General features: G+C 62.8%; 46 protein-coding genes (1 of these 46 running past the window's edge). 20 read left to right on the top strand and 26 right to left on the bottom strand.

Annotated elements, in window-relative coordinates; all coding sequences use genetic code 11:
* Window positions 1-163 precede the first annotated feature (163 nt).
* The 3 genes from HS968_RS15425 to HS968_RS15415 all read right to left on the bottom strand — a co-directional run bounded on the left by HS968_RS15425 (window position 164) and on the right by HS968_RS15415 (window position 5,326).
* Window positions 164-1,522: an HlyD family type I secretion periplasmic adaptor subunit gene (locus HS968_RS15425; protein WP_182366944.1), complete on the bottom strand. Its 1,359-nt coding sequence runs from the start codon at window positions 1,520-1,522 to the stop codon at window positions 164-166.
* A 12-nt stretch (window positions 1,523-1,534) separates the two neighbouring features.
* Entirely contained in the window at window positions 1,535-3,685 is a 2,151-nt protein-coding gene (locus HS968_RS15420; protein ID WP_182371633.1) for a type I secretion system permease/ATPase, read from the bottom strand.
* A 285-nt stretch (window positions 3,686-3,970) separates the two neighbouring features.
* Window positions 3,971-5,326 carry a TolC family outer membrane protein gene (locus tag HS968_RS15415; protein WP_119691670.1) on the bottom strand — a complete coding sequence of 452 codons (1,356 nt, stop codon included), beginning with the start codon at window positions 5,324-5,326 and terminating at the stop codon, window positions 3,971-3,973.
* A 446-nt stretch (window positions 5,327-5,772) separates the two neighbouring features.
* Here HS968_RS15415 and HS968_RS15410 point away from each other — a divergent pair, with 446 nt between their 5' ends.
* Both HS968_RS15410 and HS968_RS15405 read left to right on the top strand, forming a co-directional pair.
* Window positions 5,773-16,833: a retention module-containing protein gene (locus HS968_RS15410; RefSeq protein ID WP_182366941.1), complete on the top strand. Its 11,061-nt coding sequence runs from the start codon at window positions 5,773-5,775 to the stop codon at window positions 16,831-16,833.
* Between the two features lie 152 nt (window positions 16,834-16,985).
* Window positions 16,986-17,327 (top strand): tryptophan synthase subunit beta, encoded by a 342-nt coding sequence (locus HS968_RS15405; RefSeq protein WP_119691668.1) that lies wholly within the window; start codon window positions 16,986-16,988, stop codon window positions 17,325-17,327.
* 108 nt (window positions 17,328-17,435) lie between these two features.
* On the opposite strand, the gene lapD is transcribed toward HS968_RS15405, so the two are convergent.
* From lapD to HS968_RS15385, 4 genes are all read right to left on the bottom strand, one after another.
* On the bottom strand, window positions 17,436-19,376 hold the full coding sequence (gene lapD, locus HS968_RS15400) for a cyclic di-GMP receptor LapD (protein WP_182366938.1): 1,941 nt from the start codon (window positions 19,374-19,376) through the stop codon (window positions 17,436-17,438).
* Window positions 19,377-19,385: 9 nt separating this feature from the next.
* A complete protein-coding gene (gene lapG, locus HS968_RS15395) occupies window positions 19,386-20,066 on the bottom strand; it encodes a cysteine protease LapG (RefSeq protein WP_182366935.1) in 681 nt (226 codons plus the stop codon).
* A 157-nt stretch (window positions 20,067-20,223) separates the two neighbouring features.
* On the bottom strand, window positions 20,224-20,622 hold the full coding sequence (locus HS968_RS15390) for a YbaN family protein (RefSeq protein ID WP_179624677.1): 399 nt from the start codon (window positions 20,620-20,622) through the stop codon (window positions 20,224-20,226).
* Between the two features lie 15 nt (window positions 20,623-20,637).
* Complete coding sequence (locus HS968_RS15385) at window positions 20,638-21,222, bottom strand: UPF0149 family protein (RefSeq protein WP_119691664.1); 585 nt, start codon at window positions 21,220-21,222, stop codon at window positions 20,638-20,640.
* Between the two features lie 171 nt (window positions 21,223-21,393).
* On the opposite strand from HS968_RS15385, the gene recQ reads away from it, so the two are divergent.
* The 4 genes from recQ to HS968_RS15365 all read left to right on the top strand — a co-directional run bounded on the left by recQ (window position 21,394) and on the right by HS968_RS15365 (window position 27,726).
* Window positions 21,394-23,526, top strand: a complete 2,133-nt coding sequence (gene recQ / locus HS968_RS15380; protein ID WP_182366932.1) for a DNA helicase RecQ — start codon at window positions 21,394-21,396, stop codon at window positions 23,524-23,526.
* Window positions 23,527-23,627: 101 nt separating this feature from the next.
* Window positions 23,628-24,788 carry a GGDEF domain-containing protein gene (locus tag HS968_RS15375; RefSeq protein WP_179624679.1) on the top strand — a complete coding sequence of 387 codons (1,161 nt, stop codon included), beginning with the start codon at window positions 23,628-23,630 and terminating at the stop codon, window positions 24,786-24,788.
* A 132-nt stretch (window positions 24,789-24,920) separates the two neighbouring features.
* Window positions 24,921-25,352 carry a MarR family transcriptional regulator gene (locus tag HS968_RS15370; RefSeq protein ID WP_119691661.1) on the top strand — a complete coding sequence of 144 codons (432 nt, stop codon included), beginning with the start codon at window positions 24,921-24,923 and terminating at the stop codon, window positions 25,350-25,352.
* Window positions 25,353-25,632: 280 nt separating this feature from the next.
* Entirely contained in the window at window positions 25,633-27,726 is a 2,094-nt protein-coding gene (locus HS968_RS15365; protein ID WP_456107216.1) for a FimV/HubP family polar landmark protein, read from the top strand.
* A gap of 54 nt (window positions 27,727-27,780) precedes the next feature.
* On the opposite strand, the gene HS968_RS15360 is transcribed toward HS968_RS15365, so the two are convergent.
* On the bottom strand, window positions 27,781-29,967 hold the full coding sequence (locus tag HS968_RS15360) for a patatin-like phospholipase family protein (RefSeq protein WP_182366929.1): 2,187 nt from the start codon (window positions 29,965-29,967) through the stop codon (window positions 27,781-27,783).
* Window positions 29,968-30,038: 71 nt separating this feature from the next.
* On the opposite strand from HS968_RS15360, the gene HS968_RS15355 reads away from it, so the two are divergent.
* Window positions 30,039-30,323 (top strand): SelT/SelW/SelH family protein, encoded by a 285-nt coding sequence (locus HS968_RS15355; RefSeq protein ID WP_119691658.1) that lies wholly within the window; start codon window positions 30,039-30,041, stop codon window positions 30,321-30,323.
* 114 nt (window positions 30,324-30,437) lie between these two features.
* Window positions 30,438-30,926: a hypothetical protein gene (locus HS968_RS15350; RefSeq protein WP_179624681.1), complete on the top strand. Its 489-nt coding sequence runs from the start codon at window positions 30,438-30,440 to the stop codon at window positions 30,924-30,926.
* Window positions 30,927-31,003: 77 nt separating this feature from the next.
* Here HS968_RS15350 and HS968_RS15345 read toward each other — a convergent pair whose 3' ends face one another.
* From HS968_RS15345 to HS968_RS15335, 3 genes are all read right to left on the bottom strand, one after another.
* Window positions 31,004-31,855, bottom strand: coding sequence for a DMT family transporter (locus HS968_RS15345; RefSeq protein WP_179624682.1), 852 nt, complete (start codon window positions 31,853-31,855; stop codon window positions 31,004-31,006).
* A complete protein-coding gene (locus HS968_RS15340; RefSeq protein WP_179624683.1) occupies window positions 31,852-32,187 on the bottom strand; it encodes a tRNA-binding protein in 336 nt (111 codons plus the stop codon). The genes HS968_RS15345 and HS968_RS15340 overlap by 4 nt, the downstream gene beginning before the upstream one ends.
* Before the next feature lie 221 nt (window positions 32,188-32,408).
* The gene (locus HS968_RS15335) at window positions 32,409-33,155 is read right to left on the bottom strand and encodes a helix-turn-helix transcriptional regulator (protein WP_182366926.1); all 747 of its coding nucleotides are present in this window, start codon (window positions 33,153-33,155) and stop codon (window positions 32,409-32,411) included.
* Between the two features lie 134 nt (window positions 33,156-33,289).
* Here HS968_RS15335 and HS968_RS15330 point away from each other — a divergent pair, with 134 nt between their 5' ends.
* Both HS968_RS15330 and HS968_RS15325 read left to right on the top strand, forming a co-directional pair.
* Window positions 33,290-34,108, top strand: a complete 819-nt coding sequence (locus HS968_RS15330) for a UDP-2,3-diacylglucosamine diphosphatase (RefSeq protein WP_179624685.1) — start codon at window positions 33,290-33,292, stop codon at window positions 34,106-34,108.
* A complete protein-coding gene (locus HS968_RS15325; protein WP_182366923.1) occupies window positions 34,105-35,133 on the top strand; it encodes a glycosyltransferase family 4 protein in 1,029 nt (342 codons plus the stop codon). The genes HS968_RS15330 and HS968_RS15325 overlap by 4 nt, the downstream gene beginning before the upstream one ends.
* A 150-nt stretch (window positions 35,134-35,283) precedes the next feature.
* Here HS968_RS15325 and HS968_RS15320 read toward each other — a convergent pair whose 3' ends face one another.
* The 3 genes from HS968_RS15320 to HS968_RS15310 all read right to left on the bottom strand — a co-directional run bounded on the left by HS968_RS15320 (window position 35,284) and on the right by HS968_RS15310 (window position 37,829).
* Window positions 35,284-36,672, bottom strand: a complete 1,389-nt coding sequence (locus tag HS968_RS15320) for an adenylate/guanylate cyclase domain-containing protein (protein ID WP_119691651.1) — start codon at window positions 36,670-36,672, stop codon at window positions 35,284-35,286.
* 158 nt (window positions 36,673-36,830) lie between these two features.
* Window positions 36,831-37,418 carry an HD domain-containing protein gene (locus HS968_RS15315; protein WP_119691650.1) on the bottom strand — a complete coding sequence of 196 codons (588 nt, stop codon included), beginning with the start codon at window positions 37,416-37,418 and terminating at the stop codon, window positions 36,831-36,833.
* Window positions 37,419-37,511: 93 nt separating this feature from the next.
* Window positions 37,512-37,829 carry an Mpo1-like protein gene (locus HS968_RS15310; RefSeq protein ID WP_119691649.1) on the bottom strand — a complete coding sequence of 106 codons (318 nt, stop codon included), beginning with the start codon at window positions 37,827-37,829 and terminating at the stop codon, window positions 37,512-37,514.
* 134 nt (window positions 37,830-37,963) lie between these two features.
* On the opposite strand from HS968_RS15310, the gene HS968_RS15305 reads away from it, so the two are divergent.
* Window positions 37,964-38,977 carry an AraC family transcriptional regulator gene (locus HS968_RS15305; RefSeq protein WP_182366920.1) on the top strand — a complete coding sequence of 338 codons (1,014 nt, stop codon included), beginning with the start codon at window positions 37,964-37,966 and terminating at the stop codon, window positions 38,975-38,977.
* A gap of 4 nt (window positions 38,978-38,981) precedes the next feature.
* Here the strand turns inward: HS968_RS15305 and HS968_RS15300 are convergent, their stop codons facing one another.
* Both HS968_RS15300 and HS968_RS15295 read right to left on the bottom strand, forming a co-directional pair.
* The gene (locus HS968_RS15300) at window positions 38,982-40,436 is read right to left on the bottom strand and encodes a TrkH family potassium uptake protein (RefSeq protein ID WP_182366917.1); all 1,455 of its coding nucleotides are present in this window, start codon (window positions 40,434-40,436) and stop codon (window positions 38,982-38,984) included.
* 3 nt (window positions 40,437-40,439) lie between these two features.
* On the bottom strand, window positions 40,440-41,894 hold the full coding sequence (locus HS968_RS15295) for a TrkH family potassium uptake protein (RefSeq protein WP_119691646.1): 1,455 nt from the start codon (window positions 41,892-41,894) through the stop codon (window positions 40,440-40,442).
* A 153-nt stretch (window positions 41,895-42,047) separates the two neighbouring features.
* On the opposite strand from HS968_RS15295, the gene HS968_RS15290 reads away from it, so the two are divergent.
* The gene (locus HS968_RS15290; protein ID WP_106740227.1) at window positions 42,048-42,419 is read left to right on the top strand and encodes a YkgJ family cysteine cluster protein; all 372 of its coding nucleotides are present in this window, start codon (window positions 42,048-42,050) and stop codon (window positions 42,417-42,419) included.
* Between the two features lie 92 nt (window positions 42,420-42,511).
* Window positions 42,512-43,072, top strand: coding sequence for a nitroreductase family protein (locus HS968_RS15285; RefSeq protein WP_182366915.1), 561 nt, complete (start codon window positions 42,512-42,514; stop codon window positions 43,070-43,072).
* A gap of 79 nt (window positions 43,073-43,151) precedes the next feature.
* Here HS968_RS15285 and HS968_RS15280 read toward each other — a convergent pair whose 3' ends face one another.
* The 5 genes from HS968_RS15280 to HS968_RS15260 all read right to left on the bottom strand — a co-directional run bounded on the left by HS968_RS15280 (window position 43,152) and on the right by HS968_RS15260 (window position 46,631).
* Window positions 43,152-44,480 (bottom strand): sensor histidine kinase, encoded by a 1,329-nt coding sequence (locus tag HS968_RS15280; RefSeq protein WP_179624693.1) that lies wholly within the window; start codon window positions 44,478-44,480, stop codon window positions 43,152-43,154.
* Between the two features lie 63 nt (window positions 44,481-44,543).
* The gene (locus tag HS968_RS15275; protein WP_182366913.1) at window positions 44,544-44,957 is read right to left on the bottom strand and encodes a Spy/CpxP family protein refolding chaperone; all 414 of its coding nucleotides are present in this window, start codon (window positions 44,955-44,957) and stop codon (window positions 44,544-44,546) included.
* Window positions 44,958-45,231: 274 nt separating this feature from the next.
* Entirely contained in the window at window positions 45,232-45,909 is a 678-nt protein-coding gene (locus HS968_RS15270; protein WP_119691641.1) for a response regulator transcription factor, read from the bottom strand.
* A 4-nt stretch (window positions 45,910-45,913) separates the two neighbouring features.
* Entirely contained in the window at window positions 45,914-46,294 is a 381-nt protein-coding gene (locus HS968_RS15265; protein WP_119691640.1) for a translation initiation factor 2 (IF-2, GTPase), read from the bottom strand.
* Between the two features lie 37 nt (window positions 46,295-46,331).
* Window positions 46,332-46,631 carry a YciI family protein gene (locus tag HS968_RS15260; RefSeq protein ID WP_106740243.1) on the bottom strand — a complete coding sequence of 100 codons (300 nt, stop codon included), beginning with the start codon at window positions 46,629-46,631 and terminating at the stop codon, window positions 46,332-46,334.
* Between the two features lie 119 nt (window positions 46,632-46,750).
* Here HS968_RS15260 and HS968_RS15255 point away from each other — a divergent pair, with 119 nt between their 5' ends.
* The 6 genes from HS968_RS15255 (at window position 46,751) to rluB (ending at window position 51,558) form a co-directional block, all read left to right on the top strand.
* On the top strand, window positions 46,751-47,617 hold the full coding sequence (locus HS968_RS15255) for a PHP domain-containing protein (protein WP_119691638.1): 867 nt from the start codon (window positions 46,751-46,753) through the stop codon (window positions 47,615-47,617).
* Window positions 47,618-47,630: 13 nt separating this feature from the next.
* Window positions 47,631-48,260 (top strand): L-threonylcarbamoyladenylate synthase, encoded by a 630-nt coding sequence (locus HS968_RS15250; RefSeq protein WP_182366911.1) that lies wholly within the window; start codon window positions 47,631-47,633, stop codon window positions 48,258-48,260.
* Between the two features lie 157 nt (window positions 48,261-48,417).
* Complete coding sequence (locus HS968_RS15245; RefSeq protein WP_182371631.1) at window positions 48,418-49,116, top strand: segregation and condensation protein A; 699 nt, start codon at window positions 48,418-48,420, stop codon at window positions 49,114-49,116.
* Complete coding sequence (gene scpB, locus HS968_RS15240) at window positions 49,113-49,904, top strand: SMC-Scp complex subunit ScpB (RefSeq protein ID WP_182366909.1); 792 nt, start codon at window positions 49,113-49,115, stop codon at window positions 49,902-49,904. Before HS968_RS15245 ends, scpB begins: the two co-directional genes overlap by 4 nt.
* 96 nt (window positions 49,905-50,000) lie before the next feature.
* Window positions 50,001-50,183: a DUF1289 domain-containing protein gene (locus HS968_RS15235; RefSeq protein ID WP_119691635.1), complete on the top strand. Its 183-nt coding sequence runs from the start codon at window positions 50,001-50,003 to the stop codon at window positions 50,181-50,183.
* A 217-nt stretch (window positions 50,184-50,400) separates the two neighbouring features.
* The gene (gene rluB / locus HS968_RS15230) at window positions 50,401-51,558 is read left to right on the top strand and encodes a 23S rRNA pseudouridine(2605) synthase RluB (protein ID WP_182366907.1); all 1,158 of its coding nucleotides are present in this window, start codon (window positions 50,401-50,403) and stop codon (window positions 51,556-51,558) included.
* Window positions 51,559-51,635: 77 nt separating this feature from the next.
* Here rluB and HS968_RS15225 read toward each other — a convergent pair whose 3' ends face one another.
* The 5 genes from HS968_RS15225 to HS968_RS15205 all read right to left on the bottom strand — a co-directional run bounded on the left by HS968_RS15225 (window position 51,636) and on the right by HS968_RS15205 (window position 56,610).
* A complete protein-coding gene (locus HS968_RS15225) occupies window positions 51,636-52,562 on the bottom strand; it encodes a GGDEF domain-containing protein (RefSeq protein ID WP_119691633.1) in 927 nt (308 codons plus the stop codon).
* A 236-nt stretch (window positions 52,563-52,798) separates the two neighbouring features.
* Window positions 52,799-53,539 (bottom strand): YciK family oxidoreductase, encoded by a 741-nt coding sequence (locus HS968_RS15220; protein WP_182366905.1) that lies wholly within the window; start codon window positions 53,537-53,539, stop codon window positions 52,799-52,801.
* An 85-nt stretch (window positions 53,540-53,624) separates the two neighbouring features.
* On the bottom strand, window positions 53,625-54,296 hold the full coding sequence (gene mupP, locus HS968_RS15215; protein WP_182366903.1) for an N-acetylmuramic acid 6-phosphate phosphatase MupP: 672 nt from the start codon (window positions 54,294-54,296) through the stop codon (window positions 53,625-53,627).
* Between the two features lie 5 nt (window positions 54,297-54,301).
* Window positions 54,302-55,000, bottom strand: coding sequence for a bifunctional 2-polyprenyl-6-hydroxyphenol methylase/3-demethylubiquinol 3-O-methyltransferase UbiG (ubiG, locus tag HS968_RS15210; RefSeq protein ID WP_106740268.1), 699 nt, complete (start codon window positions 54,998-55,000; stop codon window positions 54,302-54,304).
* 290 nt (window positions 55,001-55,290) lie between these two features.
* Window positions 55,291-56,610: a TRZ/ATZ family hydrolase gene (locus HS968_RS15205; RefSeq protein WP_182366900.1), complete on the bottom strand. Its 1,320-nt coding sequence runs from the start codon at window positions 56,608-56,610 to the stop codon at window positions 55,291-55,293.
* 162 nt (window positions 56,611-56,772) lie between these two features.
* On the opposite strand from HS968_RS15205, the gene mtnA reads away from it, so the two are divergent.
* On the top strand, window positions 56,773-57,671 hold the 5' portion of the coding sequence (gene mtnA, locus HS968_RS15200) for an S-methyl-5-thioribose-1-phosphate isomerase (protein WP_182366898.1). It continues 178 nt past the right edge of the window; 899 of the gene's 1,077 nt are visible here — the first part of the coding sequence; the start codon lies at window positions 56,773-56,775; the stop codon falls past the right edge of the window.

Genomic DNA, 57,671 nt, shown 5'->3' with positions numbered 1-57,671 from the left:
ACCGAGGCCCGGATGTAATTCGGGAACATGCTAAGTGCGGGGCCGGTGCATGTAGGGTGCGCCGCGCGCACCAGGGCTGATGATTTTCATGGTGTCGTGTTTGGGCCTGGTGCGCATGGCGCACCCTACGGTTTGCGTTGGCCTGGCCAACGTCGCGACCCCTTCAGCGTTCGCGCATGGCTTCCGAACGAGCCTTGAGCACGGGTTTGAGCAGATAGGCCAGCACGCTCTTCTCGCCGGTGATGATGTCCACCGTGGCGACCATACCAGGGATGATCAGCAGAGGGTGTTCCTCGCTGCCCAGGTGGCTTTTATCGGTGCGTACCTGGATCAGGTAGAAGCTGTTGCCTTCATCATCGGTGATGGTATCGGCGCTGATCAGTTCGAGGTTGGCCTTGAGCCCGCCGTAGATGGTGTAGTCGTAGGCGGTGAACTTGACCATGGCCTTCTGGCCCGGGTGCAGGAAGGCCACGTCCTGCGGCCGAACCTTGGCTTCGATCAGCAGGCTGTCGTCCAGGGGCACGATTTCCAGCATGTCGCTGCCGGGCTGTACGACCCCGCCGATGGTGTTCACCTTGAGCTGCTTGATCACCCCGCGTACGGGGGAGGTCACGGTGGTGCGGGTCACCTTGTCCTGAATGGCGACGCTGGTCGCGGTGATCTTCTGCAGTTCGGTACGCACCTCATTGAGCTCCTTGAAAGCATCCGAGCGAAAGCCCAGTTCGGACTCCTCCATCTTGCTCTTGATCTCGCTCATCGCTGCTTCGGCGCGAGGAATGGCCAGGTTGGTGGCTTCCAGCGAACCACGCAGTTCCACCACGCTGCGGCGCAGGCGCAGTACCTCGACTTCGGAGATGGCGCCAGAGGCCACCAGCGGTTGTGACATGTTCAGCTCCTGCTGCAACAGGCCCAGGCTGGAGCGATATTGCTGGGCTTTGGAGCGGAATTCGGCGAGTTCCTGCTCCTTCTGCCTCAGTTGCTCGCCGAGGGTGCGCTGCTCGCTCTTCAGGCGCTGCTGGCGTGAGCGGTACAGGGCCAACTCGTCTTCTGCCAGGCGCGGTGCGTTCTGGGTAACCTCGTCGGGCAGCTTCGGCTCGCGTCCTTCGGCTTCTGCACCGAGCCGCTCCAGGCGAGCGACCAACGCCAGGCGGTCGGCCTCGGTTTCGCCGCGATTGGACAGAAAACGGGTGTCATCCAGCCTCAGCAGTGTGTCGCCCTTGTCCACCACCTGGCCTTCACGGACGAAGATCTCGCTGACGATGCCGCCCTCCAGGTTCTGGATCACCTGCACCTTGCTCGATGGGATGGCCTTGCCTTCGCCCGTGGTGACCTCCTCCAGCACAGCGAAGTGCGCCCAGACCAGCGCGGCGAGCAGGCAGGCGCTGACCGCCCAGACCGTAACGCGGCTGAGCCAGGGCGAATCTTCCAGAATGGCGCCTTCCACTTCCGGCATGAACTCGGTGTCCTGACGCTTCTCGCGCAGGCTGCCGAAGTAGTTGCCGAGGCTCTGGGTCAGTTGCATCACGCTTCGCTCCTACAGGCTGGCCGGGCCGACACGGCCCTTGCGCAAGGCTTCGATCACGGACTCCTTCGGCCCGTCCGCCACCACATGGCCGTTGTCCAGCACGGCCAGGCGGTCGACCAGGCTGAGCATGGAGGCGCGGTGGGTGATGAGGATCAGGGTCTTGCCCTGCACCCAGCTGTGCAGACGCTGGCGCAGCAGGTCTTCGCTGGTGTTGTCCATGGCACTGGTAGGCTCGTCGAGTACCAGGATCGGCGGGTCGAGCAGCAGCGCTCGGGCCAGCAACACGGCCTGGCGCTGGCCGCCGGAGAGCAGTTGGCCACGCTCACCCACCGGGCGGTCGAAGCCCTGCGGATGCTGCCGCGCCAGGTCGACGACACCGGTCAGTTCGGCGACTTCGAGCATGCGGGCGTCGCTGATGTAGCGTGCGCCGAGGGTGAGGTTGTCGCGCAGACTGCCGGCCAGCAGCGGCAAGTCGTGGGCGACGTAGCCGATCTGGTGGCGCAGGTCGGCGACGTCGAGCTGACGCAGGTCGAGGTTGTCCAGCAGGATCTGTCCTTCGTCGGCGCTGTAGAAAGCCATCAGCAACCGAGCCAGGGTGCTCTTGCCCGAGCCGCTGCGCCCGATGATGCCGAGCCGCTCGCCTGCGCCGAGGCGCAGGCTGACGTTGTTCAGCGCCGGGGCGTTCTGGCCGGGGTAGGTGAAGCTGATCTGGCGGATCTCCAGTGCGCCCTTGAGCTGGGTACGATCCAGCGGCCGCTGCTTGTCCTGGCGCTCCTGGGGCAATGCCATCAGCGCGTCGGTGCTGGTCATGGTCAGGCGCGCCTGTTGGTAGCGGGTGATCAGCCCGGCTATCTGCCCCAGTGGCGCAAGAATCCGGCTGCCCAGCATGTAGCAGGCCACCAGCGCGCCGACGCTGAGGTTGCCGGCGATGATCAGGTAGACCCCGGCGACGATGGTGGTCATGCCGGCGAACTGTTGCAGGAACAGGGTGCCGTTGGTGGCCAGTGAGGCGAGGAATTTTGCATGGCCGTCCAGGCGGGTGAGGGCACCGTGGGTTTGCTCCCACTGATGCTGGCGCTCGCTTTCCGCGCCGCAGGCTTTGAGGGTTTCCAGGCCTCCGAGGGTTTCGATCAACAGCGCCTGGCGCTGCGAGCCGAGCTGTAGGCTCTTCTGCACCGTGTCGCGCAGGCGCACCTGGATGATGTAGGCGAACAGTGCGGTAATGGGGAAGGCCAGCAGCGGGATGAACACCAGCGGCCCGCCGATCAGGCCGATCACCAGCAGCATCAGCAGGGAGAATGGCAGGTCGATCAGGCTGGTCAGGGTCACGGCCGTAAGGAAGTCGCGCAGCCCCTGGAAGTCGTGAATGCTCTGGGCGAAACCGCCGATGGTGGCCGGCCGCGCTTTCATCGACATGCCGGTGATGCGCTCGAACAGGGTGGCCGAGAGCACCACGTCGGTCTTCTTGCCGGCGGTGTCCAGCAGGTGCGCGCGCAGTACCTTGAGCAGCAGTTCGAAGCCCGTGCCGATCAACAGGCCGACGGCCAGCACCCACAGCGTCGAGGTGGCCTGGTTGGGCACCACACGGTCGTAGGTCTGCATCACGAACAGCGGCACCATCAGGCCCAGCAGGTTGATCAGCAGGCTGGCAAGTACGGCATCGGTATACAGCCAGCGCGACAGCTTGAGGGTATCGCGGAACCAGGCGTCGATGCGTGGCACCAGCGGTGTCCGGGCTTCCTCCAGTTCATGCCGTGGACGCGCGAAGAAGGCCTGGCCGCTGTACTCGGCGGCCAGTTGTTCGCGGCTGACCCATTGCTCGCCGCCATCCGTTTCGCAGGGCAGGATCTGCGCCTGCTGTTTCGGCCCCCACTGGCGCAGCACGGCGCTGCGACCGTCCTTGAGCAGCAGCAGTACCGGCAGGTTGAGTGGTGAGATGCTGGCCAGGTCGCGTTGCAGCAAGCGCCCTTGCAAGCCCGCCCGTGCTGCGGCACGAGCCAGTAGGTCGGGGCTCAGGCGCTGCGCCGGCAGAGGCAGCCCAGCGCTCAGGCTGCCGCGGCTGGCGGAGCAGCCGTGCAATCTGCACAGGATCAACAGGCCATCGAGTAGCGGGTCGTCATGGCTGAGACGTGGATCGCTGGCCGGCCCTGGCCGTTCCATGGTGGTCAATTTCTACTACTCCTCAGAGCCTGTGCAAGGTCTGCTGCGCGTCGGCCATGCTGCGTTGAAATCGGGCTCAGAAAGCTGTTGTAGCTAACGCGCTTCAGCGCGGCCCGAAGGGCGAGCGAAGCGAGTAATGCTCATTTACAGCACGTAAACTCGAATGCGAGCCCAGTCCGTTCTTCGCCCAATTTCGCCTTGCCTGGCTCTAGCTCGCGAGACCTGCAGTGCAAGGTCTGCTGCGTGTCAGGCCCACGTGGATTCGCGTGGGCCTTCGAGCTGCGACTACTTCATTTCCGGCAAGCGTGCTTCGCTCTTCACTTCGCTGAGGGCTACAGCTTCCGCCGGGACTACGACCTGTTGCTGACGCAGCAGATCACCCATTGCCGCAACGACGCGGTACATCGAGAACTCTTCGCCGTAGCGAACCTCGGTATAGCGGCGGTTGGCAGTGAACAGTTCGTTTTCACTGTCGAGCAGGTCGAGCAGGGTGCGCTGGCCCAGGCTGAACTGCTGCTGGTAGGCCTCGCGAACCCGTGAGGTGTAGTCGGCGTAGTCACGTGCCTTGGGAGTTTGCAGGCGCGCGTTCTCCATGGCGTTCCAGGCCAGCGAAAGGTTTTCGTTGAGCACGCGCAGGGCGTTGTTGCGGATGTCCATCGACTCGTTGATCTGATGCGCGGCCGATTGCAGGCGGGCCTTGTCGCGCATGCCGTTGAACAGGTTGTAGTTCATCACCACGGCGGCTCGCCAGGTGTTGTAGTGGCCCTCGTCACCCTGCACGTTGTCGTTGGCATTGGTGGCCAGCTCCAGGTCGAAGCGTGGATAGAAGGGCGACTTGGCGACCTCGTATTGCTTCTCGGCGGCATTGACGTCCGACTGTGCCGACTTCAGGAAGGGGTTGTTGTCCATCACGGTCTGGCGGGCGGCGAGCAAATCGGCCGGCATGTTGCCTTTGACCGAGGCGGGGGACTCCAGCTGATCCGGCAGACGGCCGACCGCGCTGAAGAAGTTGGCTTCGGCATCGGCCAGGTTGACCTCTTCTGTGTAGAGGTTGTTTTGCGCCAGAGCCAGACGGGCTTCGGATTGATCCAGATCCGCCGTGCTGCCGACGCCCTGGCGGCTGCGCATGCCGATCTGATCGTTGATGCGCTGGTGAGCCTGCAGGTTGTTGCGTGCCAGCGTGACCATTTCGCGGCGCATCAGCACATCGAGATACACCTCGACGGTGCGCAGTGCCAGGCTTTCGGAGGTGCCAAGCAGGCGATAGGCGCGGGAGTTGACCACGGCCTGAGTACGCGCCACTTCGTTGGGCGTGTTGAAACCATCGAACAGCATCTGCCGCAGCCGCAGTTCGGCATCGCGGTAATTCAACGTCTCCTTGTTGTGATCACCCAGGGCGCGGGTGCTGGGGCTGTCCGTGCGTTCGCGACCATAGCCCACCAACAGATCGACGGTAGGCAGATAACCGCCCTTGGCGAACTTCACGTCTTCGTCTGACGCAAGACGGCTGTTGGCTGCCGCATGGATCTCAGGGTGGTTATCCAGCGTGCTCTGGATAGCTTCCGTCAAGTTCATGGCCTGCACCTGACTGCAGGCAGTCGCCAAAAGCATGGCGCTCCACAGGGTATTGAGTGTGCGCATTGGCGTTTCTCCTTACTGATGCTCTTATCGTGTCGCCAATAAAATGGCTTTTTTGTCTGTCAAACCGTTTCAGGCTTGTAACATCACAGCTAAGAACAACTTTTGGAGAGGATAAGAAGATTTTTTCACAAGCTATATTCGGAAAAAATCTTATGAAGTCTGCGAAAAGCAGCACATTGTTTGAGCCTATGAGCTGCGCAAGTCCTCATTTTTTGGGCCTTGCACGGCTGAAGTGGGTTGTCAGGCATCAAAGGGCGGGGATTCAACTGATGGAATAGTTCGACGCATGCTGTGGTGACATTTTTTTGTCAGTAGCGTTTTTGGAATTTTGCGCCGTTCCATTTCAATCAGCTGTCTTGTTTCTCTCCTCTGCTTCGAAAAGGTGTTCTGACCCTTTCGGTAGGTACGTGTCGGCGGTAGTCGGCAGCTGTAGTGAGGATGGAATCATGGCTACTCTTATTGGTGTCGTCAGTCAGGTTGTCGGCGAGGTGTTCGCGGTAGCGAGCGACGGATCGCGCCGGCCAATCAGCGAAGGTGATCGGGTCTATGCGGGCGAGCAACTGGTCACTGGAGTCTCCGGTGCGGTTGCGGTGGCCATGACCAACGGGCAGCAACTGACCCTGGGTCGCGACAGCAGCATCACCCTCGATACGCAAATGATCGCGGATCGCGGCGAGTCTCAGGCTCCGGTCGTCGAAACCCCACCGACTGCCCCCAGCGATGACGACCTCACCGATGTCGAGCGCCTGCAGGCTGCCATCGAAGCGGGTGACGACCCGACCCAGCAAGGTGAGGCCACGGCGGCTGGCCCAGGGGCTGGTGCGGGTGGTGCCGGCGGCGCAGGCGGTGGCCACTCGTTCGTACTGCTCAGCGAGGTAGGCGGAGCACTTGACCCGGTAATCGGCTTCCCCACTGCAGGTTTGCCAGGAGGGCCGGAATTTCCAGAAGCTCTGCCAATCGCTACCGCCGATCCTGAAGTGGATGGCATTCCTTCGGGCGGCACTGCCTCGAACGCGGTCGACGAAGATGGCCTGCCCGACGGTATCGTCGGTGGGGTGAACGATCTGGATGGCGAGGCGACGCAGGTCACCGGTGTTCTGGGCTATAGCTTCGGGCCCGACGGTCCGGGCACCTTCACCTGGTCGGCCGCTGGTCTGGCGGAAATGGGTGTCAGTTCGGGTGGTACGCCACTGACCTATCAGGTGAGCCCGAATGGGCTGACCCTGACCGCCTATGCCGGGGAAACGGTGGTATTCGTCGCCCAGGTCACCAACCTGGCGACTGGCGCCTACCAGTTCCAGCTGTTCGCGCCGCTCGACCATGCCGCTCCAGCGCTGGGCGGCAGTGACGAGAATGACATTCTCTACCTGTTCAACTACACCATCACCGATGGCAACGGCACACCAGCCAGCGGCAGCCTGAGCATCCTGGTGGACGATGACAGCCCTGCGCTGGCAGGTGGTGAGGAACGTCCGTTCATCAGGGGCGTGGTCAACGAAGACGCCCTGGGCACTGGCAATGCCGAGCCTGGCAGCATTCCGGAGCAGAAGACCCAGATCATCGGCGAGCCTGGCACCCTGGATGCGCTGGTCAACTTCGGTGCTGACGGCCGTGGTGGCTTCCAACTGAGCACGAACCCTGACGCGTTGGCCGATCTGCAGGCACTGGGGCTTGAGTCGGGGGGCGAAAAACTCGTCTATTCCGTTTCCCCGGACGGTACCACCTTGACTGCGGTCACCGAGACGGGTGGAACTGAGATCTTCACTCTGCAGGTGAACCCCGATGGGGGTTACGTATTCACCCTGCTGGGGCCGATCGATCATCCTCGTACCGACGGCGACGATTCCGAGCGCCTGGGCGACGCTAGTCTGGCACTGGATTTCTCCAAAATGCTGATCGCCACCGACTACGATGGTGACGCGGTGCCGGGCGGTTTCAACGCCGGCAGCTTCGTGATCGACGTCGAAGATGACGTGCCGGTGCTGGTTGATGATGGCATCGACAATTGCCTGACGCTGACTTATCAGGGCGGGGATGCCGGCTACGGCAACAGTTACGGCTACTACATCAAGGGGGCGGATGGCCTTCCGGTCAGTGGCCAGATCATCTGGAGCAATACCTCCGCTCTCAGTGGCGGCGATTCGGTGACTTTGCACGGGCTCGATCCCAGCGAGGTGGGGTTCTTCATCATTCCCAATGGTGCGGCCAACGAGATCGCCAATGGCGCCGAAGTGACCTTCCAACTGGTGGATGGCCAGTGGCAAGCCTTCATCGGCGGCACGCCTTTGGTCGGCGAGGGTGGCGCCAATGTCATATTCGATAATCCAGCGCTCAATCCTGACGGTAAATCCCATGTAGAGGATAACGGCGCACCGGGCAACCAGAACTGGGAAGACGTCAGCGCCGGTGGCGACAACGATTACAACGACGTCAACATCCAGGCCACCTGGACGACCAAGGCACCGGTCGGCGGCACCGTACATGAAGACCAACTGGAAGCGCCGCATCAAGGCAATCCGGAGGCTGGTCAGCGTTTGGTGATCAGTACCGATGGTGGTGCCGGCAGCCTTATGGCGCTGGTGAAGTTCGGCGCTGATGGCCCCGGCGCATTCGGCCTGGCAAGCAGCGCAGCTGTGAGCACTGAGCTTGCCGCGCAGGGCGTCAAGTCGGGTGGCCAGGCGCTGGTCTATACGGTCAGCGAAAGTTTCGATGGCGACGGCAACCTGATAAGTACCACTCTTACTGCTACGGCTGCCGAAGGGGTGGGCGGCTACCCGGTATTCGCTCTGGTGGTGAATGCCGATGGCAGTTTCAGCTTCACGTTGCAGGGGCCGATCGATCATCCGCGCGCCGATGGCGACGACAGCGAGCTGTGGGCGTCGAAGGGCGGTATCGGCATCGATTTCACCCAGCTGTTCACCGCGACCGATGGCGACGGCGATCCGCTGCAACTGCCCGAAGGCGCGAAAGGCCTGTTCGTCATCAATATTCAGGATGACGTCCCGCTGCCGGCTCAGCCCAACCCGCAGCAGCCGGTGGTCGGTGGCCTAGTGCACGAAGATGCGTTGGGTAGCGGCAATGCCGAACCCGGCAGCGAACCGCAGCAAACCCTGACCGCCGAAGGCGGGCCGCGCACGCTGGATGCGCTGGTCAACTTCGGTGCAGATGGTCGCGGTGGTTTCCACCTGAGCCAGGAGCCCGGCGCGCTGTCCGGTCTGCAGGCGCTCGGCTTGACCTCCGGTGGCGTGGCGCTGTTCTACGCCGTGTCGGCGGACGGCACGACATTGACCGCCAGCGCGGGTGAGGGTGGCACGCCGGTCTTCACCCTGCAGGTCGGCGCCGACGGTAGCTACCTGTTCACCCTCAAGGGGGCTCTGGATCACGAGGATCCGAGCGGTATCGACTCGGAGACCCTGGGCGACAACAACCAGGCGCTGGATTTCTCTGGTGTGCTGGTGGCCACCGATGGCGATGGCGACCCGATTGCCGCTGGTTTCCTGCCTGGCAGCTTCGTCATCGACGTGGAAGATGACGTACCGATTCTCAAAACGCTCGACCCGCAGCAGCCCGCGCTGGGCGGTACCGTCCACGAGGATCTGTTGAGCAGTCCGAATGCGGGCAACCCGGATGGCGGTACGCAGACGCTGGTTGTCAGCACCGAAGGAGGGGCCGGCAATCTGAGTTCGCTGGTTTCCTTCGGGGCCGACGGCCCAGGAGCCTTTGGGCTGGTCGACAGCGGTACCGCGACCGGGCTGCTCGATGCTCAGGGGCTCACCTCGGGCGGGGAAAGTCTGGTCTATGACGTGGTTGAAACCCGCGTCGACGGCAAACTGGTCAGCACCACGCTGACCGCGGTTTCCGCTGACAGTCTGAGCAATTACCCGGTGTTCACTCTGGTAGTGAATGCCGATGGCAGTTTCAGCTTCACGTTGCAGGGGCCGATCGATCACCCGGTTGCCGACGGCAACGACGGTGAGCTGTGGGCCAACGACGGGGCGTTCGGCATCGACTTCACCCAGCTATTCACCGCCACCGATGGCGACGGTGACCACCTGCAGTTGCCGGAGGGCACCACTGGGCTGTTCGTCATCAATGTCCAGGATGACGTGCCGGAATTGGTCGTCAGCGAACCGGACTACTGCCTGACGCTGACCTACAAAGGCGGTGATGCAGCGATGTTCAATAGCTACGGCTATTACATCAAGAACGCTGATGGCACGCCGGCCAGTGGTGAGATCATCTGGAGCAATACGCGCTTCCTCGGGGTTGGCACCACCACCACTCTGGAAGGACTCGATCCGGATAGCGTCGGCTTCTTCATCATCCCCAACGGCGCCTTCAATGGTGTCAGTAACGGTACCGAGGTTACCTTCCAACTGGTCGATGGCCAGTGGCAGGCCTTTGTCGGCGGTAGCGCACTCAATGGTGGCGGTGGTGCTGCGGTTGTCTTCGACAACCCGGCGCTCAACCCCAATGGCAAATCCCATGTCGAGGACAACGCCGCGCCCGGCAACCAGAACTGGGAAGACGTCAACAACGGCAACAGCGACAACGACTACAACGACGTCAATATCCAGGCCACCTGGACGGCCAAGACACCGCCTGCCATCGGTGGCACGGTGCATGAAGACAAGCTGACGACCCCCAATGTCGGGAATCAGGAGGCTGGGCAGACGCTGGTTGTAAGCACGGCTGGCGGTGCCGGCACGCTGGCCTCGCTAGTAGCCTTCGGTGCCGACGGCCCTGGCAGCTTCGGCCTGGTGGACAGCGCCACGGTCGCTTCGCAGCTGAACGAGCAAGGGCTGACTTCCGGCGATAAGCCGCTGGTCTATACGGTCAGCGAAAGCTTCGATGACGACGGCAATCTGCTCAGCGCCACGCTGACCGCTACGGCTGCCGCGGACGTTGGTGGCTATCCGGTGTTCACCCTGGTGATCAATGCCGATGGCAGCTTCACCTTCACCCTGCAAGGGCCGATCGACCATCCGCAGGCCGATGGCAACGACACTGAGTTGTGGTCGAGCGACGGCCAGATCGGCATCGACTTCACCCATCTGTTGGCCATCACCGACGGTGATGGCGATCCGCTGAACATCCCCGAAGGTGTTGGCGGCCTGTTCGTGATCAATATCGAGGACGATGTGCCGACCCTGAGCCTCGGGGTCAACGCTCAGGCATTGGCTCAGCTGGAAGTGGCGTTGGACGAAACCCGTGGCAATCAGGATCGTTATGCCGCCAACGACGACCAGAGCCAGGGCTACGTGAACGACGATAATGGCGCGTTGGCCAAGGTCACCACCCAACTTGCCGGTGGCCTGACCTCGCTGTTCACCATCGGTGGGGCAGCAGGGGCTGATGGCGAGGCTTCGCTCAACGGCACGCTGAGCTTCTCCGGGGTGCCGGCCCAGGGGCTGGCCACCACACTTTCGGCCACCAATGGCGGTGCCATCCGCCTGTTCGTCGACCCGGCCAACAGCCAGGTCATCAAGGGTGTCGATGCCACTGGCGATACGGTCTTCACCATCGCCATCGTCACTGTCGATGGTCAGCCGCAACTGCAGACCACGCTGTTCGAAGCGATCCGCCATCCGGACAACGATCAGCGTTTCGACGAGGCGGTCGATCTGCTGATCAAACACCAGGGCTCGTTGCAGCTGCAGTATCAGGTCACCCGTGTCGACGGTGATGGTGACGCGGTGACCCGTACCGCGAAGGTCGAGCTTGCTGGCGGCAATTCGTCCTATTTCTCCTTCCAGGACGACGGCCCGAAAATCATCAAGTTCGAGCTGGGTCACAGCGTCAAGCTATACGTCGACGAATCCGTTGGCAAAGGTGGTTCCAGCCAGAACGAACCCGGTCAGGCTGCGCCGAATGACGAGCAGGGCCACGGCAATGTGCTGGGTTACGCCCGGATCGACGGCGACAAGCTGTTCAAGTTGACCGCCGATGGTGGTTCGGATGGCCTGGACAGCAGCCGTACCCGCTTCTCCCTGAGCCTTGCCAGTAATGGCGTGGACTCCGGGCTGAATGCCACGGCCGGCGGCGACATCCTGCTGTACAAGGAAGCCGATGGCAGCATCCTGGGTAAAGCCAATGGCGTTACGGTATTCAAGATCAGCGTCCATGCCGCTGACGGTAGCGTGACCCTGGTGCAGTACAAGGCCATCGCCCATGGTGACACCAGCAGCCATGACGAGTTGGCGCTGCTCAAGGATGGCGTGCTGAAACTGAACGTGACGGTCTATGACAAGGACGGCGACTCGCAGAGCGCCAGCCTGGATCTGGGCAAGGTGGTCGGCTTCGAGGACGACGGCCCGAAAATCACTAAGTTCGAGCTGCAGCATGGCACCAAGCTGTACGTCGACGAATCGGTGGGCACCACAGGTTCCAGCCAGAACGAGAATGGCCATGTCGCGCCGAACGACGAGCAAGGCCATGGCGATGTGCTTGGCTATGCCAGCATCGACGGCAAGGATCTGTTCAAGCTCACGGTGGATGCCGGTTCGGATGGCCAGGATACGTCGCGTACCCGTTTCGAGTTGAACCTGAGCCAGGACGGCGTGGACTCCGGGCTGGATGCTACCGCAGGCGGCGATATTCGTCTGTACAAGGATGCCGACGGCAACGTGCTGGGTGTGGCCAATGGCGTCACGGTATTCAAGGTCAGCGTCAATGCCGGCAGTGGCAGTGTGACCCTCGTGCAGTACGAGGCCATCGCCCATGGCAATACCAGCAATCATGACGAGCTGGCGCTGATTCGCGCCGGCGTGCTGAAGCTCGGCGTGACTGTCTATGACAAGGATGGCGATTCCCACAGTGCCAGTCTGGATCTGGGCAAGGTAGTCGGCTTCGAGGACGATGGCCCCTCCGCGGGCATCACCAATGCCGCCTACGCGCTGGACGATGAAGGTCTGCCCAATGGCATCAACGGTGGTGAGGGCGACGTGACAGGGGCGAACACCACGGTCTCTGGCACGCTGGTATTCGACGCCGGCTCTGATGGTCTGCGTGGCATCTCCCTGTCCGGGCCGAGCGTGTTGGGCACCGAGAACGTCACCTCGACCTGGAACGCCGGCAGCAAAACGCTGACCATCAGCAGTGCCGAGCGCGGCACGCTGGTGACCGTGGTGTTGACCGACCCGGCGCTCGGCAAGTACGAGCTGGAGTTGCATCAGCCCCTGATGCATCCGGCTGGCCAGGACGAAAACGACATCAAACTGCAGATCGGCTACACCGTGACCGATGGTGATGGTGATACCGCCGTGGGCAAGCTGGTGGTCACGGTCAACGACGATACCCCGACCATCCAGGCCATGCAGCCGGGCTTCGAGTCGCAGGCCACCTTCCTCGGTACCGATGCCGGCTATCACAACAGCTACGGCTATTACTCGCGAGATGCCGAGGGCAATCCATCCGTGGGCAAGGTGATCTGGGCTGATGTGAAAGCGCAGGCGGCGGGAACCACCTTCGATCTGGATGGGCTCGACCCGAGTGAGGTGGGTTTCTTCATCATCCCCAATGGTGCGGCCAACGTCGCGCTCAGCAATGGCGCCGAACTGACCTTCCAGCAGGACGCTGATGGCAACTGGCAGGCCTTGCTGGGCGGGGTGCCACTGACCGGTGCTGGCGGTGCCAACGTGCTGTTCGACCGCGCCGAGTTCAACCCGGGCGGCTCGCACCTGCAGGACAACGCCGCACCCGGCAACCAGAACTGGGAGGATGTGACCAACAATCCCGACTACGACTACAACGACGTCAACACCAACGTGACCTGGGGCATGCCGCTGCAGGTGGACGAGACCTATCTGGGTACGCCGGATGCAACGGTCAGCCGCAACTTCAGCTCGGCCTTCAACGCCGAGTATGGTGCCGACGGCCCTGGTTCTCTGGTCTACGAACTGGTGATCAAATCGCCGAACTCCGGGCTGGTCGATACCGAGAGCGATGAAGCGGTCAAGCTGGTGTTCAACGGCTCGGTGCTCGAAGGCCGTACCGAAACCGGTAACGAGCTGGTCTTCACCCTGAGCGTCGACGCCGCAGGACTGGTGACTCTGACGCAACTGAGGGCCGTGGTTCATCCCACCGCCCAGCCGGATGAGTTGCATCTGCTGGGCAGTGACAAGATCGGGCTGCAGGCCACCATCACCGACGCCGACGGCGATCAGGATTCGGCCAGTATCGACCTGGGTAAGGTGCTGGGCTTCCGTGATGACGCACCGATGGCGGTCAACGATGAGATTGCCGGTGAGGTCTCACGTTCGGCAGTCGATCAGGTCGTCGGCAACGTCAACGATCTCACCGGCAATGACAGCTTTGGCAACGATGGCAAGGCAAGCGTCTCGCCGGTGCAGATCATCGGCCAGGGCAGTCAGGGCGGTACGCTGGTCATCGATCCCAGCGGTAATCTGGTCTACAGCGCTGGCAGTGGGGCCAGCGCCGGTACGGAGGTGTTCACCTATCAGATCACCGACGGCGATGGCGACGTTTCCACGGCCACCGTGACCCTCACGCTCGGTGGCAATGACCCGGTCGGTGGTCAGGCCTCTGGCAGCGTCGACGAGGATGGCTTGACCCATGGTCTGGCCGGAGGCCCCAACGACCTGGCTGGTGAAGCCACCACGGCTGTTGGGCCACTGGGTTATCAGGTAGATAACTTTGGTGGTTTCGCCTGGGATGCCAGTGGCCTTGGCAGCCTGTCTTCAGGCGGCTCGCCACTCAACTATCAGCTCAGTGCTGATGGCAAGACGCTGAGCGCGTTCGATGCCGGTGGCAATCCGGTCTTCACTCTCAGCCTGACCAACTCGGATACCGGGCAATACAGCTTCAAGCTGTTCAAACCGCTCGATCATCCGGCGCCGGACGTTGCCGGTACGGCAGACGAGAACGACCTGAACCTGGCCTTCTCCTACAAGGTTTGGGACTCCGCTGCGCCTTCGGCTCCGGCCACGGGTAGCCTGACGATCACGGTGGATGATGACTCGCCGGCCACGCCCGATGACATCGCCAAGTCTGCCAGCGAACCGCAAGGCATCCACACCAACCTCATGGTGGTGCTGGATCTGTCCGGCAGCATGGACGATGCGCCGTCAGGCGTCAGTGGCTTCAGCACCAAGCTGGCATTGGCCAAGGATGCCGTGCAGCGTCTGATCGACAGCTACGACAACCTTGGTGACGTGATGGTACGCATCGTCACCTTCGCCAACACGGCGAGTGCTGTGGGCAATGTCTGGATGACCGCCGCCGATGCCAAGGCCTGGCTCACCGCGCTGGCCAACAACGCCGGCAACGGTTCGACCAACTATGACGATGCCCTGATCAAGGCGATGAATGCCTACGACTCGGCCGGCAAGCTCACCGGTACCGGCGTGCAGAGCGTCTCGTACTTCCTCTCTGACGGGCAGCCGACGTTGTCCAACGCCAACCCGGGCAACAACAACAGCGGCAGCCAGTACAACCCGGAACTGGGCGATGGTATCGGTGCCGGCGAAGAGGCGGACTGGATCGCCTTCCTAACGGCCAAGGGCATCAAGTCCTATGCGCTGGGCATGGGCCTGGGCAGTGACCTCGACAAGACCTTGCTCAACCCCATCGCTTATGACGGCAAGGCGGGCGCCAACACCGATGGCATCCTGGTCTCCAACCTCAACCAGCTCAACGACACCTTGCAGGGGACGGTGATCGGCACGGTTATCTCCGGCAACCTGATCAGCGAGGGCAGCAATGGCTTCGGCGCCGATGGCCCGGGTCTGCAGCCGATTGCTGCGATCACCCATAACGGTGTGACGTATACCAGCGCGTCCGCTGGCTACGATGCGGCGAGCCATACGCTGACCTTCACCACCGCGGGGGGCGGCTCGTTCAGCGTTAATCTGCTCACCGGGGCTTACACCTACAACTTCAACGGTGATGTGGCTCAGGACGTAACGGACACCATCCGCTATACCCTGATTGATCGTGATGGCGACGCGGCCACTGCCGAGCTGAAGCTGACCATCACCGACAGCAGCGAGGTGCATGCCTACGACAACTACAACCAGGCTATCGTCGGACAGAAATGGGTCACGCCCGATCCGGTAACCAAGGTGCTGGCGGACTTTTCCAGTACCAGCAATCCGGCTTCGTCCGGGCCCAACTACAACCCCTGGATATTCGATACCACCGATAACGGCAACGTGAGTGGCAATGAAACCACGGTGATCACGCAGGCCAATGTTCTGGATGTGTCGGGTAGCAAGTGGGGCGCCACCGCGATCAGTTCGACCAATGGCGTCAGTGTGCAGAGTGGGGCACTTCAGCTCGTTGACAGCGACCGTAACGCCGGGGTCAGTACCAAGGCTGCAACGCCGACCTTCGAGGTGGCCGAGGGCAACACGGCCAAGGTCTCGTTCGACCTAGGCAGCATCAGCAACTTCAGCAGCAGCGGCTCGGGCGATCAGTTCACCTGGACGTTGTACAAGCAGAACGGTAGCGCTTGGGAGCTGGTGCAGAGCGGCACCCATGCGTCCAGTAACTCGACTACCGTCACCAGCAACAGCGTGGGCGAAGGTACTTATCGCCTCTACTTCGAGGTCAATGATCGTACCAACAACAGCAGCAGCTACCGCGTCCGGGTGGACAACATCACTCTGATCACCGTGGCAGCCGCGATGCTGGTCGACACGGCCACGGCGGTGGCGGGCAACGTGCTGACCGATGCCAACAACTATCTCTACAGCGACCATCCATGGGGCGCAGTGGATAGCAAAGGTAGCGAGGGGGCTACGCTCAGCGTGCTGGACAATGGCAGCTACGTGGCCGTGACCAGCTCCAAAACCATCGACGGGCAGTGGGGTACCCTGGTGCTGCACAGCGACGGGGCCTACACCTACACGCCGGATCCCGACTACGCCAACCTGGGCAAGGAAGATGTCTTCACCTACCAGTTGACTCAGCCGGACGGTGACGTCAGTACCGCGCGCCTGGTGGTCGGGATCGGCTCGGGGCCTGCACCGCAGCCAAATGTGGTGATGGGCCACGAGGCGCTCAACGACACCTTGCTGGGTAGCGAAGGCAGCGATGTGCTGCTGGGGCTGGGTGGCAACGATACGCTCCATGGGCTGGGTGGCAATGATCGTCTGGAGGGCGGTGATGGCAATGACACCCTGATCGGTGGCAAGGGCAACGACATCCTCATTGGCGGTGCCGGCAACGACACCTTCGTGTGGAACGCCGATGATCGTGGTGGCAACTATCACGACATCGTCAAGGACTTCGGCAATGGCGAGGACAAGCTGGATCTGTCGCAACTGTTGCAGGACGTCACTGACTCAGGGAGCGCCGATGTGTTGACCCAGTACCTCAGCTTCGATTTCGTCAGCGAGCCAGGCAGTACGGTGATCAACATCGCCAGTGCAGGCAGTGGCGCACCGGTGGATCAGACCATCACCCTGGAAAACACCATTTTGTCCGGTGGTAATGCTGCGGAGGTCATCCAGGGCATGTTGGACAACAACCAACTGGTTGCCTGAGGTGTGAGAGAAAGCCGTCAGCGTTATGCTGGCGGCTACTCAGATACAAGGAAATGCTTATCAGAGTTTCCTTAGTTCGAGCACTCAACTAGAGTAAGCCCGCTACCCGCTCCGGGTAGCGGGCTTTTTTATGGCGTTTGCTGGAGGCACCGATGGTTTACGTACAGCGTGACGCTGCGGGGCGTTTGTTGCGGGTCGAACATGAACCCTTCGAGGGCATGACGGAAAACCTGGCGGTCGAAAGCGAGGAGTTGCTGACCTGGCTGACAGCCAAGGAGGAGGTCAAGGCGCGTCTGGACAGCCTGAAGCAATCCGATCTGGAACTGGTTCGCGTACTGGAGGACGTGGTCAGCGTACTGGTAGAGCGTGGCGTCATTCGTTACACCGACCTGCCCGAAGCTGCCCGCCAGAAGCTCGATCAGCGTGCCATCGCCCGTGCCGAGATCGAAGGCCTTAGCGGTCTGATCGGTGATGACGATCACCATCTGGTGTAGCCGGCGCGCGTAGGCTGTTGCGCGGCGCCGAGGCCGTGCACTTCGATTGGCACAATCGATACGCGAAGAATCACCGTAGCAAGAGCGCCCCTGACCGCTGCTGTTGGTTCACTGCCAGGGTGCCGGTGCACCTATCAGGCGGCCCATGGCGCCATGTACGCCCAGCTCGGTCAGCACCTCCAGTTCCCCCTGCGTTTCCACCATCTCCGCGATCAGCGGCAGATCGATGCTGTTGGTTGCGCGGAAAATCGCCTCGATGAACAGCCGCTTGTCGCTCTCCTGATCGATGGCGCGAATATAGGTGCCGTCGATCTTCAGATAGGCCAGCCCCAGGTGGGTCAGGTTACCGATCAGGCTGAAGCGCCCGCCGAAGTGCTGCAGGCCCAGACCGTAACCGGCGTCGCGCAGGCTCTGGCTCAGGGCTTCCAGCTCGGCCGGCGGGGGCAGATGGCGTTCGTCGACCTCCAGGGTCAGCAGGCTGGCCTGCTGCGGATGCTCCTTGAGCAACGCCAGAAGCTTTGCCCGCTGCGCCGGTTCCCGCAGGATCGCGGCAGACAGGCTCAAAGCCAGTGGTTCGGGGTGATCGTTCAGGTGAGTGAGGGCATGCTCGAGCATCGCCAGGTCGAAACGGGCGCTCCAGCCGAGGCGTTCGATCCAGGGCAGGAAGCGCCCGGCGGCGATGGCTTCGCCCTGCGGGTCGAGCAGGCGTGCGAGCACCTTGTTTTGCAGGAGCTTGCCGGAAACGCATTCGACCACCGGTTGGAAGTACAGCTGCAACTTGCCCTGGCTCAACGCGTCGTCGATCCAGCCGCGCCAGTCGTGCAGGCCCTGGCCGCTCTGCGCGGTGAAATCGTCGAGGCGTTCCCAGCACCGGCTCGCATTGCTTTGCGCCTGAGCCAGCGCCTGATCGGCGCGGCCGATCACGTTGCCGGGTTCTTCTCCTGGGCGAAACGCCGCGATACCGAGATGGGCCACCGGATTGCAGTCGCTGGCGCCGGTCTGGTGCAAGTTGTTCAGGTGTTCGCTGATTTCTTCAGCAAGGCGATCCGCATCGTCGCGACTCAGGCCCGGTGCGAGCAGGGCGAATTCGCCACCGCGGCTACGCGAGGCCAGCCACTCGCTGCGACCCGGGGCGTCCAGCAGGCGCTTGAGCAGCTCACCCAGGGCACCGATCAACGCATCGGTGCGTTGTCCGCCGAGGCGCTGGTTCAGCCCACCCAGATCGTTGACGCGCAGCAACAGTAGATAGCCTTCGGCGTTCTGTTCGTTGACCACCAGTTGGTTGCTCAGGCGAACGTCGAACTGCCGGCGGTTGGCCAGGCCGGTAAGACTGTCCTGATAGGCCTCTTCACGCAGCTTTTCGCTGCGCGCGGCCTCTTCGGCGAACAGGGTCTTGAGCTTGTCGACCATCTGGTTCATCGCCAGCACCACGCGTTTGAGTTCCGGGGTGCGTGGCACGCGGGGCAGGGTGAGGAATTCACGGCGGGTGATGGCTTGCGCCTGCTGCACCATATTGTCCAGTGGGCGCAGCTGGGTGCGCAGCAGCCAGCCACCGAGCACGGCGCTGACCAGGCCGCAGAGCAGCAGCCAGAGCAGGCTGCCGATGGCACTGTCCCACAGGCGGGCGAGGGCGAACTGCGGGTGGCTGAGCACTTCGACCCGCGCCGCCTGTTCCCAGCCGCGCATGATCAACGCATCGCCGCCCTGCGGGTGCAGATCGACCAGGTTGGCGAACCAGTCCGGCACGTTTTCCGTCTCGATGCTGGTCGTGCGCTCGACCATCACCGTGCCGTCGGCGATGTTCACCACGCGGATGCTGGCGAAATAGCCGCTGTCGAAGATCGAGCTGACCATCAATTCGACCATCGCCGGGTCGTCCACATGCGGGGTCAGCGACAGGCCCAGCGCCGTAGCGGCATCCTGTGCATGCGAGCGCAGCTGACTGATCGACTGTTCGCGTGAGCTCTCGACACTGGCGATGAAACTGCCGGTGAAGGCCACGACCAGGAACAGGCAGATGGCGAGGAACAGTTGCTTGAGTAGGGACATGGTTTTCTCCTAGCCTTCGCCCACGGCGAAACCCTCGGCATGCATTTTTTTCAGGATGTCCTGCCAGCGCGAGAGCTTCTTCGAGTCGCTCTTGCGGGTATTCGAGCCTGGCAGGTAGAGGCCTTCGGCATTGAAGGCGTAGACCGGCAACAGATCCTTGCGCTGCGAGGCGGGGCGTATGTCGTTGATCAGGTTGTCCAGTACCAGCGGCTCGGCGCTTGGGCTGGCGTAGTAGGTCAGCACCATGTGCGCCTGGTTGTAATTGAGCGCTTTGACATAGGTGATGCGCAGCTTTTCGCTGGGAATTCCGAGGCGACGCAGGGTGAAGTACTTGGCGATGGAGTAGTCCTCGCAGTCGCCGGCGCCCTTGACCAGCGTTTCTACCGGGGTGGCCCAGTAGTCGTTCTCACGCCACAGCTGGATATCGTCGACGAAGCGCACGGTACGGTTGAAGAAGCGATTGACCTCGGTGAGCTTGTCGGCTTCCGCCAGCGCGCTGCTGCTCTTGATCAGCTCTTCCCAGTCGAGGATACGTTTGCGCGCCGGGCCGAGTTCGCCATAGCGGCTTTCCGCGTTTTTCAGCACCAGGGCGAAGTCCCAGTTGGCCAGTGCCAGGCCAGCCAGCAGCACGCCGCCGATCCAGAGGATCGACAGATGCCAGCGCCATCCCTGAGTACGCAGCCGTCGCATGGGATCGTTGTCTCCAGGCTTGATGCGCAGAGTCTAGGCGAGGTGTCGGCTTTTTGCCGGCCGCTGCGCTGCAGTAGACGTGCGGTGTCAAAAGGTTGTCGATGACGTGCCTGTCACCCCGCAGTGCGGATGCAATCGGAGGGGCTACCTCAGTACCTCAGGGATTGGGCAGGGTCTTCTGGCGCAGGATGTAGATGCTCACCAACACGGCGCTGGTCAGCATGAAGGTTCGCGCCCAGAACATCGGCACGAGGTAACAGGAGAACGCGATGCTCGCCCACATCAGGCTCAACGCATAGACCTTGGCTTTGCGCGGAATACCCTGGCCGTCGAGGTAGTCTCGAATCCATGGGCCGAGGTGCGGGTGCATCACCAGCCACAAATAGAAGCGCCGCGAGCTTCTGACGAAGCAGGCGGCAGCGAGCAGCAGGAAGGGGGTGGTTGGCAACACCGGCAGGAAAATGCCGATGACGCCCAATGCGACACTCAGCCAGCCCACCGCCAGCAGCGCGTAGCGCACGCTGCGGTGACGGCTCTCGCGGATTTCGCGGGGCATGGCCGAACGGCGTGATCAGTGGCGCGGCTTGAGCAGGGCAGGTTTTTCTTCCGGAGCCTGGCAGAGCAGGAAGAGGGCGGTGAGCAACTCGGGAATCTGGTCGATCATGCTGTCCACCAGGTCGTGGTCACGGGCGATCTCGGCGAACTCCTGTTGTTCGTCGAACAGGCCGGAGCCCACCATGATCGGCAGCAGCAGCTCACTGACTTCGTCCTCGGCATCCTCGAACCAGATCGACTCACGCAGGAACACGCCTTCCATGAAGCCGATGCACCAACCGCGCAGGTCGGAATCATCCGGCTCTTCACCCAGGTCGAGGTCGCACGGCAGCTCCGGCTCTTCCTCACCGGCCAGTTGACGTGCGATATGGGCTTTCAGGTGAATCAGCGTGCTCTCGATCTCTTCGCGTTCGGCATCGCTGCGGTAGTGCGGCGGTTCGGCGAACAGCGCGTCGATCCATTCGCGCTCGGGCACCTGCTCGGGGCAGATGGCCAAGGCGGTCAGGTAGCCGTGGGCGGCCACGTAGTCCAACGCCTCTTCGTGCAGCTCATCGGCATCGAGAAAGGCTTGCAGGCGGGACAGTTGCTCAGCGAAGGACATCGTGGGGCTACCTTGAGGCTTAGGGATAAACGAGGGTGGATTCTAGTCCACCGCTGCCCCTGCGGCCAGCGCGGTGCGCTCTGAAAGCGGCGATTCAGCAGCTTCGGACGGCCAGACACCCTGCTGTCGTCCATCCTGCGGCATAATGCGCGGCTCGATTTGGAGGCCTTCATGCTCGACCACGCCCAGCGCATTCTCAAAGACGTTTTCGGCTACGACGCTTTTCGCGGTAACCAGGCCGCGATCATCGAGCGCGTGGCCGCGGGCGGCGATGCTCTGGTGCTGATGCCTACTGGCGGCGGCAAGTCGTTGTGCTTCCAGGTGCCAGCACTGATGCGCGAAGGCCTGGCGGTGGTGGTTTCACCGTTGATCGCGTTGATGGACGATCAGGTGGCCACCCTCGACGAACTGGGTGTGGCTGCCGTTGCGCTGAACTCCACCCTCAGCGTCGATGAGCAGCGCGAGATTGCCGACCGCATCCGTCGCGGGCAGATCAAGATGCTCTACCTGGCACCTGAACGCCTGGTTCAGCCGCGCATGCTGAGTTTCCTGCAGGGGCTGGACATCGCCCTGTTCGCCATCGACGAGGCGCACTGCGTCTCGCAATGGGGCCACGATTTCCGTCCGGAGTACCTGCAGCTCGGGCAACTGGCTGAGCTGTTCCCCGAGGTGCCACGTATTGCCCTGACCGCCACGGCGGACAAGCGCACCCGCGAAGAAATCGTCCAGCGCCTGCATCTGGAAAACGCCGAGCGTTTTCTGTCGAGTTTCGACCGGCCGAACATCTTCTACCGCATCCAGCCCAAGGATCAGCCGCGCAAGCAGTTGCTCGGCTTCCTGGCCGCGCGCAAGGGTGATGCCGGCATCGTCTACTGCCTGTCGCGCAAGAAGGTCGAGGAGGTTGCCGACTTTCTCAGCAGCCAGGGCTTCCCGGCTTTGCCCTATCACGCCGGCCTGCCCAACGAGTTGCGTGCCTTCAATCAGAAGCGCTTTCTCAATGAGGAAGGCCTGATCATGGTGGCCACCATTGCCTTCGGCATGGGCATCGACAAGCCCAACGTGCGCTTCGTCTGCCACCTGGATCTGCCCAAGTCGCTGGAGGCCTACTACCAGGAGACCGGTCGTGCCGGTCGTGACGGCTTGCCGGCCGATGCCTGGATGGCCTACGGCCTGCAGGACGTGATATTCCTCAAGCAGATGCTCAACAACTCCGAAGGTGACGAGCGCCACAAACGCATCGAGCAGCACAAGCTCGATGCCATGCTCGCGCTGTGCGAGGAGACGCGCTGCCGGCGCCAGGCGCTGCTGGCCTACTTCGATGAAGAATTGCCCAATCCTTGCGGTCACTGCGACAACTGCATCGACGGTGTCGAGACCTGGGACGCCACCGAGCCGGCCCGCCAGGCATTGTCGGCCGTCTATCGCAGTGGTCAGCGCTATGGCGTTGGCCATCTGTTGGACATTCTGCTCGGCCGTGACAACGAGAAAATCCGCGCCTCCGGTCACCAGCACCTGGCGGTATTCGGCGTCGGCAAGGGCTTTTCCGAAGTCGAGTGGCGCACGCTGTTTCGCCAGCTGGTCGCCCGTGGTCTGGCCGATGTCGACCTGGACGGTTTTGGTGGTTTGCGCCTGGCCGAGAGTTGCAGGCCGCTGTTGCGTGGCGAGGTCAGCCTGCAGCTGCGCCGTGAGCCCAAGCCGGCGCAGGCGGCCAAGGCCTCCAGCAGCGCAGCCAGCCAACTGGTACGTGGCCACGAGCGGGAGATGTGGGAAGCGCTGCGCAGCCTGCGCCGCAAGTTGGCGGAGGAGCACAGCGTGCCGCCGTACGTGATTTTCCCCGATGCCACGCTGCTGGAGATGCTGCGCAGCCAGCCCGGCTCGCTGAGCGAGATGGCCGAGGTCAGCGGCGTCGGTGCGCGCAAACTCGAACGTTACGGCCAGGCCTTCCTGGAGGTGCTCAATGGCGGCGCGGCAGACGAGGCGCCAGCTCCCGTTGCCGATCTACGCCATGAACTGGTCAGCCTGGCTCGCGCCGGCATGACCCCAACGCAGATCGCCGGGCAACTGGGTTGCAGCGAGAAGAACGTCTACAGCCTGCTGGCCGAGGCCATCGCCCAGCAGCAACTGACCCTTGAGCAGGCGCTGGATCTGCCCGAAGAATTGCTCGGCGAGATTCAGGAAACCTTCCTCGACGGCGAGGGCGAGCTGCCAGCAGTGAGCGAAATCGCGCCGCTGTTCGCCGGCCGGGTCGACGAGGCAGTGCTCTATTGCGTGCGTGCGGCACTGCAGGCCGAGTTCGAAATGTGAGCCTGGCGCCCTGACGTGCAGGCAATTAGCCGGCAAGGTTCTGGCGGCATCTCGCTGACGCGGCTAAGGTGTGGGGCAGGTCGCCACTGAACGAGGTAACGGTGCCTAACTATCACGCCTGGCTCGATGAGGTTCGTCCGAGCCCTTATGCCGACCAGTTGAGTTTGGGTTTTCGCTGGTTGCGTTTTTCCCGAGGCCTGGAGCGTGAGTATCGCGCTCACATGCTCGAAGACAGTTTCGAACTCAAGCGTTTCGCGCTAAGCGTCGCCATGATCATCTGGTTGGCTCTGGCTGCGCTCGATGTGCTCGTGGTGCCGGCGTCGCACCTGAACTGGATAATCGCCGTGCGCGTGGTGGTGCTGCTCATCCTGCTGGTGTGCGCGGCTCTGATTCTGCAGCGTCGACACATTCATCTGCTGTTGCCGCTGAGCATGGCCTGCATCCTCGTGCTTGGCGTGGGTGCAGCGCTGATCGTCGGCATTGCCCACCGCGCTGATCCCAACTACCCCTATGAAGGCCTGCTACTGGTGAGCATGGCGGCGTACTTTCTGGTGGGGTTGCGTCTGAGCGAGGCACTGGCCTGTTCCCTGGTGGTGATGCTCGCGTATGTGCTGGCGGAATTGGCCGCAGGGCTGACAGCGCCGCGTTTGATCAACAATGTGCTGTTTCTCGTGTTCGGCAATCTCACCGGGGCCGTCGGTTGCTACCTCCTGGAGTACAAGTCGCGCGAGCATTTTCTGATCAGCAGGTTGATGCGACTGCTCGCCTACCACGACAGCCTGACCGGCCTGCACAATCGACGCAGCTTCAACCGACAGTTCGAACGCCTGTGGCGCCAAGCGCAGCGCAATGACCAGTCGTTGGCGTTGTTGCTGTGCGATATCGATCATTTCAAGGCTTACAACGACTGCTATGGCCATCAGGCCGGCGATGCTGCGTTGCAGCGGGTCGGGGCGTTGATCGAGCAGGCAGCGCGGCGCCCTCTGGATATGGGGGTGCGACTGGGTGGTGAGGAATTTGCCTTGCTGCTGTTCGATATCAGTGCCGAGGAGGCCCAGCGCCGGGCCGAGGCACTGCGCGAGTCTCTGCAGGCGGCAGCCATTCCGCATCGTGGTTCCGACAGTGCCGAGGTACTGACGATGTCCATCGGTATTGCCTGCCTGAGCCCTGGCACCCAGGCTGAACTGAGCCAGTTGTACGAGCAGGCTGATCGGGCTCTATACGAGGCCAAGGCCTTTGGTCGCAACCGCGTGTCCCTGTGAAAAACGGTGATCGGCATGGTGACGTGGTCGCATTCTGAAATGCCCGGCCACAAACAGGGCTTGCCCTGCGTACCGGGTTATGGCTAGCTAGCTAATAATTAGTTTTTGACCTTTGTACGAGTCCGCTTGCCCATGTCTTACCCCGATCAACATCGCTTCGCCATGCAAGTCGCCCAACTGTCCAGAGCCTGGCGCTCCGAGCTCGACCGGCGCCTGGTCGGCCTCGGGCTGTCGCAGGCCCGCTGGCTGGTATTGCTGCACCTGGCGCGTTTCACCGAGATGCCTACCCAGCGTGAGCTGGCTCAGAGTGTGGGTGTGGAAGGGCCTACCCTGGCCCGATTGCTCGACAGCCTGGAAAGCCAGGAGCTGGTCACGCGCGTGGCTGTTCCGGAAGACCGCCGTGCCAAGAAGATCGCTTTGCAGCCCAAGGCGCAGCCGCTGATCGAGAAGATCGAAGCGATCTCCACTCAGCTGCGTCAGGAAGTCTTTGTCGGCATCGACGAGGACGATCTGCGTCGCTGTCAGCAGGTGCATGCGCGCGTGCTCGGTAACTTGCTGAAGTAAGCGATCTCGCCACTGTCAATTTTCCGATAATCACTTGAATGGTTGTCTTCTTGTGCCTATTTTTTGACTGATGGCGCTTGATGGCACTGTGCTTCGTCGGCAAACTGGCGCCCAACACGCTACTTTGTGAATTAGTAGCCATAATGCAGTACGAGCCGGGCTCGACAGGGAACAGTCGTCCGCGCTCGATTTTTTGTTCAGGGCGCAGCCTCCGGTCACGGAGTGCTCATACAGGATGTTGAGGAGGCTGCGTTCGAGCCTGGATAACCCTGGAGGTCACATGGCTCGGGTGCGTCAGTTGATGTTGGGTTTGGCGTCGGGTTCCGCTCTCTATTCGGGAATGGTTCCGGCGCTGGGGTTGGGTGAGATCACCCTGCATTCGGCCTTGAATCAGCCTTTCGAGGCCGAGATCGAATTGCTTGAAGTCGCCGATCTCGGTGCGCAGGACATACGCGTTGGGTTGGCGTCGACCGAGGTGTTCAACCGTTCGGGTGTCGATCGCCTCTATTTCCTCAACGATCTGCGTTTCACCCCTCTACTGCGTGGTTCGCGTAGCGTGATCCGCGTGGTATCCAGTCGCCCGGTACGCGAACCCTATCTGAATTTCATCGTCGAGGTGGCGCGCCCGAACGGCCAACTGCTGCGTGAATATACGGTTCTGCTCGATCCGCCAGGTTCGTCTGCCTATACGGCAGTAGCGGCGCCGGCTGTTGCTCTAGACTCCCGTCCTGCCAGCCCGGCGGCTGCGCCTGCGGCATCGGTGCGTGCCGTGGCACCACCCAGCTCTGCAGCGGGGCATCGCCATCAGGTAGCACGTGGCGACAGCCTGTGGTCGATCGCCGCTCGCCTGCGTGAACAGGGCAGCAGCTTGTCGCAACAGGCGCTGATGGAGGGCATTCTGGCACTTAATCCTGGCGCCTTCGCTGGTGGTGATCCCAGCCGCTTGCAGGCCGGCGCCGATTTGCTGCTGCCTGATGCGTCGCGTTCGAGTCCCGCTCAGCCTGATGCTCCTGTTGTCGCTGAAACGCCCGTCTCCGCGCCTGCCGTCACCAGTGCAGAGCTTCCTGTGAGTGCGCCGCTGGCGGCTGTCGAGCCCGCGCCCGAGCAGACGGAAAGCCTGCAACAGGTATTGGAACGCCAGCGTCAGGTCGATCTGGAGTTGGCCAACCAGGCGGCAGAAAACCTGCAACTGCAGCAGGGGCTGGCACAGCTGCAAGCGCAGCTTCAGCAATTGCAGGAACAACTGGCGCAGAAGGATGCGCAACTGGCTGAGCTTGCTGAGCAGCGAGCTTCCGCAGCCCCCGTTGCAGCACCGGTAGTCGCCGCACCGGCTGTTCAGGAAGCTCCAGCACCTGCCGAGCGGGGTTGGTTCTCCACGCTGCTGGCAGGTGGCATCGCCTTGCTGCTGTTGCTGGGCGCTCTGTTGTGGGCCGTGCGGCGCCGGGCAAAACCAGCGCCGGTGGTGCAGGTGGAACCCAAGGCGCAGCGTCCCGCAGAGCCCGTCCGCCCAGCAGTGGCCGCTGTAGCCGCGCCACTGGCCGCTGCTACCCCGGCGGTACCTGCACCCGTCCAGCAGCGTGCGCAGGGGCCGGTCGATCCGCTGGAAGCGGCCAACGTCTATATCGCCTACGGCCGTTTCAGCGAGGCGCGCGGTGTACTCGACCAGGCGCTGGCCCAGGAGCCGCAGCGTACTGATCTGCGTTTCCGCCTGTTGGAAGTTGTGGCCCAGCTGGGTGATGGTGCCGCCTTCGCCCGTGAGGAGGCAGTGTTGCATGCCGAGGGCTTCGACGCGACGCGTATCGATGCGCTCAAGGCGCGTCATCCTGCTCTGCAGCATGCGCCCAGCGAGCCAGCGGCGCAGCCGACTGCGCCGGTAGCCGCGTCGGCGGGTGAGTCGTTGGCCGAGTCTGATTTCCAGCTCAATCTCGACGACCTGTCGTTGGATGCCGACTGGGATCTGGTCAGCCCGTTCCCGGCTGCCAAGGCCAAACCCAAAGCTGTCGCCGAGCCCGAGTTCGATACTTCGTTCTCCAGCAACCTGCAGGAGTTGCCCGAGGTCTTCGAGCTGCATCACGAAGACGAGCAACTGAGTGCCTTCGGTGAGATGGAGATGGTACTGATCGATGAGCCGCAGGAGCTGGATGACAACTTCCTCGACGCCTTCTCCGGCGAGGCCGATGCCACAGCAGCGCTACAGGGGGATATCGACCAGTTGGCGACCGACCCCGAGCATATGACCAAACTCAATCAGGCTCTGGCCTATATCAAGCAGGGCGATATCGCCACCGCCTGCGACATCCTCAACGATGTGATCGACCACGGTGACGACGAGCAGAGGAAGGCGGCGCGCCAGTTGCTGGCAGAAATCGCCTGATCGCCTTGTGCCGCTGTACCTGACCAGGCCGCGCATATGCGCGGCCTGGTCGTTTCAGAAGCTCTTGCCGAGATTGAGATACAACGCCTTCTCCCGCTCGTCGTTGAAGCCATAGCTGAAGTTCAGCGGGCCCAGCGGCGTATCCAGGCCGAGGAATATGCTGGCCGCATTGATGTAGCCGCTATCGAAAGCGTTGTCGTTGTTCCAGGCGCGGCCGCGCTCCAGCGACATGCCCAGGTACAGCGGGAAGTTCAGCGGCAGCATGGAGGTTTGCGTCATGCGCCGGTAGTAGATCATCCGCGCCAAGGCCATGTTCTGGCCGCTCAGCGAGTCCTGGCGAAAGCCCGACAATTCCTGGGCACCGCCGAGAATGAAGCCCGAGGTGACCACTTCCGCCTCATCCAGCGTGCGCCCGTAGCGCCCACCGAACAGCCAGGTATTGGGGCCGTGGCTGTAGGCCTTGTCCAGCTTCAGTTGCCATTGACGATATTCCTCGTCCGAGCCCAGCCCGCGGTCGTACTTGCGCAGCATCAGGCCGATATCCTCGCCGGTACGTGGGAAGTCGAGGTTGTCCAGGGTGTCGAAGGAGTACAACAGCTCGTAGTAGCCCTCGCTGAAACTGAAGCTGGGTAGGTCGCGCTCGCCGACGCGTACATCCGCTTCGCCCCAGGCCTGGGCGATACCGAAGCGAATCTCGCCGTTGTTGGCGATCTGTCGACCGAGGTTGAGGCCATAGCCGTAGCGCTCCAGGCGGTATTCGGCGATCGGGTCGTTGTCCAGAATCGCCTCGACGTTCTGCGCTTCGCCGAACAGGTAGGGCGCGACGAAGTAACGCGAGCCGGCATCCAGTGGCTGATAGAACTCGCTGTAGAGTTCCTGGCGGTCGCCCAGTTGCAGGCGTGTCAGCCATTCCGCGCCGAGCTCGTTGATGCCGTTGATGCGGTAACTGGCGCCGATGTTGAACGCGCTATCGCCGCGCATGTCATCCGACAGGTTCAGGCCCAGGCGCAGGTAATCGGTGCCGGTACGCTTGCCGCGGGCATCGATCACCAGCGCACTGCCGCGCTCATCCAGAGGCTCTATGCGGTATTGCACGCGCTCGAAGTAATCCAGGCCATACAGCGTGCCCATGTCCTTCTGCAGGCGATCTACGTCCAGCGGTTTGCCGAGCGGTTGGCGAATATGCCGGCGAATCACCGCGTCGCCGACTTTCGAGTCGTTCTCCACATGAATCTCGCGAATCACCGGCGTGCGCTGTTCGCGCGAGCGCGCCATGGCCAGTGCCGGGTTGCCGGCACTGTTGGTACGCAAACGGGCCAGGCGTTCTGCCTGAACCTGCGTGGCGCGGTAGCCGGCGTCCATCATCTGCTCGCCACGGTTGAAATCGGCCACGCCGAAGCCGGCCAGAGGCGGCAGGATCAGTACGTCGTCCGCTTCCAGCGTCGCGAGCTGAGCTTCGGAGTTCTTGCGCATCATCAGGTTGATCGACTGGTTCATCACGTCGACCACGGTGAGCAGCTCCTTGGCCGGTTTCAGCGGCATGCCGAGGTCGACGACGATGACGTGATCGACCCCCATCTGCCGCGCGACGTCGATTGGCACGTTGTTGACCATACCGCCGTCGACCAGCAGGCGGCCGTCCACTTCCACCGGGGCGAACACGGCGGGAATCGACATGCTGGCACGCATCACCTGCGGCAGGTGACCGCTGCCCATGATCACCTGTTCGCCGGTGACCACGTCGGTGGCCACGGCGCGATAGGGGATCGGCAGATGGTCGAAGTCGCGGGTGGCGCTGCGGTGCACCAGCAGGCTTTCCAGCAGCAGCGCGAGATTCTGGCCCTGGATCACGCCCAGCGGCAGGCCCAGGCTGCCGTCGTCACGGAAGCTGAGTTTCTGCTTGATCAGGAAGTCGCGGTCGTCCTGCTTGCGGCGAAAGGGGATGTCCTCGCGTGGCGGTGAGTCGGAGAGTGCCTGTTGCCAGTCCAGCTCCACTGCCAGGCGTTCCAGCTCCGCTACCGAATAGCCTGCTGCGTAGAGCCCGCCGACGATGGCGCCCATGCTGGTGCCAGCGATGGCATCGATGCGAATGCCTTGTTCTTCCAATGCCTTGAGTACGCCAATATGCGCCAGGCCGCGGGCGGCGCCACCGGACAGCACCAGACCGACACGTTCGGCGGCGATGGCGGGCAGGCTGGACAGGGCGAACAGGCAGATCAGCGAAAAGAACAGGCGGCGCATGGTGGTTTCCGGCAGGAGCAGAGACAAAGGCCGTTATTATAGGCATCAAGCCCCACCGTAGAGCCGCTGCCATGTCCGATCAGAAGCCTGAAATCGTCATCACCTATTGCACCCAGTGCCAGTGGTTGCTGCGCGCCGCCTGGCTGGCCCAGGAACTGCTCAGCACCTTTGCCGATGAACTGGGCCGGGTCAGCCTGGAGCCAGGTACCGGCGGCGTTTTTCGTATCCTCTGCAATGGCCAGCAGATCTGGGAACGCAAGACCGATGGTGGTTTTCCCGAGGCCAAGGTACTCAAGCAGCGGGTGCGCGACCTGATCGATCCCGGCCGCGATCTGGGTCACAACGACCGCGCTTGAGCGGACACGTATCAGAAGCTTTACCCCCTCTTTACACAGGGCTTACCCCGCTACTGCGAGTGCGCGCGAATAATTTGCCTCGAGCCGATATGGCCATTCTGTGAGAGGTGAAGTATGTCGCTGCAACGCTCCGTGATCCTGGCATTGATGACCCTGGTGCTTTCTGCCCAGGCACTGGCTGGCCCACCCGGGCCGGGTGGGCCGGCTCCAGGCGGCCCGGGTTGGGGTCAGTGGAAGCCCGGTGGTCATCACCATGGTTTGCCGGAAGGTGCACGTGAACTGTGGATCGGGAGTGCGCTGTACTTCGTCGCAGCAGGCACTTACTACCTATGGAACGCTAATGCCCAGCGCTATGAGGTCGTCACGCCGCCTCCGGCAATACAAGGCAATAGTGTCGCCAGCTATGAAGTGATCGCCTATCCAGCCAGCGGCCAGAGTGTCGAGCAGCAGGGGCGTGATCGTTATGAGTGCCACAGCTGGGCCGTGGGGCAGAGCGGTTTCGATCCTGCAACCGCAACGCGCCCGGTGGGTGCCGATGCCACCGAGCGCTATCGTCGGGCGCTGGGCGCCTGCCTGACGGGGCGTGGCTACAGCGTCAACTGATCGGGCGAAGCAGGCAGGCTCCCGAGCTGGCGTCGCTCGGTGGCCTGTGTTCAGGGAGCGCGTTATGCCGACAGGCGTCAACGCGCCATTCGCGCCGACACGAAGATGGCGCTGACGATCAGCATGCCGCCAGCCAGCATGCGCAGCGTCGGTTGCTCGCTGAACAGCCACCAGGCGAACAGAATCCCGTAGACCGGCTCCAGAGCGAAGATCACGGCCGTGGTGCGCGCCTTGAGCACGCGCAGGCTGGCGACGAACAGGCTGTGTGCCAGGCCCGTGCAGAAGATGCCGAGCATCGCCAACCACAGCCAGTCTACTGGGCGCACGCTGGGCAGCAGCGGCCAGGCCAGCGGCAGGAAGCAGATCAAGACGGCGACGTTCTGGTACAGCGCGGCCTTTACCGGATCGAGGCCGCGCGTACTGGCGCGATTGAGCAGCGACAGCAGGGCGAACAGAAAGCCCGACAGCACTGCCCATAGCAGGCCGGTGGTAGCACTGCTATCAAGGCTGAATTCCGGGGTGACCAGGATCAACCCCACGCACACCACGCCGACCATGGCGAACTCGCTGGGGCGGGTGCGCTCGCGAAACAGCAGGCCCTCAAGCAATACGGTAAAGGCCGGAAAACTAGCGAAACCCAGGGTGGCGATGGCGACGCCGGAGATCTTCACTGCTTCGAAAAAGGTGACCCAGTGCGTGCCGAGCAGCAGGCCGCCGAGTATCAGCAGAACCATCTGCCGCAGGCTCGGACGAACCGCGTTACGGCTGCGCCAGAGCAGCGCAGCCAGGCTCAAGGCGAGTACGGCGAAGAAGGCTCGGCCGCCTGCAATCATGTTCGGTGTGGTCGCCGCGAGTTTGCCGAAGATACCCGACAGGCCGAACAGCAGGGCACCCAGGTGAATCGCCAGCAGAGCGTTACGCTGCGTCATGCCAGGCGCGCACCGTTGGGCAGCGGCTTGTCGAAGCCGGCCAGGACGACGCGGTTATCGCTGTCGTAGACGCCTGTTACCAGCACCTCCGAGCGCACCCCGGCGATACGCTTGGGGGCGAAATTGCACACGCACAGCACCTGGCGGCCGATCAGCTCGTCACAGCCGTAGTGCGCGGTAATCTGTGCGCTGGAGGTCTTGATACCCAGTTCGCCGAGATCGACTTCCAGCACGTAGGCCGGTTTCACGGCCTTTTCATTGGGACGGGCGCTGCGGATGGTGCCGACGCGCAGCTCCACTTTCTCGAAATCCTGCCATTCGATGGTTTGCATGGGGTACTCCTTCGATGATGCGGCGCAGTCTAGGCGTCGCAGGCAGCTGCTGTCTGTCGCGCGAGCGAGGCGTTTTATCGCCAGACTCTCGCCTGCGCGTAGGGTGCGTCGCGCGCACCGAGGACAACCGATAGTTTTGCGGTGCGCACGGCGCACCCTACGACCCAGCTGTAGCCTGGACGTGTCCGGAGTGGTTTCAGGTAATGGTGCCGGCAAGATCGCTAGCGAGCGCGACGCAGCTGTCTCGGCGTCATACCCAGATGGCGGGAGAGGGCGGCGGTGAAGGCGCTCTGCGAGCTGTAACCGACCCGTGCAGCGATTTCGCCAACCGCCAGGTCGCTGTCGCGCAGCAGCTGTTCAGCCAGTTGCAGGCGCCGTTGGCGGATGTGCTCCATGGGCGTACGACCGGTTTCAGCGAGAAAACGGGCATGCAGACGCGCCACCGAAAGACCGGCCAGGCGTGCCAGATCTGCCACCTGCAGCGGGTGAGCCGCATGCTGATCGATGTAGTGATCGAGTGCAGCCAGGGGCAAACCCGCTATTTCACGTTGCTGGCGGCTACAGGCCAGGCTGCCGAGCAGCAAGGCCGCGCCCTGTCCAGCGATGACCGGGTCGTTGATCGGGCTGCTGGCCAGCCAGTTGAGCAATTGGCCCTGGGATGGATCGAGCTGCAGTGCGTTGGGTTTGTCCAGTAGGCGCTGGATGTCGCTCGCGTGGTGGCCGAGTTGGTGCTCGAGCCAATCGGTGGTCGGTAGATCCAGCACCAGGCACTGGCTGCCACGTGGGCTGCCGCAGGTATGGCGTGCTTCGGCCGGTACCACCGCCAGATGATGGCGCAGTACCCGGCTGCCCTGCCCATCCACTTCGAATTGCAGCTCGCCAGCCAGGCCGAACACCAATTGCGCATGGTCGTGGCTATGGCTGAGCACTTCGTGGCTGTAATGACGCAGGGACAGAATCGGGGGCATGGCGGTTTCCTCGGCAACTGGCGGAGTTTAACGCCTGGGCCGAAGCGATGCTGCGTCATGAAACGGTCTTTTTCCTGTCACAAGCCTTTCACTGCGACGCCTCAAGCTCGACTAAACCCAGCCGGAGGCCGCCCATGACCAGCGCCCAGCTCGCCAAGCCCAGCCGCAAGCAACGTGTCCGCACCCTGTGGATCTCCGATGTGCATTTGGGCACTCGTGATTGCCAGGCCGAGCACCTGGCGGCGTTCCTCAAGCGCTATCACGCCGATCGTATCTACCTGGTAGGCGACATCATCGATGGCTGGAAACTGCGTGGCGGCATCTACTGGCCGCAGGCGCACACCAACGTCATCCGCCGTCTTTTGACCATGAGCAAGCGTGGTACCGAGGTGATCTACGTCACTGGCAACCACGACGAATTCCTGCGCCGATACTCCAGCTTGCTGCTGGGCAATATCCAGCTGGTGGACGAGGCCGTGCACGTCACTGTCGATGGCCGCCAGTTGCTGGTGATCCACGGCGATCAGTTCGACGTGATAACCCGCTATCACCGCTGGCTGGCCTTTCTCGGCGACTCGGCCTACGAATTCACCCTGACCCTCAATCGCTGGCTCAATCACTGGCGCAGCCGTTGGGGCTACGGCTACTGGTCGCTGTCGGCCTACCTCAAGCACAAGGTCAAGACGGCAGTGAACTTCATCAGCGACTTCGAGGAGGCCATTGCCCACGAGTGCGTCAAGCGCGGCTTGCAGGGCGTGGTTTGCGGGCATATCCACCATGCCGAGATTCGCCAGGTGGGCGGTGTGGAATACATGAATTGCGGCGATTGGGTGGAGTCCTGTACGGCGTTGATCGAGCATTGGGACGGGCAGATCGAACTCTACCGCCTGGCCGAAGCGCAGGCGCAGCAGGCCAGCGAGGAGCAGGCCGTCGCCCTCGAGAGCGGCGCATGAGGATACTGATCGTCTCCGACGCCTGGGCGCCTCAGGTCAATGGTGTGGTCACCAGTCTGGCGGCTCTGGTCGGCGAACTGCGTGGGCTGGGGCATCAGGTCAAGCTGCTGTCGCCTGCCGATTTTCGTGCCATTCCTTGTCCTACTTACCCGGAGATACCGCTGGTATGGAATCTCTGGAGAGTCGGTGCGGCGATTCGTGATTTTCATCCCGACTGCGTCCATCTTGCCACCGAGGGGCCGCTGGGGTGGGCGGCGCGGCGCTGGTTGGTCAAGCGCGGGATGGCATTCTCCACGGCGATCCATACGCGTTTTCCCGAGTACGTCAGCACGCGTTGGCCGTGGATCGCACTGCGCTTCGGTTATGCCTTCCTGCGTGCCTTTCATCGTCCAAGCCAGGCCGTGCTGGTAACCACCGAGCGCCTGCGCGAGGAGTTCGCCAACTGGGATTTGCAACGACTGCAGCTGTGGCGCAAGGGCGTGGATACCCGCCTGTTTCGGCCGGACGAGACGCGCGCTCGGCCTGTGCGCCCGGTGTTTCTTTACGTCGGACGCATCGCTCCGGAAAAGAATCTGCAGGCCTTTCTCGATCTGAATCTGCCTGGCGACAAGCGCGTAGTGGGGGACGGCCCGCAGCGCGAAGCGTTGCAGCAGCACTATCCGCTGGTGCGTTTTCTCGGTTATCGCCATGGCCAGGCGTTGGCCGAGGCCTACCAGGATGCCTCGGTGCTGGTCTTCCCTTCGCGTACCGATACCTACGGTCTGGTGATGCTGGAGGCATTGGCCTGCGGTACACCCGTGGCTGCGTTTCCCGTGGCCGGGCCGCTGGATGTGCTGCAGCAGGGGCTTAGTGGCGTAATGGACGAGGATCTGCACGCTGCCTGCCTGGCCGCGTTGGAACTGGATCGCGGGCGTTGCGCAGAGCTGGCGGCGGCGCAGTCCTGGCGCGCTTCGGCGCTGGAGTTCCTGGCGTTGCAGCCGCTGATCGATGGCGAGCCGGCGCTGGCTGAGGCGCTGGAGGCGTAGGGCGCATTGGTGGTAGGGCGTACCGGGACGCCGACCGCTCGGAAGCAGTACGCCGTCGTATGTGTGGAGCACCGGAAAACGGCGGACTGTTCGCTTCGCTACAAGCGGCCGGCGTTCCGGTCCGCCCTACGAGTGGCTGATGTCCCGATCTTACAGAATGACCTTGTCGCGCAGCTTCTCGGCGGCCTGGTTGAGCGCCTGGATCACCCGCTCCTTGTCGAAGTTCTGGATGCCGTTGGTGTCCAGGTACATGGAGAACCCCGGCAGCTCGTGCTCGACGTAGCTGGAGGTGGCGCCCAGGTCGCGGCGGAAGTCCACCACCTGGTAGATCTGCACCGGGCGGGTGAAGCCCTTGACGGTGATCTGGCCTTTGTCGCGGCACATGATCACGTCCTTGATCAGCGAGTAGGTCTCGTGGGAAATCAGGATTTCACCGGATTCGGCGGCACTCTCCAGGCGGCTGGCGAGGTTCACGTCGCGGCCGATGATAGTGTAGTCCATGCGTGTGTCGGCGCCGAAGTTACCCACCGTGCAGTAGCCGGTATTCAGGCCCATGCGGATTTCCAGTGGCTTGGTGATGCCCTGGGCGCGCCACTGCTGGCGCAGCACCTTCATGTGCTTGCGCATGGCGATGGCCATGGAAACCGCCGCCACGGCGTCTTTCTTGGCGCCGTTGCTGCTGGGGTCGCCGAAGAACACCATGACGCAGTCGCCGATGAACTTGTCGATGGTGCCGCCGTATTTCAGGCTGATCTTCGACATTTCATTGAGGTAGGTGTTGAGCAGGTCAGTCAGCGCTTCGGCTTCCAGCTCTTCCGACAGCTCCGTGAAGCCCTTGATGTCGGAGAAGAACACCGTGAGCTTCTTGCGCTGGGTTTCCAGGCGCACGCTCTTCTTGCCAGTAAAGATCGATTCCCATACCTGCGGCGATAGGTATTTCGCCAGGTTGCGTGCCAGGCGTGCGGCCTTTTCCTGCTCGCGTTTGATCTCGCTGCGCACCTGGGCCAGGCGCAGACCCTGCTGGTTGACGAAATAGGCGGTGATGCAGATGTACAGGGTGGCGAAGAGAATGCTGACCAGTGCCACCAGGGTGGGCGTGTCGGTATTGGGATGAACCTCTATCAGCGCGGCGCATAGCGCCATACCGCTGGCGGCGACCAGCAGCCCCAGGCCCAGGTAGCGCAGGCCGCCGATGACCAGGGCACTGAAACACAGGATCAACAGGAACATCAGACTGGGCACGACGGAGAAACCGAGCAGCACGCAGGCAGCGCCGGCATGCAGGGCATCGAAGAACAACAGGGCGAGGTCGGTCTGCGCGGGGTAGTCGCGTTTGAAGCGGCGACTGAGATTGTGCGCCAGATGCGGGTAGAGCAGGGCGTAGGGCACCATCCAGAGGATGTCGTAGGTGAAGTGCCCCACATAGGTGCCGGCGGCAATGCTGGCGGCCGTGGCGATATAGGCCAGCACGCGCGAATAGTATTCGCGCAACGGCGGCGTCGGCAGCCCGTTGGCACGGCTGGTGGTGGCTGGTTTCATCTGCTGGAACTGTCCCTGCTGGATTTCTGGCGTCTCTGCTGGACGCCTGGCTGGTCTGCAAGACCTGAGCCAGAGGCTCGTTGGGCGGGGATCATAACCAAGGGGGCGGCGGCCAGCCAAGCACGGCCGCCGAACGGTGGCGCAACAGTGGCCAGTGGTCAGGCGTTGGCACTGTCCATGGCGGCCAGGTAGATGGAGTTCTTCGGCCGGGCGAAGACCCGCTGCAGCATGGGTTCGAAGAAGCTCAGCGGCAGGCTTTCGTAGTCCGGGTCGAAGGCGGCAGCATCGTACTTGGCGCAGAACTCGATGGTCGCCTGGTATTGCGGGTGCGCCTTGAACTGCTCGCGTAGGTGGCGATCCATGCCCAGGTGATGGAAGAAGTAATAGCCCTGGAAGATGCCATGCTTCTCCACCATCCAGTGGTTCTCGGCGCTGACGAAAGGCTTGAGGATGGCCGCGGCGATGTCCGGGTGGTTGTAACTGCCGAGGGTATCGCCGATGTCGTGCAGCAGTGCGCAGATCACGTATTCCTCGTCACGGCCGTCGTGATAGGCGCGGGTGGCGGTTTGTAGCGAGTGGGTCAGTCGATCGACCGGAAAGCCGCCGAAGTCGCCATCGAGCAGGCGCAGGTGAGCGAGGATGCGGGCGGGTAGCTGGGCGGCGTAGGCGGCGAAATCCTGGGCGATGATGGCCCAGTCCTCGGCCTGGCCGTCTTGCATATGGGTAAAGCGGGCTCGGCTATTCATGGTTTTTCTCGTTCTTGTTGTTCTTGGGGCGACGTGTAAAACGGTCTGCGACACGTTGGCGAACCGGTTAGACAGTCGTCATGCAGCAGGCGATTAGAAACGGATACGGCCGGTAAAGGCGTCTTTGAGCATCACCCAGTCGCCCATCAGGCTGTACAGCGGGTAATCGAAGGTGGCCGGTCGATTCTTCTCGAAGACGAAGTGGCCGACCCAGGCGAAGCCATAACCGGCCAGCGGCATGGCCAGCAGCCACAGCCATTGCTGGGTGAGCAGGGCATAGGCGAGTATCGCCAGCACCAGCAGGCTGCCGACGTAGTGCAGGCGGCGGCACACTGGGTTGCTGTGCTCCTGCAGGTAGTAAGGGTAGAACTCGGCGAAGCTCTGGTAGCGTTCGGTGGTCTGGGCGGTCATGGCGCACCTCCTGTTATTGTCACTGTCGAGTGTAGGGTGGCTGTCTCCATAGGCCACTGACTTAAGGTGCCAGTCTAGTATCCTTGCGCCGCCAACCCTGACCTTGCTGGCTGATTGACCATAAGAACAAGACGATGAGCGAAAGAACCACATCTTCCAACTGGGCCTTGGCCATCGTGCAGGCGCTGGAACTGGGCGGCGTCGACTGCGCCAGCCTGTTCGCCGAGCTGGGCATGGATTACGCCGCGTTGAGCGATCCCGATGCGCGCTTCCCGCAGGATGCCATGACTCGCCTGTGGCAGCGCGCGGTGGCGCTGTCGGGCAACCCGGCGATCGGTCTGAACATGGCGCAGGTGGTGCGCCCGGCGTCCTTCCACGTGGTGGGGTATGCGTTGATGTCCAGCCGCAACCTGCGTGATGGTTTCACGCGTCTGGTGCGTTATCAGCGCATCATTGGCGAGGGCGCGGATCTGAATTTCCTGCCGCAGCCCGACGGCTATGCGCTGACCCTGGCGATCCATGGCGACCGTCTGCCGCCAGCTCGACAAAGTGCCGAGGCCTCGCTGGCCTACTGCCTGGCATTCTGTCGCTGGATGACCAGCAAACCCATGCGTCCACGCGAGATCCGCTTCCAGGGGCCGCCTCCCGAGGATCTTGCGCCCTACCAGCAGGTGTTCCAGGCGCCGCTCAAGTTCAATGCCGAGCACTATGGGCTGATTTTCGACCGCGCAGATCTGGATGCGCCGCTACCCAGCGCCAACGAGGCGCTGGCGCAACTGCATGACCGTTTCGCGGGCGAGTACCTGGCGCGGTTTTCCGGTACGCGGGTTACGCATCAGGCGCGCCAGGTGCTGTGTCGCCTGTTGCCGCAGGGGGAGCCGCGGCGCGAGGTGGTCGCACAAGCCTTGCACCTGTCGCAGCGCACACTGCAGCGACGCTTGCAGGAGGAGGGCACCAGCTATCAGCAACTGCTCGACGATACGCGCCGGGAATTGGCTGAGCAGTACCTCGGCCAGGTCAGCCTGACGCTGCTGGAAATCGCCTATCTGCTGGGGTTCGCTGACCCGAGCAACTTCTTCCGCGCCTTTCGCCGCTGGTTCGGTGAAACGCCCGGCGAATACCGGGCGCGTCTGGGCATCGCTTCCTGACGCCTCAGTGCCGCCAGAAGGCCGGGAACAGCAACACCAGCACGGTGAGAATCTCCAGGCGGCCCAGCAACATGCCCAGGGTCAGCAGCCACTTGGCCAGATCCGGGATGCCGGCGTAGTTGCCGGCCGGGCCGACCATCTCGCCCATTCCCGGGCCGACGCCGGAGACCATGGCGGCGGCGCCGGTCATGGCGGTGATCCAGTCCACTCCGCACATGGCCACCGCCAGCGCCAGGGTGGCGATGGTGATGGTGTAGAAAAAGGCGAAGGCCAGAATCGAGCGGACGATATCCTCGTCCAGGCGATGGCGGTTGTACTGCTGCTTGATCACTGCACGCGGATGGATGAGCTGCTTGAGGTTGGCCTTGAGCAGGATATAGGCGACCTGGAAACGGAAGATCTTCAGACCGCCGGCGGTGGAGCCGGAACAACCCCCGACGAAGCCCAGGTAGAAGAACATCATGCTGGCGAACGGGCCCCACAGGTGATAGTCGCCCAGGGCGAAACCGGTGGTGGTCATGATCGAGGTGATGTTCACCGCCACCAGGCGCAATGCATCGAGCCAATGCAGGTCGGACGTGCTCCATTTCCACAGCGTGAGCATCAGCCAGCAACTCAGCAACAGCACGAAGAACCCACGCACCTGTTCGTCACGCAGCAGCGCGCGGTAGTTGCCCCGCAGCGCCGAAACATACAGCACGAAGGGCAGACTGCCGCAGATCATCACCAGTACCGCGACCCAGTGCACGGCGGGTTGCTGCCAGTGGCCCAGTGAGGCGTCCGAGGTGGAGAAGCCGCCGGTGGCGATGGACGACATGGCATGGTTGATCGCATCGAACAGACTCATGCCCGCCAGCCAGAACGCCAGCACGGCGAGGCTGCTGAGGCCGACATAGGCCAGCACCATGTACTTGGCGACCATGTGCGAGCGCGGCATGACCTTGTCCGAGCGATCCGACGACTCGGTCTGGAACAGGCGCATGCCACCGATGCGCAGCATCGGCAGGATCGCCACGGCCATGGCGATGAAGCCGATACCGCCGAGCCAGTGCAGCAGCGAGCGCCAGATCAGCGTGCCGGGCGACATGTCGTCGAGGCCACTGAATACCGTGGCGCCGGTGGCGGTAATGCCGGACATGCTCTCGAAGTAGGCGTCGGTGATGCTGGCGCGCTCGGCGAAGAGAAACGGCAGGGCTGCGAAGATCGACACCATCACCCAGCTCGACACCGTCAACATGTACATGTCGCGCGGGCGCAGGTGGGTTTGCTGCGGGCGCCCCTGCGCGATCATGGCGATGCCGGTCAGGGCGGTGATCAGGCTGGACCAGAGAAACGCGTTGATGCCCTGCGGCTGCTCGAAGATCAGCAGGGTGATCACCGGCACCAGCATGCTCAGCGCCAGGGTGATGAGGAAGATGCCGTTGATGAAGGCAAGAATGCGCAAGCTCGACAGGGGCATCGGTCAGTGCTTCCAGAAGCTGCGGGTGACCAGCACCAGCAAGGTGAGAATTTCCAGGCGTCCGAGCAGCATGCCGACGGTCAGCAGCCATTTTGCCGAGTCCGGCAAGCTGGCGAAGTTGCCGGCCGGGCCGATGATCGGGCCGAGGCCAGGGCCGACGTTGCACACCGCTGTGGCGGCGCCGGTCAGTGCAGTGACCCAATCCAGCCCGACCAGGGTCAGTGCCAGTGCCAGCACGCCGATGGTGATGGTGAAGAAGAACGAGAAGGTGATCAGCGAGCGGACGATTTCTTCGTCCAGGTTGTGGTTGTTGTACTGCTGTTTGATCACCGCGCGCGGGTGCACCAGCTGCATCAGGTTGGCCTTGAGCAGCACGTAGGCGACCTGGAAACGGAAGATCTTCAAGCCGCCGGCAGTGGAGCCGGAGCAGCCGCCGACGAAGGTCAGGTAGAAGAACAGCAGCAGGGCGAAGTTGCCCCAGGTGGTGTAGTCGCCGAGGGCGAAACCGGTGGTGGTGACGATGGAGGTGACATTGACGGCGACGACGCGAAAGGCCGTCAGCCAGTCGTACTCCGAGTTGAGCCACAGCCAGGTGCTGAACACCAGCCAGGTCAGCAGCAGGAAACCGAGGAAGCCGCGCACCTGGTGGTCGCGCAGCAGCGCTCTGCGATTGCCGCGTAGGGTCGCGACGAAGAGCATGAAGGGCAGGCTGCCGAGAATCATGAACACCACGGCTGTCCAATGCACCGCCGGTTGTGGCCAGTGCGCCAGTGACAGATCGGAGGTGGAGAAACCGCCCGTGGAGATCGACGCCATCGAGTGGTTGATGGCGTCGAAAGGCGACATGCCCGAAACCCAGAAGGCCAGGAAGCCCAGGCCGGTGAGTCCCAGATAGATCAGCAGGATGTATTTGGCCGCCATGTGCGAGCGCGGCATCACCTTCTCGCCCCAGTCCGACGATTCGGTCTGGAACAGGCGCATGCCACCGACGCGCAGCAGCGGCAGAATCGCCACGGCCATGCCGATGAAGCCGATGCCGCCGAGCCAGTGCAGCATCGAGCGCCAGATGAGGATGCCCGGCGACATGTCGTCCAGGCCGACCAGCACGGTCGAGCCGGTGGTGGTGATGCCGGACATGGTTTCGAAGAAGGCGTCGGTGTAGCTGATGTGAGCGATGAACACCATCGGCAGAGCGGCGAAGCAACACACCACGACCCAACTGGCGGTAGTCAGCAGGTACATGTCGCGTGGGCGGAACTGTAGATGCTGCGGCCGGCCGGGAATCACCAGGGCCAGACCGGCGATCAAGGTGATCAGGCTTGACCAGAGGAATGCCGAGAGATCTTCCGGGTGTTCGAAGATCAGCAGTGTGAGCATGGGAATGGCCATGCTCACCGCCAGGGTAATCAGGAATATGCCGATGATGAAACCGATGATGCGCAGCGTCGGCAAGGCCATGTGAAGGGGACTCTGGCGAGTTACGGAAAAGGCGCCATTCTACCTGCGGGCCTGAGCGTGTAAACCGCCAACGATGGGGGCTTTACAAGGCCATGGCCAAGCATAGAATAGCCGCCAGTTGCCGGCGTCCGTCGGTTTCCGAGCCCCCCTATCATGTCCGAAGCTAATCCCTGCCTCACGTGCGGCGCCTGCTGCGCGTTTTTTCGTGTGTCCTTCTTCTGGGGCGAGTGCCAATCCGCCGGTGGAAGCGTTCCGGATGAACAGGTCATCCAGGTCAGCCCTCACTACGTCGCCATGCGTGGCACCGAGAGCAAGCCGGCGCGCTGTACCCAGTTACTGGGTGATGTCGGCTGCGGCGTGCGCTGCACCATGTATGAACAGCGGTCGAGCAGTTGTCGTGAGTTCGAGGCGTCCTGGGAGAACGGCGTGCACAATCCGCGGTGCGACGATGCACGCAAGGCCCATGGCTTGCCGCCGCTGACGCCGCCCGTGCAGCCAGTCATATCGCCGGATCGCGTCGCCTGATACGGCTGTTTGCCTGAGCTTTGGCGGTTTTACCCTTGCAGCCTGCCAGCGGGCGCTTGAGAATGCGGCCTCTTTGTTTTTGGAGGTGGCCGATGGACGCTCTCGACGCTCTGCTCAACCGTGTTTCCGTTCCCCGCCTGGTCGATCCGGCCCCGGATGCAGCGCAGCGCGAATTGCTGTTTCGCGCCGCCTTGCGTGCTCCGGATCACGGGCAGCTGCGGCCCTGGCGCTTTCTGACGGTAGAAGGCGATGCGCGTACGCGTATGGGGGAACTGTTCGCTGAGGCGCTACGTGTCGCCGATGTCGAAGTAGCCGATGAGGCGCTGACCAAGGCCCGTGGCATGCCGCTGCGTGCGCCGTTGCTGGTGGTGGTGATAGCGCGTACCCAGGCGCATCCCAAAGTGCCTGAGTTGGAGCAGGTGATCGCCGCTGGCTGCGCTGCTCACGGCATATTGCTCGCAGCCCATGCTCAAGGCATCGGCGCTGTCTGGCGTACCGGCGACATGGCCTACAACGCTCATGTGGCCAAGGGGCTGGGATTGGCGGCAGGTGAACAGATCATCGCCTACCTCTATCTCGGCACGCCCGAGCGTGAACTGCGCCGGGCACCGGAATTGGCGGTCGATGATTTCGTCAGCGCCTGGAACGGCTGATCGATTAGCGGCGCAGTCGTAGCCTGAATGCAATCCGGGGATGCCACTGGGCTCCCGGACTGCCTTCGTCCAGGTTCGCTCAGCTCGCCTGTTGTCGGATCGGCAGGCTCAGCGTGGCGATGAAACCACCGTCCGGGTGATTGGCCAGCAGCAGCTCGCCACCATGACGCTGCGCCGCCCGGCGTGCGATGGCCAGCCCGAGGCCATGGCCCGAGCCGCCTTGCCCGGGGGCACGAAAGAAGGGCTTACCCAGCTGCTGCAGGTATTCAGCCGCGACCCCGGGGCCGTGGTCGCGCACGCTCAACTCCACCCGCTGACCCTGATTGCGCACGGCGATGGTGATGGGTTGGCTGCTTGGGTTGAAGCGCAATGCGTTGCGTAGCAGGTTGTCCATGGCCCTTTCAAGCATGTCTGGCCAGCCTTGCAGGCGCACGTTCTGGTCGAGCTGGATCTGCAGCTGTTGCTCTGGAGCGGTCAGCCGCGCATCGTCCTGCAGTTTGCTCAGTATGGCGGGGAGGTCGACTGATTGCGCGGCGCCGGGGTCGGCATCTAGGCGGGCGAGGGTGAGGATTTCGCTGATCAGCGCTTCCAGTCGATCACATTCCTGACTCAGGCGCGGCCAGAGTTTCTCCCGTTCGGCTGCCTCGGCACGTTCAGCGAGAGCCAAGGCAATGCGCAGGCGTGCCAGCGGCGAGCGCAGTTCGTGGGAGACATCGCGCAGCAACTGGCGCTGGCTGCCGATCAGCCCTTGCAGGCGCTCGCCCATGCGGTTGAAATCCTTGGCCAGCAGCCCCAGCTCGTCACGCCGGGTTGCCAGGCGAGCCAGGCTGTTCTGCTGATAAGCCGTTTGACCAAGGTCGTGCACGGCGCCGCGCAGGCGATCCAGCGGGCGGGTGATCGACAGTGTCAGGAACAGGCTGAACAAGGTCAGCACCACCAGGGCGATGGCCAGGGCGCTGAGCGGCCAGAACAGGCTGCCGCGGTGCCAGGCGGCCAGTTCTGGGTGCGGAATGCGGTAGATGAACAGGTAGCTCTCGCCGCTCGTTGGGCTGGTGTACTCGGCTGTCAGACGGCGCCAGGGCAGGCGACGATCGTCGCCGTGGCGAGCCTCGAACGCAGCCGCGCGCGACGGGAAGGTGCCCTTGACCACCTGCTGACCGTTCTCGCCGAGCACCTGCACGTCGATGCGGTATTCGCGCTTACGCTCTTCGAGTAGGCGCTGAGCGGCACGCTCGCCTTGTTGTTCGTAGAGCTCGGTCCATTGCCGGTCGAGCTCGTCGAGTCCCGGGTGCTGGTTGAGAATCCAGGCGTCCTGGTTCAGGGCGCGGCCGAGCAGCATGGCAAGCCCCGCCACCAGGGCGATGGCCAACCAGAAGGTGGCAAGAATGCGCCAGAACAATGACCGCACGGTGTTTCCTCATGAAAAAACCGCCGGGCCAAAGGCGCGGCGGTCGGGGAATGGGCTCGAGGCTCAGTTGGCCTTGGCTTCCTTCTCGGCTTTCCAGGCCTTGAACTCGGCCATTTCGGCGCGGCGAGCTTCCATTTTCTTCTGGTGTTCGTCGAAGGCCTTCTGCTGCTCCGGGGTGAGTAGGTCTCGCAGGGCCTTGTGTTGTGCGGCGCGAGCGGTTTCCAGCTCTTTCTTCATGGCCTGCTTTTCGGCTTCCGGCAGCTTGTCCAGGTAGCGCTTGGTGATTTCACGATGGGACTTCATCTGCTCGCCCATCAGTTTGCGAAACTCCTGGCGCTGCTCCTTGCTCAGGTTCAGTTCCTTGAACATGCCTGGGCCACGGTCGTGATGACGCGGGCCACCTTCGTCCATCGGCATGGCGATGGCCAGGGTCGGCAGGGCAGCGGCGAACAGCAGGACGGTGAGGGTCTTACGCATGGTGTTTCTCCTTGTCTTGAGAACCTGTTTTACGATCTAGCGAGCTAGAGTCATGCAAGGCGAAAACAGACGAGGAAGCGGAGTGTACTGTTGTACATGAGCATTCCGAGTCTGTTTTCAACGCTGCAGGGCCGACGCGCAGCAGGTCGTAAACAGGTTCCGAGGCCGGTAAGTACCGGATGGGCTCATTATGCGGCGGTCAAGGTCAAGGGCAGTCAGGCGTGGGTAAAGCTTCGGTAAAGGCGATGTTTCGAGGCATTTACGCAAGCAGCCGTCATGGCGCGTAGTAATAGCCGCGGCTGCGCAGGGCGAGGATGCGTGGACGGCCATCCGGGTGCGGGCCGAGCTTCTTGCGCAGGTTGCTGACGTGCATGTCCAGGCTGCGGTCATACAGCGTCAGCTTGCGGCCCAGGGCCAGTTGCGCCAGTTCCTGCTTGTCCAGCGGTTCGCCGGGCTGGCGTAGGAGAGCTTCGAGCAGGCGGCTCTCGGAAACGGTCAGCGGCATGTCATGTTCGCCAATGCTGACCACGCCGCGGTTGGGGCTGAAGCTCAGGTCGCCCAGTTCCAGCTGGCTGCTGATCGGTGCTGGCGCCGTGCGGCGTAGTACGGCGCGCAGGCGTGCAGTCAGTTCGCGCGGATCACAGGGCTTGGCCAGGTAGTCGTCGGCGCCGAGTTCCAGGCCGAGAATGCGATCCAGCGGTTCGCCACGCGCCGACAGCATCAGCACTGGAAGCTCGGGATGCTCGTTGCGCAGTTGCTTGAGCAGTTCCAGGCCGCTGCCGTCGGGCAGCATCACGTCCAGTACCACGGCGTCCGGTGCCTGCGCAGCGAGGGTCTGGCGGGCACTGCCGGCTTCATGACAAGCCGTGACCTGAAAACCTTCCTGGGTCAACCAGCTGGCCAGCAGCTCGCACAGTTCCTGGTCGTCATCGATCAGCAATAAACGGCTCATGGGCTCAGTTGATCCACTCGCGACGGGTTTTGCGCCGGCCACGCAATACCGCGCCAACCACTGCGGAAATCACACTGAGCCCGGCGCCGAGGGCGAACCAGGTCTGTTCCTCGCTGAGCAGTTTCGGCTGAGTCTGGGCCTGGCTCTCCTTGAGTTGCAGGCGCAGGCGCTGGTTTTCCTGGCGCAGGCGCTGCAGTTGCACGGCGTTATTGGCTTCCTGCTCGCTGCGCAATTGCTCGCTTTGCTCCAGGCGCTGTTGCAGCGCTTCGCTCTGCGCCGTTGTCGCGGCATCCGTGGCCGCAGGGGGCGTGGCATCTTCCTCGGCCTGCGCAAGCGCACAGGTCAACAACAGGGTGACCAGCAGGGGCAGCGGGATCGGGCGCATCGCGATTCCTTGTATGCGAAAGCAGCTAGGGTTGGGATCAGGGGAAGACTTTCTTGAAGGGCTTGACGATGACACTGGCGTATACGCCAGCCGCGCGATAAGGATCGGCATCGGCCCAGGCTTGCGCAGCTTCCAGCGAGTCGAACTCGGCGACGATCAGGCTGCCGCTGAAACCTGCCGGGCCCGGGTCATTGCTGTCGATTGCCGGATGTGGGCCAGCCACTACCACACGACCTTCCTGCTTGAGCTGCTCAAGACGCGCGAGGTGAGCCGGGCGCGCGGCCAGACGGTTTTCCAGGGAGTTTTCGACGTCGGTGGCGATGATGGCGTAGAGCATCTCAGTCCTTATTTGGATCGACCTAGGGAGGGAAGGGCAAGCATTTATGCCAGACAACGGCAGCTAGAAGACGGATGTGGGGCATAATAACAAACATCAATCTCAACGAAAGCGCCGCCATGATTGTCGATCTGCACTGCCACAGCACCGCCTCCGATGGCGCCCTGGCCCCCTCCGTACTGGTGGCTCGGGCGCATGCGCGTGGCGTGCGCTTGCTGGCGTTGACCGATCACGACACCCTCGAAGGCCTCGAGGAGGCACGTAGCGCCGCGGCAGCGTTGGACATGCAATTGGTCAATGGCATCGAGCTGTCATGCACCTGGGGCGGCGCGACCATTCACGTGCTGGGCTACGCCTTCGAGCGTGAGGCGCCAGCGTTACGCCAGGCCATCGAGGCTTTGCATCATGGTCGCTGGCAGCGCGCCGAGGAAATCGACCGGCGTCTGGCCGCGAAGGGTATGCCGGGCGCGTTGGATGGGGCCCGCGCGATCCAGCGAGAGCTGGGCGACAGCGGCAACGCGCCGGCACGACCGCATTTTGCCGAGTTCATGGTGCGCGCAGGGTTCGTGCGCGACCGTGCCGAAGCCTTCCGCAAGTGGCTGGGCTCGGGCAAGTTGGGCGATGTCAAACAGCACTGGCCTGCTCTTGAGGAGACCGTCGACACCTTGCGGGCCGCTAACGCCTGGATCAGCCTGGCGCATCCGTGGCAGTACGACTTTACTCGCAGTAAGCGTCGGCGTTTGGTGGCCGATTTTGCAGCGGCAGGTGGGCATGCCCTGGAAGTGGTCAACGGCATGCAACCGGCCGAGCAGGTCGGCGGTCTGGCGATTCTGGCGCGTGAATTCGGCTTGATGGCCAGTGTCGGTAGCGATTTTCATGCGCCGGGTGACTGGTCCGAACTGGGCATGTATCGCCCGTTACCCGATGACCTGACGGCGCTCTGGGAGCGCTTCGACCATGTACAGTCATCCGCTGTCACCCCATGAGCAGGGAGCAAGTGTGAGTCAATTCTTCCAGGTTCACCCGGAGAACCCCCAAGCTCGCCTGATAAAACAGGCGGTAGAGATCATTCGTAGTGGCGGCGTGGTGGTCTATCCCACCGATTCGTCCTATGCGCTGGGCTGCATGATCGGCGACAAGAATGCGGTGGAACGCATTCGGCGCCTGCGTCAGCTCGACGACAAGCACAACTTCACCCTGGTCTGCCGTGATCTGTCGCAGATCGGTCTGTTCGCCAAGGTCGATACCGCGGCCTTCCGTTTGCTGAAGAACCATACGCCAGGCCCCTACACCTTCATTCTCAATGCCACGCGTGAAGTGCCGCGCATGCTCTTGCATCCCAAGCGCCGCACCATCGGCATTCGTGTGCCGAGCCATCCCATCGCTCTGGCGCTGCTGGAGCAACTGGGCGAGCCGCTGATGAGCGTCAGCCTGATTCTGCCGGGCGACGATCTGCCGCTTTCTGATCCGTACGAGATGCGCCAGATGCTCGAGCGCCAGGTCGATCTGATCATCGACGGCGGCTTTGGCGGGCTGGAGGCCTCCACTGTGGTCAATCTGGCAGACGACTCGCCGGAGATCATCCGGGTCGGTTGTGGCGACCCGTCGCCATTCGAAGGTGACGAGTGATGGTTCGCCTCTCTGTTCGAGGCCGTAGGCAATGAGCGAGAACCTTGTGCCGGCCGTAGACAGCCAGGCCGGCGCGCAGCAGGAACTGCCGTTCGCTCTGGTCTATGGTGAGGCCGTTACCGAGCTGCCACTGGATCTGTATATCCCGCCGGATGCGCTGGAGGTGTTTCTCGAAGCCTTCGAAGGGCCGCTCGACCTGCTGCTGTACCTGATTCGCAAGCAGAACATCGACATTCTCGACATCCCTGTGGCGGAAATCACCCGTCAGTACATGGGCTACGTCGAACTGATGCATACGGTGCGTCTGGAGCTGGCTGCCGAGTACCTGGTGATGGCGGCCATGCTCGCCGAGATCAAGTCGCGCATGCTGCTGCCGCGCTCGAGTGAGGCGGAAGAGGAAGAGGACGACCCGCGCGCCGAACTGATTCGCCGCCTGCAGGAATACGAGCGCTTCAAGGCTGCTGCCGAGGGCCTGGACGAGTTGCCGCGGGTAGGCCGCGATGTCACGGTGCCGCGCCTGGACGCGCCGGAGGCCCGTGCGCGCAAGCTGCTGCCGGATGTCAGTCTGGAAGAGGTGCTGCTGTCGATGGCCGAGGTGCTGCGCCGCGCCGACATGTTCGAGAGTCACCAGGTCACCCGCGAAGCGCTGTCGACCCGCGAACGCATGAGCGAAGTGCTCGAACGTCTCAAGGGCGGTGCTTTCGTGCCTTTCATCGAACTGTTCGGTGCCGATGAAGGGCGCCTGGGCGTGGTAGTGACCTTTATGGCCGTGCTCGAATTGATCAAGGAATCTCTGGTCGAGCTGGTGCAAAATGAGCCCTTCGCTGCCATCCACGTCCGAGCCCGTGCTGAATGAACCTGACCGATCCCCGCGAGCTGGCCCAACTGCTCGAAGCCTTTCTTCTGGCGTCCGGCAAGCCGCAGTCCCTGGAGCGTCTCTTCGAGTTATTCGAGGAAGCTGAGCGGCCGGAACCCGAGCAGTTCGAGAAGGCGCTGGACGTGCTGCGGCAGTCCTGCGAGGGTCGCGCTTTTGAATTGAAGGAAGTCGCCTCCGGCTATCGTCTGCAGGTGCGCGAGCGTTTCGCCCCCTGGGTCGGTCGGCTGTGGGAGGAGCGCCCGCAACGCTACTCGCGTGCGCTGCTGGAGACACTGGCGCTGATCGCCTATCGCCAGCCCATCACCCGCGGTGAAATCGAAGATGTGCGCGGTGTGGCGGTCAACAGCAACATCACCAAGACCCTGCTCGAGCGCGAGTGGATTCGGGTAGTGGGCTATCGCGACGTGCCCGGCCGTCCGGCGATGTTCGCCACCACCAAGGGCTTTCTCGACCATTTCAATCTCAAGAGCCTCGACGAATTGCCGCCATTGGCTGCTCTGCGGGAGTTGGAGCCGGAACCCGAGCTGGCGCTAGAAGACGATGCCGAGGTGCCGGCGGGATTGCAGGCGAGGGCCGATCTGGTTCTGCAGGAAGACGGCGAGCCGGCCGAGCCCCGCGAAGAAACCAGCTTCCGCAGCCTGCTGGCCGAGTTGGACACCATGGAGCAGGGACTCAAGACCGACTTCGACGATCTGCGCCTGGCGGATGATGAAGACGAAGCCGTGGCCAACACGGCCGATCTGGATGACGACGAAACGTTGCATTGAGATCGTTTAAGCCGTTCATCGAATACTTCAATCTCGCTCTCGGCCGCCAGGCCTCTATTCTTGCGCCCATCCGATACTTCCTGTCGAGGCGGTTCAATGAGCAAGAATCCCTGCATCAAGGTCTGCGAGTTCGAGCGCGACATCTGCCTGGGCTGCGGTCGCAGTCGTCAGGAAATCAAAGGCTGGAAGCGCCTGGACAAGAGTGAGCGCCGGGTGTTGCTGGCCGAGGCCGATATGCGCCTGCTGGCGCTGGAGGCGACTGGCCGCCGCAAGCGCTAGGCGTATACCCACTGTTTGTAGGCGTCGTGCTCTGCGGTGAATGCCAACGATTGCCCAATACCAAGCACTGCTACAGAGCCCGCCGCAGGGCCTCTGGGGTTCAACGAGATACTCGGCTATGCATGCGGATGCGTCAGTATCGTCTACCCTAAGGGCTTTGCAGCGCGTATGATGCGCGCCCTTCGATCATCCACTACTACACCGGGAGGTGCCTTTGATGACTGAGCACGAACAACCACGCCCTGCAGGCGAGAAACTGCAGAAAGTCCTGGCCCGCATGGGCCTTGCCTCGCGCCGCGAGATCGAGACCTGGATCGGCGAAGGCCGCGTCAAGGTCAATGGCGTAGCCGCCACGCTCGGCCAGCGCGTCGATAGCCATGACGCCATTGCCCTCGATGGCCGCCTGCTCAAGCGCGAAGAGATCGCCGGCTCGGTACGCCGTGTGCTGATCTACAACAAGCCGGATGGTGAGATCTGCACCCGTGACGATCCGGAAGGCCGTCCTACCGTATTCGACCGTTTGCCGCGTCCGAAAGAAGGTCGCTGGATCAATATCGGTCGCCTCGACATCAACACCACCGGTTTGCTGCTGTTCACTACCGATGGTGAGTTGGCCAACCGCCTGATGCACCCGTCCTACCAGATGGATCGTGAGTACGCCGTACGCGTGCGCGGTGAAGTCACCGAAGAAATGCTGGAGAACCTCAAGACCGGGGTCATGCTCGAAGACGGTCCGGCCAAGTTCACCGACATCAAGGAAGCACCAGGCGGTGAAGGCTTCAACCACTGGTACCACTGCGTGGTGATGGAAGGGCGTAACCGCGAAGTTCGCCGTCTGTGGGAGTCCCAGGGGCTGGTTGTCAGCCGCCTGAAGCGCGTGCGCTTCGGTCCGGTATTCCTGACCTCCGATCTGACCATGGGCCGCTGGCGTGAGATGGATCAGCGCGAAGTGGACATTCTCAGTGCGGAAGTCGGCCTGACGCCGCAGGCACTGCCGGCGATGAAGGAAAAGACCCGCGAGAAGCTCGACCGCTTGCAGCGCAAGTCGGCCAAGCCGGTGGAGGTGCGTGGCAAGCGCGTACTGCGTCCGGCAAAGGACGAGGCAGTTGCAGAGGGCGCCCGTCCGAGCCGTGCGCCACGTCGCGACGAGGGTGAGCAGCGAACGCCGCGTGCACCGCGCAAAGAGGGCGGCGAGCGTCGGGAAAATGGCCGTGGCACGCCGGTCGCCGAGCGCCCGAATGATGTGAAGAAGCGTCAGCCGCGCCCGGCGGTCGAGCTGGCTGACCGTCCGGCCCGCAAACCGCGTCCGGCTTCGCCGAGCAAGCGTCCGCCTGCTGGTGACGGCCAACGTCCGGGCTTCGGACGTAAACGCTGATCGACGAAAAAAGGGACTCTGCGGAGTCCCTTTTTCATTCTGGCCCGGATTTCATTCGGCAGACGAAAGGCCGTCTCTCAGCCCGCCATGGACAGGCGGTTGCGGCCCTCGCGCTTGGCGACATACAAGGCGTTGTCGGCGCGGCGTAGCAGGCTTTCGGCGGATTCGCCCGGCAGCAGGCTGGAGCAGCCGAGGCTGATCGAAACATCGATTGGTCGGCCGGCATCCAGGCATTGCAGCTCCATCACGGCAAAACGCAGGCGCTCACCTACCAGGGCGGCGCCTTCGCGGTTGGTGCCGGAGAGAATCACCAGAAACTCCTCGCCGCCATAGCGGAACACCATGTCGATGTTGCGCAGCTGGCTCTTGAGGGTCTGAGCGACGGCTTTCAGCACTTCATCGCCCAGTGCATGGCCGTGGTTGTCATTGATCGTCTTGAAGTGATCGATGTCCAGCATCAGCATGGACAGCGGTTGCAAGTTGCGGCGAGCCAGATCCACCTCGCGTTGCAATACCTGATCCATGGCGATGCGGTTGCCGGTGTCGGTCAGTGGGTCGCGTAGGGCGCTTTGCAGGGCGGTGCGGTAGAGCAGGGCGTTGCGTAGTGGAAACAGCAGGCTGGCCAGCAGCGACTCCAGCTGCATCAGCTCTTCTTCGGCGAAGCGCTGCTTGCGACGGAAGATCAGTTCGCCCAAGTATTCCCCTTCGTGGCTCAGACGATAGCCGGCCGAGTGCGGTGCTCGATCGCCCAGCTCCAGGCGCAGATCGTGCGAGGGATGCTGGAACGCCAGGGTATCGAGCGGTACCAGGCGCTGCACCTCGCGGAAGAACAGACCGACAATGCGTTCGACATCCAGGCTGGTTTGCAATTGTAGGCTCAGCTGATGACGCAGCTCCGCCAGGCTGGCCGGCTTGAGGGGCAGATTGCGGCTGCCGGTAAAGCCAAGGCGCTGCAGCTTGGCGGCGTCGAAATCGATGGTGTTGGATTGGCTGGGGGGAACCATGGAGCTGAACCTCTGGCGCGATGGTGCGACGAGAGGGTTAGAGCGAATTTCATGCCAGCTGGTTCAGGATTGGTAAAAATCCTTTTACTTCAGTGGCTTGGGTATTTATCCGGCTGGCAAGTGGCAGACTTTTGCCGGTTGTCTGACGGCAATGCTGGCAATGTGCTGCCGCTTGGTTGTGGGCGTGGCGGATTTCTGTCGCGAGCCACCCGGCGCTTGGCGCCGGGCGGGTGGTGTTACTGGGCGTCGAAAGCCTGGCCATTGACGCCGATGCTGTCCGATCCCATCAGGTAGAGATAGACCGGCATGATGTCTTGCGGCAGCGGGCGAGTCGCCGGATTTTCCCCCGGATAGGCCTGAGCGCGCATGTCGGTACGTGTGGCGCCAGGGTTGATGCTGTTGGCGCGTACGTTGCTGATGCCATCGAGTTCGTCGGCCATGACCTGCATCAGGCCTTCGGTGGCGAATTTGGAGACGGCATAGGCACCCCAATAGGCGCGACCCTTGCGGCCGACGCTGCTGGAGGTGAAGACCACCGAGGCATCCTGGGACAGTTTGAGCAGCGGCAGGAGGGTGCTGCTGAGCATGAACATGGCGTTGACGTTGACATGCATCACGCGCATGAAGTTGTCACCGGACAGCTGTTCCAAGGGTGTCCGTGGGCCGAGGATCGAGGCGTTGTGCAGCAGGCCGTCGAGGCGACCGAATTCGTTCTCGATCATCACTGCCAGTTCGTCGTACTGATGCGGCAGGGCGGTTTCCAGGTTGAAGGGGATCACCACCGGCTGCGGATGGCCGGCGGCCTCGATCTCGTCATAGACCTGGCTCAGGTTGGCCTCGGTCTTGCCCAACAGCAGCACGGTGGCGCCGTGTGCGGCGAAGCTCTTAGCGGCTGCCGCGCCGATGCCGCGACCTGCGCCGGTGATCAGGATGACCCGATCCTTGAGCAGGTCGGGGCGGGCGGTGTAGTCGAACATGTGAGAATCCTTCGGAGAGCTCTAAGGGTAGGGCGGGGCACGCCCGCCAAATGGGAGAGTGGCGGGTTTCACCCGCCCTGCGAGATCAACAGCTGCAAATGGCGCGGTCGAGGACAGCACGCAGTTCCTGTGGGTGATCCACGACAACGTCGGCGCCCCAGTTGCGTGGGTTGTCTTCGGGGTGGATATAGCCGTAGGTCACTGCAGCAGTGCGACAGCCTGCGGCGCGGCCAGATTCGATATCGCGCGCATCATCGCCGATGAACAGCACTTCCTCCGGTTTGACGCCCATCTGCTGGCAGGCGAGCAGCAACATGTCCGGGGCCGGTTTGCTCTGTTCGACATGATCAGGGCAGACCAGTACCGCAGAGCGTTCTGCCAGCTTCAGGCGTTGCATGATCGGCTCGGCATAGCGCAGCGGCTTGTTGGTGGCAACGCCCCACAGCAGGCGCGCCTGCTCGATATCGCTGAGCAGGTCTTCGATACCGTCGAACGGACGGGTCAGCACCGCGCAATGTTCCTGGTAGCGCTCGAGAAACTCCTGGCGCAACGCCTCGAAGGCGGGCGAGTCCGGTGCTTCGTCGAACGCACAGCTGACCATGGCGCGTGCGCCGCCGGAGACCTGGTCGCGAATCACCTTGTCGGCCAGGGGCGGCAGGCCGCGAGCGGCGCGCATGGCCTGGGTGATGGCGATGAAGTCTGGCGCCGAGTCGAGCAGGGTGCCGTCCATGTCGAAAAGAACCGCTTTCAAACGCATGCGTGTCACTCCTTGCGCAGCGTCTGGATCATGTAGTTGACGTCTACGTCAGCTTCCAGTTTGTAGTGCTTGGTCAGAGGGTTGTAGGTCAGGCCGATGATGTCCTTGACCTCCAGTCCTGCCGCGCGACTCCAGGCGCCGAGTTCTGAGGGGCGAATGAATTTCTTGAAGTCATGGGTGCCGCGTGGCAGCAGGCGCAGGATGTACTCGGCGCCGATCACTGCGAATAGATAGGCCTTGGGGTTGCGGTTGATGGTGGAGAAGAACACCTGGCCGCCGGGTTTGACCAGTTTGTGGCAGGCGCGGATCACCGAGGACGGATCGGGTACGTGCTCGAGCATCTCCAGGCAGGTGACCACATCGAACTGGCCCGGCATTTCCTCGGCGATGGCTTCGGCGGTGATCTGTCGGTATTCGACTTCGACGCCGGACTCCAGTTGGTGCAGCTGGGCCACGGACAGCGGGGCTTCGCCCATGTCGATGCCGGTGACAGTGGCGCCGCGCTGGGCCATTGCCTCGCTGAGGATGCCGCCGCCGCAACCGACGTCGAGCACGCGTTTGCCGGCCAGGCCGACGCGCTCGTCGATCCAGTTCACCCGTAGCGGGTTGATGTCGTGCAGAGGTTTGAACTCGCTCTGAAGATCCCACCAGCGGTGTGCCAGTGCCTCGAATTTGGCGATTTCGGCGCGGTCGACGTTGCTCATAAGCATCTCTTTGAAAGCATGGAAAGCGTATCGCCGCCATGTTGCCAGTTTAAGACTCGGCGTGGGGCGGCGTGGATTCGTTCAATGTATGTCAGTTTGTCGCAGTGGCTTGGAAATGTTGTAGCGCCCAAGGGTTATCGGCGGCTCATCTGCTTCGTTGATACTCGGTCTGCTCCCTCTCCCATTTATGGGAGAGGGTTGGGGAGAGGGGCAGGCTAGTCGCGCGGTGTTGCCTGACAGCCCTCTCCCCCGGCCCCTCTCCCGCAAGCGGGAGAGGGGGGTAAGCGGTGTTACTTGCTGGCAATTCGGGTTCCCCAGTCCTTGGCCCTGGCGATCAGCTCGTTTTCGTCCATACGGGTCAGGCGGCCATCATCCAGCAGTTGCTTGCCGCCGACCCACAGGTGTTTCACGCAGTCGCGGCCGCTGGCATAGATCAGTTGTGAAACCGGATCATAGACCGGTTGCTGGGCCAGGCCGGAAAGGTCGAAAGCGGCCACGTCGGCCAGCTTGCCCAGCTCTAGTGAGCCGATCTGGCTCTCCAGGCCCAAGGCGCGGGCGCCGTTGAGCGTGGCCATGCGCAGCGCGCTATGGGCGTGCAGGGCGGTGGCCGAGCCTGCGACTGCCTTGGCCAGCAGTGCGGCAGTGCGGGTTTCACCGAGCAGGTCGAGGTCGTTGTTGCTCGCCGCACCATCAGTGCCGATGGCGACGTTGACGCCGGCCTGCCACAGGCGTTCGACCGGGCAGAAGCCGCTGGCCAGTTTCAGGTTGGACTCCGGGCAATGGACGATGCTGCAGTTATGTTCCACCAGCAGGGCCAGATCGTCGTCGTCGATCTGGGTCATGTGCACGGCCTGGAAACGTGGGCCGAGCAGGCCGAGACGGGCCAGGCGTGCCAGCGGGCGCTCGCCGTGCTTGGCGACGGCCTCGGCGACTTCCTGGGCGGTTTCATGCACGTGCATGTGGATGCCGGCGTCCAGTTCGTCGGCCAGGACGCGGATCTGCTCGAGCTTGTCGTCACTGACCGTGTAAGGGGCGTGCGGGCCGAAGGCGATACGAATGCGTGGATGCTGCTTGAGATCGTCGAACAGCTGCAGGCCCTTGCGCAGCGCCTCGGCGGCGTTGAGTGCGCCAGGCACCGGGAAATCCAGCACGGGCACGGTGATCTGTGCGCGAACGCCAGCGTTGTGCACGCACTCGGCGGCCGTCTGCGGGTAGAAGTACATGTCGGAGAAGCAACTGATGCCGCCCTTGACCTGCTCGGCGATGGCCAGGTCGGTGCCATCGCGGACGAAGTCTTCGTCGACCCAGCGGCTCTCTGCCGGCCAGATATGCTCCTGCAGCCAGGTCATCAGTGGCAGGTCGTCGGCGATGCCGCGCAGCAGGCTCATGGCTGCGTGTCCATGCGCGTTGACCAGGCCCGGGGCAAGCAGGCAGTCCGGCAGCTCGCGCACTTCTGTTGTTGGGTGGCGTAGCGCCTCGCTGCGCGGCGCGATCAGGACGATTTGGCCGTCACGAATACCCAGGCCATGCTCGCGCAATACCACGCCAGCCGGCTCCACGGGCACCAGCCAGGTGGGCAGGAGCAGGAGGTCGAGAGGGGCTTCGGGCATGGTCGGCTGTCCGTATGGCGTGAAGACTGCATAAAAGAAGTGCGCCAGTGTATAGATGAACGTCCGCTGCTTGAAGCCGTGGGCGCTGCTGGATTGTTCGGTCTGCGCCTGCTTCTCTGCGTATAATCCGCGATTTTTTGGCCGTGAAGGGTGGAGTGCGCGATGCGCGAGCAATTGCTGGCGGTGGAGAAGGTTCAGGCGATCGACTGGCGCGATGGCGCCCTGTATCTGCTCGATCAGCGCCTGTTGCCGAACCAGCAGGTCTGGCTGCGCTTCGAGTCGGCCGCAGCGGTGGCCGATGCGATTGCTGACATGGTGGTGCGTGGTGCTCCGGCCATTGGCATTGCTGCTGCTTACGGCCTAGTGCTGGCGGCGCGTGCCAGGCTGCAGGTTGGGGGCGACTGGCGTGAGGCGCTGGATGCGGATTTCGCTCGCCTCGAGCAATCGCGCCCCACCGCAGTGAACCTGTTCTGGGCTCTGCAGCGCATGCGTGAGCGTCTGGCGCGGCTCAAGGATGGCGATGACATGCTGGCGCTGCTGGAAGCCGAAGCCATCGGCATTCATGTCAGTGACCGCGAAGCCAACCTGACCATGGCGCAGTTGGGCATGGAGCTGATCCGCAAGCATCAGGGCAATTCTCAAGTCGTGCTGACCCACTGCAATGCTGGTGCGCTGGCTACGGGCGGTTTCGGCACCGCCTTGGGGGTGATTCGCGCGGCGCATCTGGAGGGGTTGATCGAGCTCGTCTATGTCGATGAAACGCGAACCTGGCTGCAGGGGGCGCGCCTCACGGCCTGGGAGTTGGTGGGCGATGGTGTGCCGGTGAGCCTCAATGCCGATGCGGCGGCGGCTCACCTGATGAAGACCAAGGGCATCACCTGGGTGATCGTCGGTGCTGAGCGGATTGCCGCCAATGGCGACGTGGCCAACAAGATCGGTACCTATCAGCTGGCGGTCAACGCCATGCACCACGGCGTGCGCTTCATGGTGGTGGCACCCAGTTCGAGCATCGACATGAGCCTGGAAAGCGGTGAGGACATCCTCCTGGGGGAGCGTAGCAG

It is taken from the genome of Pseudomonas berkeleyensis, from assembly GCF_014109765.1.
Taxonomy (GTDB): domain Bacteria; phylum Pseudomonadota; class Gammaproteobacteria; order Pseudomonadales; family Pseudomonadaceae; genus Aquipseudomonas; species Aquipseudomonas berkeleyensis.
The sequence above is the reverse complement of the archived record's forward strand: the minus strand, read 5'-3'. Positions and strand labels throughout refer to the sequence as shown.

Excerpts from the sequence above, each read along its gene's own strand:
- HS968_RS15425 (WP_182366944.1), bottom strand. The coding sequence starts at position 1,522 with ATGCAACTGACCCAGAGCCTCGGCAACTACTTCGGCAGCCTGCGCGAG.
- HS968_RS15420 (WP_182371633.1), bottom strand. The coding sequence starts at position 3,685 with ATGGAACGGCCAGGGCCGGCCAGCGATCCACGTCTCAGCCATGACGAC.
- HS968_RS15415 (WP_119691670.1), bottom strand. The coding sequence starts at position 5,326 with ATGCGCACACTCAATACCCTGTGGAGCGCCATGCTTTTGGCGACTGCC.
- HS968_RS15410 (WP_182366941.1), top strand. The coding sequence starts at position 5,773 with ATGGCTACTCTTATTGGTGTCGTCAGTCAGGTTGTCGGCGAGGTGTTC.
- HS968_RS15405 (WP_119691668.1), top strand. The coding sequence starts at position 16,986 with ATGGTTTACGTACAGCGTGACGCTGCGGGGCGTTTGTTGCGGGTCGAA.
- lapD (WP_182366938.1), bottom strand. The coding sequence starts at position 19,376 with ATGTCCCTACTCAAGCAACTGTTCCTCGCCATCTGCCTGTTCCTGGTC.
- lapG (WP_182366935.1), bottom strand. The coding sequence starts at position 20,066 with ATGCGACGGCTGCGTACTCAGGGATGGCGCTGGCATCTGTCGATCCTC.
- HS968_RS15390 (WP_179624677.1), bottom strand. The coding sequence starts at position 20,622 with ATGCCCCGCGAAATCCGCGAGAGCCGTCACCGCAGCGTGCGCTACGCG.
- HS968_RS15385 (WP_119691664.1), bottom strand. The coding sequence starts at position 21,222 with ATGTCCTTCGCTGAGCAACTGTCCCGCCTGCAAGCCTTTCTCGATGCC.
- recQ (WP_182366932.1), top strand. The coding sequence starts at position 21,394 with ATGCTCGACCACGCCCAGCGCATTCTCAAAGACGTTTTCGGCTACGAC.
- HS968_RS15370 (WP_119691661.1), top strand. The coding sequence starts at position 24,921 with ATGTCTTACCCCGATCAACATCGCTTCGCCATGCAAGTCGCCCAACTG.
- HS968_RS15365 (WP_456107216.1), top strand. The coding sequence starts at position 25,633 with ATGGCTCGGGTGCGTCAGTTGATGTTGGGTTTGGCGTCGGGTTCCGCT.
- HS968_RS15360 (WP_182366929.1), bottom strand. The coding sequence starts at position 29,967 with ATGCGCCGCCTGTTCTTTTCGCTGATCTGCCTGTTCGCCCTGTCCAGC.
- HS968_RS15355 (WP_119691658.1), top strand. The coding sequence starts at position 30,039 with ATGTCCGATCAGAAGCCTGAAATCGTCATCACCTATTGCACCCAGTGC.
- HS968_RS15350 (WP_179624681.1), top strand. The coding sequence starts at position 30,438 with ATGTCGCTGCAACGCTCCGTGATCCTGGCATTGATGACCCTGGTGCTT.
- HS968_RS15345 (WP_179624682.1), bottom strand. The coding sequence starts at position 31,855 with ATGACGCAGCGTAACGCTCTGCTGGCGATTCACCTGGGTGCCCTGCTG.
- HS968_RS15340 (WP_179624683.1), bottom strand. The coding sequence starts at position 32,187 with ATGCAAACCATCGAATGGCAGGATTTCGAGAAAGTGGAGCTGCGCGTC.
- HS968_RS15335 (WP_182366926.1), bottom strand. The coding sequence starts at position 33,155 with ATGCCCCCGATTCTGTCCCTGCGTCATTACAGCCACGAAGTGCTCAGC.
- HS968_RS15330 (WP_179624685.1), top strand. The coding sequence starts at position 33,290 with ATGACCAGCGCCCAGCTCGCCAAGCCCAGCCGCAAGCAACGTGTCCGC.
- HS968_RS15325 (WP_182366923.1), top strand. The coding sequence starts at position 34,105 with ATGAGGATACTGATCGTCTCCGACGCCTGGGCGCCTCAGGTCAATGGT.
- HS968_RS15320 (WP_119691651.1), bottom strand. The coding sequence starts at position 36,672 with ATGAAACCAGCCACCACCAGCCGTGCCAACGGGCTGCCGACGCCGCCG.
- HS968_RS15315 (WP_119691650.1), bottom strand. The coding sequence starts at position 37,418 with ATGAATAGCCGAGCCCGCTTTACCCATATGCAAGACGGCCAGGCCGAG.
- HS968_RS15310 (WP_119691649.1), bottom strand. The coding sequence starts at position 37,829 with ATGACCGCCCAGACCACCGAACGCTACCAGAGCTTCGCCGAGTTCTAC.
- HS968_RS15305 (WP_182366920.1), top strand. The coding sequence starts at position 37,964 with ATGAGCGAAAGAACCACATCTTCCAACTGGGCCTTGGCCATCGTGCAG.
- HS968_RS15300 (WP_182366917.1), bottom strand. The coding sequence starts at position 40,436 with ATGCCCCTGTCGAGCTTGCGCATTCTTGCCTTCATCAACGGCATCTTC.
- HS968_RS15295 (WP_119691646.1), bottom strand. The coding sequence starts at position 41,894 with ATGGCCTTGCCGACGCTGCGCATCATCGGTTTCATCATCGGCATATTC.
- HS968_RS15290 (WP_106740227.1), top strand. The coding sequence starts at position 42,048 with ATGTCCGAAGCTAATCCCTGCCTCACGTGCGGCGCCTGCTGCGCGTTT.
- HS968_RS15285 (WP_182366915.1), top strand. The coding sequence starts at position 42,512 with ATGGACGCTCTCGACGCTCTGCTCAACCGTGTTTCCGTTCCCCGCCTG.
- HS968_RS15275 (WP_182366913.1), bottom strand. The coding sequence starts at position 44,957 with ATGCGTAAGACCCTCACCGTCCTGCTGTTCGCCGCTGCCCTGCCGACC.
- HS968_RS15270 (WP_119691641.1), bottom strand. The coding sequence starts at position 45,909 with ATGAGCCGTTTATTGCTGATCGATGACGACCAGGAACTGTGCGAGCTG.
- HS968_RS15265 (WP_119691640.1), bottom strand. The coding sequence starts at position 46,294 with ATGCGCCCGATCCCGCTGCCCCTGCTGGTCACCCTGTTGTTGACCTGT.
- HS968_RS15260 (WP_106740243.1), bottom strand. The coding sequence starts at position 46,631 with ATGCTCTACGCCATCATCGCCACCGACGTCGAAAACTCCCTGGAAAAC.
- HS968_RS15255 (WP_119691638.1), top strand. The coding sequence starts at position 46,751 with ATGATTGTCGATCTGCACTGCCACAGCACCGCCTCCGATGGCGCCCTG.
- scpB (WP_182366909.1), top strand. The coding sequence starts at position 49,113 with ATGAACCTGACCGATCCCCGCGAGCTGGCCCAACTGCTCGAAGCCTTT.
- HS968_RS15235 (WP_119691635.1), top strand. The coding sequence starts at position 50,001 with ATGAGCAAGAATCCCTGCATCAAGGTCTGCGAGTTCGAGCGCGACATC.
- rluB (WP_182366907.1), top strand. The coding sequence starts at position 50,401 with ATGACTGAGCACGAACAACCACGCCCTGCAGGCGAGAAACTGCAGAAA.
- HS968_RS15225 (WP_119691633.1), bottom strand. The coding sequence starts at position 52,562 with ATGGTTCCCCCCAGCCAATCCAACACCATCGATTTCGACGCCGCCAAG.
- HS968_RS15220 (WP_182366905.1), bottom strand. The coding sequence starts at position 53,539 with ATGTTCGACTACACCGCCCGCCCCGACCTGCTCAAGGATCGGGTCATC.
- mupP (WP_182366903.1), bottom strand. The coding sequence starts at position 54,296 with ATGCGTTTGAAAGCGGTTCTTTTCGACATGGACGGCACCCTGCTCGAC.
- ubiG (WP_106740268.1), bottom strand. The coding sequence starts at position 55,000 with ATGAGCAACGTCGACCGCGCCGAAATCGCCAAATTCGAGGCACTGGCA.
- HS968_RS15205 (WP_182366900.1), bottom strand. The coding sequence starts at position 56,610 with ATGCCCGAAGCCCCTCTCGACCTCCTGCTCCTGCCCACCTGGCTGGTG.